33 protein-coding genes are annotated in these 42,866 nt (G+C 38.5%); 13 read left to right on the top strand and 20 right to left on the bottom strand.

All coding sequences use genetic code 11. The features are described from left to right. Nucleotides 1–82 precede the first annotated feature (82 nt). Both J1N10_RS18370 and J1N10_RS18365 read right to left on the bottom strand, forming a co-directional pair. Nucleotides 83–2,302, bottom strand: coding sequence for a glycosyltransferase (locus J1N10_RS18370; RefSeq protein ID WP_262328196.1), 2,220 nt, complete (start codon nt 2,300–2,302; stop codon nt 83–85). Between the two features lie 111 nt (nt 2,303–2,413). Next, nucleotides 2,414–4,867 carry an AsmA family protein gene (locus J1N10_RS18365; RefSeq protein WP_262328195.1) on the bottom strand — a complete coding sequence of 818 codons (2,454 nt, stop codon included), beginning with the start codon at nt 4,865–4,867 and terminating at the stop codon, nt 2,414–2,416. Between the two features lie 430 nt (nt 4,868–5,297). Here J1N10_RS18365 and J1N10_RS18360 point away from each other — a divergent pair, with 430 nt between their 5' ends. Further along, nucleotides 5,298–6,878 (top strand): dipeptidase, encoded by a 1,581-nt coding sequence (locus J1N10_RS18360; RefSeq protein WP_262328194.1) that lies wholly within the window; start codon nt 5,298–5,300, stop codon nt 6,876–6,878. A gap of 116 nt (nt 6,879–6,994) precedes the next feature. Here the strand turns inward: J1N10_RS18360 and J1N10_RS18355 are convergent, their stop codons facing one another. From J1N10_RS18355 to J1N10_RS18320, 8 genes are all read right to left on the bottom strand, one after another. After that, nucleotides 6,995–8,512, bottom strand: coding sequence for a BACON domain-containing protein (locus tag J1N10_RS18355; protein ID WP_262328193.1), 1,518 nt, complete (start codon nt 8,510–8,512; stop codon nt 6,995–6,997). 87 nt (nt 8,513–8,599) lie between these two features. Further along, nucleotides 8,600–11,872, bottom strand: coding sequence for a TonB-dependent receptor (locus J1N10_RS18350; protein ID WP_262328192.1), 3,273 nt, complete (start codon nt 11,870–11,872; stop codon nt 8,600–8,602). A 267-nt stretch (nt 11,873–12,139) separates the two neighbouring features. Then, nucleotides 12,140–12,715, bottom strand: coding sequence for a TetR/AcrR family transcriptional regulator (locus tag J1N10_RS18345; RefSeq protein WP_262328191.1), 576 nt, complete (start codon nt 12,713–12,715; stop codon nt 12,140–12,142). Nucleotides 12,716–12,817: 102 nt separating this feature from the next. Continuing rightward, nucleotides 12,818–13,795: an ROK family protein gene (locus J1N10_RS18340; RefSeq protein ID WP_262328190.1), complete on the bottom strand. Its 978-nt coding sequence runs from the start codon at nt 13,793–13,795 to the stop codon at nt 12,818–12,820. Nucleotides 13,796–13,888: 93 nt separating this feature from the next. Further along, complete coding sequence (locus J1N10_RS18335; protein WP_262328189.1) at nt 13,889–15,172, bottom strand: MFS transporter; 1,284 nt, start codon at nt 15,170–15,172, stop codon at nt 13,889–13,891. A 300-nt stretch (nt 15,173–15,472) separates the two neighbouring features. After that, nucleotides 15,473–16,078: an FKBP-type peptidyl-prolyl cis-trans isomerase gene (locus J1N10_RS18330; protein ID WP_262328188.1), complete on the bottom strand. Its 606-nt coding sequence runs from the start codon at nt 16,076–16,078 to the stop codon at nt 15,473–15,475. Between the two features lie 62 nt (nt 16,079–16,140). Further along, a complete protein-coding gene (locus tag J1N10_RS18325; RefSeq protein WP_262328187.1) occupies nt 16,141–16,635 on the bottom strand; it encodes an FKBP-type peptidyl-prolyl cis-trans isomerase in 495 nt (164 codons plus the stop codon). Between the two features lie 31 nt (nt 16,636–16,666). After that, nucleotides 16,667–17,695: a DHH family phosphoesterase gene (locus J1N10_RS18320; protein WP_262328186.1), complete on the bottom strand. Its 1,029-nt coding sequence runs from the start codon at nt 17,693–17,695 to the stop codon at nt 16,667–16,669. Nucleotides 17,696–17,799: 104 nt separating this feature from the next. On the opposite strand from J1N10_RS18320, the gene ndk reads away from it, so the two are divergent. Next, entirely contained in the window at nt 17,800–18,231 is a 432-nt protein-coding gene (gene ndk / locus J1N10_RS18315; protein WP_262328185.1) for a nucleoside-diphosphate kinase, read from the top strand. A gap of 81 nt (nt 18,232–18,312) precedes the next feature. On the opposite strand, the gene J1N10_RS18310 is transcribed toward ndk, so the two are convergent. The 3 genes from J1N10_RS18310 to recF all read right to left on the bottom strand — a co-directional run bounded on the left by J1N10_RS18310 (nt 18,313) and on the right by recF (nt 20,208). After that, on the bottom strand, nt 18,313–18,603 hold the full coding sequence (locus J1N10_RS18310) for a DUF721 domain-containing protein (RefSeq protein ID WP_262328184.1): 291 nt from the start codon (nt 18,601–18,603) through the stop codon (nt 18,313–18,315). Between the two features lie 42 nt (nt 18,604–18,645). Further along, nucleotides 18,646–19,008, bottom strand: a complete 363-nt coding sequence (locus J1N10_RS18305) for a four helix bundle protein (RefSeq protein ID WP_262328183.1) — start codon at nt 19,006–19,008, stop codon at nt 18,646–18,648. A gap of 99 nt (nt 19,009–19,107) precedes the next feature. After that, a complete protein-coding gene (gene recF / locus J1N10_RS18300) occupies nt 19,108–20,208 on the bottom strand; it encodes a DNA replication/repair protein RecF (RefSeq protein WP_262328182.1) in 1,101 nt (366 codons plus the stop codon). A gap of 313 nt (nt 20,209–20,521) precedes the next feature. On the opposite strand from recF, the gene J1N10_RS18295 reads away from it, so the two are divergent. The 3 genes from J1N10_RS18295 (at nt 20,522) to J1N10_RS18285 (ending at nt 25,351) form a co-directional block, all read left to right on the top strand. Next, on the top strand, nt 20,522–21,208 hold the full coding sequence (locus J1N10_RS18295) for a tetratricopeptide repeat protein (protein ID WP_262328181.1): 687 nt from the start codon (nt 20,522–20,524) through the stop codon (nt 21,206–21,208). 72 nt (nt 21,209–21,280) lie between these two features. Beyond that, nucleotides 21,281–21,775 carry a 6,7-dimethyl-8-ribityllumazine synthase gene (gene ribH / locus J1N10_RS18290; protein ID WP_262328180.1) on the top strand — a complete coding sequence of 165 codons (495 nt, stop codon included), beginning with the start codon at nt 21,281–21,283 and terminating at the stop codon, nt 21,773–21,775. 303 nt (nt 21,776–22,078) lie between these two features. Beyond that, complete coding sequence (locus tag J1N10_RS18285; RefSeq protein ID WP_262328179.1) at nt 22,079–25,351, top strand: UvrD-helicase domain-containing protein; 3,273 nt, start codon at nt 22,079–22,081, stop codon at nt 25,349–25,351. A gap of 49 nt (nt 25,352–25,400) precedes the next feature. On the opposite strand, the gene J1N10_RS18280 is transcribed toward J1N10_RS18285, so the two are convergent. The 5 genes from J1N10_RS18280 to J1N10_RS18260 form a co-directional block, all read right to left on the bottom strand. Further along, nucleotides 25,401–27,725, bottom strand: a complete 2,325-nt coding sequence (locus J1N10_RS18280; RefSeq protein WP_262328178.1) for a beta-N-acetylhexosaminidase — start codon at nt 27,723–27,725, stop codon at nt 25,401–25,403. 121 nt (nt 27,726–27,846) lie between these two features. Continuing rightward, on the bottom strand, nt 27,847–29,178 hold the full coding sequence (locus J1N10_RS18275) for a serine hydrolase domain-containing protein (protein ID WP_262328177.1): 1,332 nt from the start codon (nt 29,176–29,178) through the stop codon (nt 27,847–27,849). A gap of 74 nt (nt 29,179–29,252) precedes the next feature. Next, nucleotides 29,253–29,834 carry a thioredoxin family protein gene (locus J1N10_RS18270; RefSeq protein ID WP_262328176.1) on the bottom strand — a complete coding sequence of 194 codons (582 nt, stop codon included), beginning with the start codon at nt 29,832–29,834 and terminating at the stop codon, nt 29,253–29,255. 11 nt (nt 29,835–29,845) lie between these two features. After that, complete coding sequence (locus J1N10_RS18265; protein ID WP_262328175.1) at nt 29,846–30,325, bottom strand: TlpA family protein disulfide reductase; 480 nt, start codon at nt 30,323–30,325, stop codon at nt 29,846–29,848. 44 nt (nt 30,326–30,369) lie between these two features. Further along, on the bottom strand, nt 30,370–31,527 hold the full coding sequence (locus J1N10_RS18260) for an Lnb N-terminal periplasmic domain-containing protein (RefSeq protein WP_262328174.1): 1,158 nt from the start codon (nt 31,525–31,527) through the stop codon (nt 30,370–30,372). Nucleotides 31,528–31,715: 188 nt separating this feature from the next. On the opposite strand from J1N10_RS18260, the gene J1N10_RS18255 reads away from it, so the two are divergent. The 6 genes from J1N10_RS18255 to J1N10_RS18230 all read left to right on the top strand — a co-directional run bounded on the left by J1N10_RS18255 (nt 31,716) and on the right by J1N10_RS18230 (nt 35,827). Next, nucleotides 31,716–32,249, top strand: coding sequence for a hypothetical protein (locus J1N10_RS18255; protein ID WP_262328173.1), 534 nt, complete (start codon nt 31,716–31,718; stop codon nt 32,247–32,249). A 150-nt stretch (nt 32,250–32,399) separates the two neighbouring features. Beyond that, nucleotides 32,400–32,966 (top strand): RNA polymerase sigma factor, encoded by a 567-nt coding sequence (locus J1N10_RS18250; protein WP_262328172.1) that lies wholly within the window; start codon nt 32,400–32,402, stop codon nt 32,964–32,966. A gap of 11 nt (nt 32,967–32,977) precedes the next feature. After that, nucleotides 32,978–33,511, top strand: a complete 534-nt coding sequence (locus J1N10_RS18245) for a hypothetical protein (RefSeq protein ID WP_262328171.1) — start codon at nt 32,978–32,980, stop codon at nt 33,509–33,511. Further along, complete coding sequence (locus tag J1N10_RS18240) at nt 33,501–34,589, top strand: hypothetical protein (protein WP_262328170.1); 1,089 nt, start codon at nt 33,501–33,503, stop codon at nt 34,587–34,589. The genes J1N10_RS18245 and J1N10_RS18240 overlap by 11 nt, the downstream gene beginning before the upstream one ends. A 6-nt stretch (nt 34,590–34,595) precedes the next feature. Then, entirely contained in the window at nt 34,596–35,108 is a 513-nt protein-coding gene (locus J1N10_RS18235; protein ID WP_262328169.1) for a hypothetical protein, read from the top strand. A 53-nt stretch (nt 35,109–35,161) separates the two neighbouring features. Beyond that, nucleotides 35,162–35,827, top strand: a complete 666-nt coding sequence (locus J1N10_RS18230) for a hypothetical protein (protein WP_262328168.1) — start codon at nt 35,162–35,164, stop codon at nt 35,825–35,827. Between the two features lie 111 nt (nt 35,828–35,938). On the opposite strand, the gene J1N10_RS18225 is transcribed toward J1N10_RS18230, so the two are convergent. Further along, nucleotides 35,939–37,384, bottom strand: a complete 1,446-nt coding sequence (locus J1N10_RS18225; RefSeq protein ID WP_262328167.1) for a hypothetical protein — start codon at nt 37,382–37,384, stop codon at nt 35,939–35,941. A 191-nt stretch (nt 37,385–37,575) separates the two neighbouring features. On the opposite strand from J1N10_RS18225, the gene J1N10_RS18220 reads away from it, so the two are divergent. After that, nucleotides 37,576–38,952 carry an MATE family efflux transporter gene (locus tag J1N10_RS18220; RefSeq protein ID WP_262328166.1) on the top strand — a complete coding sequence of 459 codons (1,377 nt, stop codon included), beginning with the start codon at nt 37,576–37,578 and terminating at the stop codon, nt 38,950–38,952. A gap of 60 nt (nt 38,953–39,012) precedes the next feature. Here the strand turns inward: J1N10_RS18220 and J1N10_RS18215 are convergent, their stop codons facing one another. After that, entirely contained in the window at nt 39,013–40,317 is a 1,305-nt protein-coding gene (locus J1N10_RS18215) for a carboxypeptidase-like regulatory domain-containing protein (RefSeq protein ID WP_262328165.1), read from the bottom strand. Nucleotides 40,318–40,471: 154 nt separating this feature from the next. On the opposite strand from J1N10_RS18215, the gene pepF reads away from it, so the two are divergent. Next, nucleotides 40,472–42,346, top strand: a complete 1,875-nt coding sequence (gene pepF / locus J1N10_RS18210; RefSeq protein ID WP_262328164.1) for an oligoendopeptidase F — start codon at nt 40,472–40,474, stop codon at nt 42,344–42,346. Nucleotides 42,347–42,866: the final 520 nt, after the last annotated feature.

Here is a 42,866-nt window from a genome sequence, read left to right as displayed (position 1 = left end):
TTTTGTAAGATACTGAATATCAAGGTTTTAAGCAAGCAATTTAACTACTTAATTAATTGATTTTCAATTAATTATACTTTTGTCATGTACTGAAATCTGACAGAATCTTATCGAAATAGGCGTCGTGAATAGCGAAGTGCGACAACCAGTAAGCAGCAGTACTTGAAGTTGTCATTAAAGGGTTGACACTTCGTCCGCTATATGAATCATAACATCCGCCAGAAGCAATATCATACAAACTACGTCCAATAGTATTATCACCCAAATACCAATTATGAGCAGCAGTAGCCATATTTAAATACTTTTCAACTCGTGTAATTTCAAAAAGCTTTGTATAAACTTCGGTTATAATGTATGTATCTGTTGCAAATGAACTACTTGTAACTCCTGATTCTGCCATATCTTTCTTTCTACCACGAATCTTTGGATTATAGCGAGCGTCAGTAAACACATGACGCTCAACAAAACGTATAGCTCGCTTAGCGATGGATAACAATTCTTCCTCCTTCAATAATTCATAAGCATACATCAGTGCTAAAGGAACGAGTCCGACGTGTTCAGACACTTCATCTTCGTGCCATTGCCAGGCTTGATAGGCATCTGAAGGAAACAATGCCTTTAGTTGATGTGTCCATTTTTTCATCAATTCAACCAAATCCGGATTACTATGCTCCTTCCGTAGTAATTCGACAAGCCCAATTAATACAGCCGCTATGGCTTTGCTATTCGTGAAATCTACTTCTGAAATAAGCTGCAATACCAGGCCATAAATTACATCTTTTACTCCGTTATCATCAATGGAAGAATACACGGTACTTAGCGCCCAAACTGTGTAGCCCAGCTCATATTCTGAAACATCACTTGCTGGCTGGAGTTGAGGATTTAATGACGATGACCAACTATTATCTTTTCTAAAAAGTTTAATAAGACCAATACATTGTTTGATTCCTTTAATCGTATCATTGCTTTGCTTTAGTGCATTTGCCTTTGCCAGAACTTGCATAGCCATGGCATTAGCCAATAACGAGTAACCTGAAGCATAATCAGGTATGCCATAGGTTGAAGCATTTACAAAACCTGTACAATTATTTAATAAAAACAATTGATTTAAATTGATTTCCGGCAAAATAACAGGCGTAAAAGAGACTCGCTCTGAAAGAACTTTTCCTTTGTTTATATCAATGCCTGATATCATCTCCTTAAACTTCTTAACAATAACTGCCCAAGAATTTTGCGCCCCAAAAAGTGAGGCATTTTCACGGTACATTTTAGCTTCATTCAAACTCCTGAACATGTGGATTATTTCAGTAGTCAGTTCATTAATCGAACGAAATGCAAAAAAGCCACCTTTCTGATCTTCCAACAACTCCTTTGCATACCACGTAGGCGTTGATAACACAGTCGCTCCACTTGACACCGCTGTTGCTAAAAAAGCATCTTCTAACACCCTGTCGTTAATGCCAGATGCCACATACACATCCGCTGCATTCATCAACATTTCTATATTGTCCTTAACGTCATGATAGTTGACAAAAGTAAGCAATTCAGCCACTCCTCTTTGTGCAGCCAGTCGCTTCAATAACTTCTGATATTCACTGCTTGCACTTTTATCATGACTGGTATTAATAAGCACCAGCCCTGTCTCTGGATAATTCTTTTGCAACGCCGACAAAGCATTGATGATGGTTTCGAAACCGCTTGTAGGCTCCATTGCCCCACATGCCAGGATTGTTTTTTGATAATCAACACTCAATACTTGCTTTAATTCTTCGGTTGAATATGAATCAAATACGGATACACCATAGTCAGTACGTAGAATTTTATCCCTGTTAACCTTATAGTAATGTTCCAAGAACTCAATGGCAAGTCGACTGTAAACCATAACCTTTTCCGACCTGTTAGCCAGACTCTTAATCACAGCTTTCTCTCGATCTTCAGGTTCACTATTTATCGTGTGAAAAACGGTTATAAGTGGTACGTTCAACTGATCAACCAAGGCTAAAATATAATCGCCATTCCGCCCTCCAAAAGCTTCGGGGTGGTGTTGTAAAACACATGCATCATAGTTTTTATTAATAACTTCAGATGCCTTTTGATAATCATCTAACTGATAGCGATCAAATGAACAATCAAGATGACTTTTATCGTCAAATGTCAATATATCAGCTTTCTCACCTTCTTCAGTAAATTCCTTAAAGAAAGACACCAAATTATCGGAATACCGGGCAATCTGTGGTAAATCACTTAAAACCGGTGCTAATATTAGTATTCTCTTCCCCATGTTGTTTTCAATTGCGTTCATTAAACTCTACCTGCTATAGTTCTAAGTAAGCAGTTATCGTTTAAAATTGAAAATTGATTCCACTAACGTATCAAAATCGTTTGTTAATGCACGAATAACGACTTCTCTTCTCTAAAAACCTTTCAGAAAATTCTTCAATAACTTCTCACCTTCTTTCTTTAAGTCTTTTTCCACCTGCTTGCGCGCTTTGTCCAAACCGAAGCTCAACTGGGGCTCCTGAACGGTTCCTTTGACCAAAACATCCACAATTAAATCATCGCCCGAAGATGGAATAGCAAAACCTAATGAACCAGCCATTTTAGATACTTCTTTACGGCTCACCGGCATGGTTATTTTATAATCGATGGATTGATCAAGTCCTTGGGTTCCCTGCACTTCAACCATTTTGCCTCCTACTTTGGTCTTAAATGGTTTTACAATCACATTACCTTTATCAATGATGAAATTGATGTTTAAATCCTCAGCTTTCATCGTTTTATAACTCTCATTTTTAAGCGTTGTAGCCAATGTATTCTGTATTTTAGAGCCCGACACTTCCACACTTTTCGAGCGCAACCAGCCGCCTCCGTTGACGGTTGACATAATTGGTGTGGCATCCGTTCCTAACACACTGCTATAATCAAACTTGGGCGACACCTTTCCAACTGTATTTTTAGCCAATGGCAATAGCGAATCAACCACACTAAATGAATGTGCAGCCATATTCAGGTCTAAATCCGTCCCTTCAATATTAAAGTCAACGTAAGGTTTGGCCATATTGGCGGTATTATACTGACCACTCATCACCATGTTTCCGTCCAGCAACTGCATTTTTAAACCATTCAACTTCACCACTCCATTTTTAACAGTAATCTTACCATTGGCACGATGAATAGCTAACTTATCGTAAACCAGCTGCTCAATTTGCGACTGAAAGACGAAATCAAGATTCTTAGGTACTTCAACTACACCTGTCTCTTCTTCAGACCCTTCCTCTTCCTCCTCCGATGCATCTGCCATAGCCAGAAGCTCGTTGGTGTTAATTCGTTTTGAGTAATGCGTCAATTGTCCTTTCAAAGTACCATCTTGCAAAGCATAGGCCAGGTAATTGGATAGTGTCCCACTTAATTCAAAATCACTTTGCCCAATGGTACAGTTAAACGACTCCAGCTTCAGCGAACGCGGATCAACCGTCATCGAAGAGTTTTTAATAAAGATACCTTGAGGAATATCGGCGTTGGCATAATAAAAATCATTCAAGGTCAATTGTCCGGCCGCATTGATTTTCTCGTACTCTTCTTTTTCGATCATAGCATAATCGCCATCTATACTAAAGTCTGTTTCTATCAATCCTTTAATATCAAAACTATCCAGCGGCATAGCGTTGGCTAAAGATTGCAAGTCGATGCTTCCAACAGCATTGCCTTTAAAGGTTGGGTTTGAAACCGGCTTAACCACACTAAAAGAAGCATCAAAAGGATTATCGGCCACTTCGAAATGAAACTGTTTTAAACTGGTGATGGTATTATCAGCACTTCCACCTTCATTTTCAACCAGGAGGCTCACATTAATATTATTAATCGATTCCGGTAAGTCAGGGTATTGAATCATCCCGTTTTCTACAGCTAAGTCCAGGTTAAAAGCCGGCAAGTGGTCTTCGTCAATATAATCACCTTTAACCGAAGCTTTCAGGTGCATATTACCAGCTGTTTGCAGACCATCAAAATCTTTTAGAAATTCCTCAGGCACCAATGCCAATAAAGATTTAAAATCGGTTTTGGTCGTACCTAAGGTTAAATCTAAGCCATACCGGTCTTCTTTCACAGCTACCGAACCATCAAACTGCAGCCCCATGCGGTTTATGGTTAACTCATTATCAAGGAAGGTAAACAGCATTTTCTCCAAATCAGCTCCGATGTTGGCTTGCAATCCAACCGACGCACCATTCACATATTTAATACCGTCAAAATCAACAACTACTGCTTCAATACCTGATTGTACATCCAGGTTTGTCTGCACTTCTGACATATCGCCCGACAGCTGCATATTAAAACCCTTAATAGCCGAAGTCAGGTTCATGGTATTATCGGTGTATTTAATATTGGCATTATCGATAACAAACGACTTCAACACCACTTTAAAAGCCGATGCCTCACCATCTTGTTCCTCTTCTTCTTCAACTGCTTCGGATGGCATTGCAATATCCCAGTTTGCCGATGAATCGGGCAATACGATAGCATTCACCATTAAATCGGAAACTAAAATCGATTTGACTTCTATTTCACCCTTAATGGCTCCTAACCATCCTACTTTGGTAGAAAACTCACCCAAGGACACCAAGGTATCTTTATCGAAAGGTGCATTACCAACAACAGTTAGTCCTTCCATGCCAACACTAATATTGGGAAATGCTTTTATTAAGGATAATGAAAAATGCTCGTAATCAACCCGGGCATTAACATTGTTATTGATTTGTTCTTTAACAATACCTTCTATCTTTCCCTTGAAAATGGTTGGTAAAATCAACAACAAGACTACTATTCCCAGTACAATCCCTCCGGTTATTTTCAGAAACTTCTTCATCATAAAGCTAAATCAGATTTTATGTTTGTAACAAAGTTAAGAAAACCTGAGAGTCACCAAACTTCAAATTGTCAGTATTCTCATACACTTCCTAAACCAAACCTATTGATGAAGCATTCCTACAGGCCATTTATTCGTTCCTAGATACCACTTGCTGGTTGCGGAGGTCGAATCATACATGCCGGAGGTCGAATCTTGCCCTCCGAAGGTCTGTTCATGCATTCCTACCGGTTATTTATTGCCGCCTACACCCCAATCGTGCGTTCCTACCAACAAAGTACGAGTTCCTACCGGTCATTCGTTAACTCCTTAAGCTTAATCAATCGGCCATTTCTGCATATCACTTCCTGAAAGCTTAAGAATAAAAGCCTCTCTTTCCAATCGTCTGCTCGTTCATTTTTATATTTTTGTAGTTCTAGAAAACACAATACCAATGAAGATAAAAGTAGCTTTTGCCCTGTTTTTAATAGGAACCACCCAGTGGATTTCCTCACAAATTAAAGCCGACTGGGAAGGCGGCGTACCCGAAGGATGTACAACTATTACTGTTGGAAAACAAGCCAGTTTCGATGGCTCGGTAATGACTTCACACACCGACGACAGCCATCGTACCCGCGCGTGGATGGATATTATTCCGGCTCGCAAACACGGTCGACGCGATAAAGTCACCATGTATTCGCGTGAAAAAGATGATAGTCGTAAAATGCCGGCCTACAAACACACACCGGTAGGAGAAATCCCACAAATAAGAAATACCTATGGCTATATTAATTCGGCTTATCCTTGCATGAATACCAAACAGTTAGCTATTGGCGAGTCAACCTTTGGCGGACGCGAATCGCTCGTGTCGGAAGAAGGATTAATTGATTGTCAACGATTGATTCAGTTAATGCTGGAACGCTGCACCACTGCTCGCGAAGCCATCAAACTAACCGATGAATTAACCAAAGAATATGGCTATCGCGACTGGGGCGAATGCCTGACCATTGCCGACAAGAAAGAAGTTTGGCACCTGGAAATTGTTGGTCCGGGTAAAGGTAAGGTAGGTGCCATTTGGGTTGCTCAGCGTGTGCCCGACAACCATGTGAGTGTTAATGCCAATGCCGCCCGTATATTAGAAGTGGATACGACTGACGCAAACAGCTTTTTATATTCGGATAACCTGTTTGAAATGGCACAAGACAGTGCCTGGTGGAAGCCAGAAGAGGAGGCTTTTAAATTTGCCTACGCTTATGCACCTGAAGGAAGAGAATCAATGGCTGCTCGCCGCCGTGAATGGCGGGCATTAAGCATGATGGCTCCTTCGTTAGGCTTAGACCCTGAAGCTACAGATTACCCGTTCTCGGTTAAACCCGATGATAAAGTGACATTGGAAAAGATGATTGAAGTGTTTAAAGATTATTACGAACACACACCATACGACATGGTTGGTCATATGAAGAAAGTAACCGAAGAAGGTGATACCATTCCGCATCCTTACGCCAACCCGTTTATTCCCTATGACAAATATGACTTACATAATATCCATGGCGGTTGGGGCAAGCTGGGCGAACGCACCATTGCACGTTGGTATACAATGTATGGCACCATCACACAAAGCCGTGACTGGCTGCCCGATGAAATCGGAGGATTAGTATGGATGGCCCAGGACAACATTGCCACATCAGTCTATATCCCAATTTATTGCAGCGTGAGCGATTTACCTGCATCATACAAAGCACCTGGCCGTAATGGCTTTAGCCGCAACTCAGCCTGGTGGGCGTTTAACCGCATGAGCACCTTGGCTGGCCTGCGCTGGAACGATGCACGCCACGATGTAGACAAAGTGTTATTGCCGCTTCAGAAAGAGATTTTTGCCAAGCAAAAAGAAACGGAACTTGCCGCCATGAGCATGGGGCGCAAGCAAACCATTGCCCACCTAACACGCTATACCATCAACTGGGGCAACAAGGTTGTAAATGTAGCATGGCAGTTAGGCGATGATTTATGGACTAAATATGATGAGAAGTTTTAAATCGAGACACAAGACTAAAGACAAAAAAAATGTAAAAGGATTAAAAGATTATAATAGAAAAGGCCGTCTCAATATTTAAAAAGAGACGGCCTTTTCTATTATTTCTAAATTATTCTTTATTCAGCACTGACGTGACTGAAATAGAATCCATATTTAAGTTGATTAGTTCCATTATAAGAACTTTTGGTAGCAATCATTGTTAGTGTATCGCCAACTTTAAGACCTTTAGCCTCGATAACACCTTTTCGATCATCACCAGTTGCACCATAACCCGGATAACAACCATACACGTATATTTCACCGCTATCATCTTTTAAATAAACATTACCATATACATCATTATCAATTGAGGTAATTTCAGCAGTAACCATGAAGTAGGTATTGGAGTCGTCAGGTTTAGTCAGCACCTCTGCAATTGTCAGTGGAGTTACAGTTTTAGCACTCTCCAAAACGGCACCACTTACTTGTGGGCTTCCATTATATTCTGAACGTCTTCCAACTATAGTGATAATATCACCTACCTTCAAACCTTTATCTCCGAAATCTTCAATACCATAAACGAAGGTCTCGCCAGAGAAATCCTGTAAGTATATATTGCCATAGGTAGCATTGGAAATTTCTGCAATAACACCTGCCAATCGGTATTGTGTATTCCCCACTTCGGCTGCCAAAAACTCTGCTATGCTAGCATCTACAATCGCTCCCTTTTGGCTTAACGTTGTTTCTGCAGTATAGTTTTTAGTGCCATCGGTAGTGCTGAAAGTAAGAATAGTTTCGCGATCTCCACCTTCATTAGCCTCGGCTTTGAATGTGACAACACTACTGGTTCCTGCTGACTGGATGGATGAAATGGATAACCACGACTCCGCATCTTCAGGAATTTCTACTGATACACCCTCTCCTTTGCAGGTTAAGTATGCAATAAATTCGCCACCTTCAACAGGAAGAACTTCGTTTTCAACCGCATCAACTTTCACAAGTGATTTATTGATTTCAACAACTGATACATTCACCATTTGAGGACTGCCCTTGTAAGATGACTTTGGTCCTTCAATGGTTACTTCATCACCTACTTCAAGGCCAAGACTCAAGAAATTCTTTTCTCCACCTTTCGCATCAAGCGTACCATATATATAAATACTACTTCCCGTTTCATCTTCTAAATACCAGTTACCGTAGGTTGTATTGCTAATGCTGGCACAAACACCCGACACCCGGAAATTTTTACCATCAGGAGCCTCCAGCACTTCAGCAATGGTTGCCACCGATATTTGTGGAAGGCCTTGAATAATATTAATTCTCTGCGTTACATCATCGGTGCTGAGCAGAACCTCTGCAGCACGACCATCTAAAGCAGATGAAGCCGAAAATGTAATTTCTGACTCACCGGCGCCTCCAGAGGTTGAAGAAATTGTTAACCATTCAACATCATCTTTATCAGTAGTTACTTTCTCTACAGTCCAGCTATCCTTAGCCGTTATAGTAATAGATGTAGAACCGCCGTCCTGAGGAATAGCGACAAACGACGACGATACCCGAATTTCATCAAGCAAGGTCATTGTTTCCTCATCGTCACAACTTGCCAAAGCGGCAAGTACTGCGATAAATAGTGGGAATAAATATTTAAATTTCATCTGTTTATATTTTAATTTTCTTTGGTAACTTATATAACACGCCCCAATGTCTCTCGGGACTCGTTTCATATTAGCTAAACTTTTAAATTAATTAAATACATACCTGATACCGATTAACGCATACCAGCATTGACCCAAGGTGTAGCTTGGTGTGAATGTTTTAGTATCACCATGTATTGATGAAGGAGTAGAGAATGTAGCAACACCGTCCGCGTCAACACCTTCGTATTTGAGGATACGGGCTTCTGAACCTATCTCAGGATTCAGATACTTAGCCACACCCCAATCTGAGTTAAACAGATTCATCACATTTTTTATATCCATGCTAAGTTGCAGCTTGTGATCGTTATTACCAATTTTTAGCTTAAAATCATGTTTATAGCTAAAGTCTACACGGTGTACCCAAGGAGAATAAAGACTATAGGCTTCTGCATAGTCGCCTTGATTTTCTTTCAAATAATCATTGGCATGCACATAGTCCATAAAACGTGTCTTGTCGTCTTCAGAAACAAAACGGAAATCGCCATTTTCCACCTCACTGTCGGTTGGAATATAAATTGCATCGTAGTTGTAACCGTCAGCATTTATATCGTTTACAGTCATGTACGAGTAGTTACTTCCACCTCGCCATCCTTCATAAATAAGACCGTAGTGATTACCGCACTTGTCGTGAGTAGTAAGAGAAAATATCAAACGATCGGGTGTGGTGTATTGAGAGTTATGCAACTTAATGTTATTAGGCCCCTCAACTGTAGGAACGTATGTAAATGCTGATTCAGCATTAGATCCCGGCATTCCTGTTAAATCTTTGGCCACTGTATGTGTATACGCAGCCATCATGCTCATCCATTCTGTAGGTCGGGCATTAAGCGTGATGTTGGCTGACCAGCCATAACCCTTGCTTGTATTTTCCAATATAAATGCCTTAGTATTCGTGCGATAGCCGTCAGGATAAATCGGACGATTATCGACTCCATTAAAACGAGCAAAACCACCTACATTTGGAATACTCCAATCGGAAAGCGTAACACCATTAATTGTTTTGTTGTAAATTCCTTCTACTGTTACAGAGAATGGGAAAGATGTTTTGAATGCATAGTCAACGGCCAATGACGTTTTCCATACCTGAGGCATTTTAAAACTAGGATCTACAGCAGAAATAGACGAAGGTACTGTTCCATCTTCAGGTGAAATAGTTGATGGGTAACCCAGGCCTATCAATTTATCATGCAATGCTGAGATAGTAGCTTTTCCATTAGCATCGGTAACAAGGCCTCCGTTAAATACATCCATTGAGAAACCATTATTCGCCGCATTTCTTTCATTAATCTGCGCCTGGTACTGAACCATACCTCCATTGGTTGGCATGTTGGTAAAGAATACAAGTGGTAAGTTACCGGCAAATAGACCTGTACCTCCACGAACTTTCAAGTTTTTATCACCCAATACATCCCAAACAAAACCTACTCGAGGGGAGAATATAATATTTGCATCAGGCCATTTTCCTGTATCTATACTACGACCAGAATAATCAAGATCCTTTATAGCTTGATTCGTAATTAAGTCACTGTTGTTATACACAAGTGCCTCTAGGCGCATACCATACGAAAGTTTGAATCTTTCATTAACACTCCAGTCGTCCTGCGCATAAATTCCGAATTTATTACTTCTTACACGAGCTGCCGGATTACTTTCTCCATCATAACCATAAGTAAGGTTTACAATCTCAGGTGTAGCACCATTCATGAAGTCGTCAAGGCTAGAATAGCGATAATAGCCTGTACCATTTCGCATATAAGCATTGTCGGCCATTTTATACTCGTAGGCAAAACCACCAAAAATTTTATGGTTACCTAAATAAAAGGTCAACTCATCTTTAATATTCACTACATCATTGTGAACACCATTGTTCCAAGTAAAGAGTTCATAACCTAAAGAGAGGTATGCCTGTCCGTCTTTCAGAATGTCGATAAAAGGAAATTGATCAGAATTTGTTCCGCGAATATCGTCAAGCTTCGAATATGTTGCCAAAAATTGGTTAGAGATGTTGTCCGTTAAACGACTATTTAAATCAAAAGAGAATGAATGTACAAGGTTTTCCATAGAGTACATTGAGTTGGCATATGACATCGATGCCTGTGACATTCTTGCTTCAGACATTCGCGTACCTCCATCCATAGAAGAAGCATTAGGCGATCGCCATGATTCATTCATCGTATAGTTGTAGCGCAATGCTAAACGATGTTTGTTTGATATATTCCAATCAAGACGAGCAAGCAATTTTTTATTGCTTTCATCTGCAGGGAAACTCTTGTAAGATCCTGTTTCATACCCATAATTACTTCTCACATAATCGGAAACCATCTGAAGATCATCTTCAGTAGTGCGTGAGATAAAATTATCAGGATCTGCAACACCATCAGTTGAAGCTCTCCAACGATTGGCAACTGTAGGTGTTTTTGTCAATTCACCATTAACGAAGAAGAACAATTTATTTTTAATAATTGGACCACCCAAAGTGAAACCATAGGTTGTATTACGGTCTTCTTCGCGCGCACCTGCAATTTGCTGTCCCTTTACAGCATCTCCACGCATATTTTCATTTCTATGAAAAACGTAAGCACTTCCTTTAAATGTGTTTGTACCCGATTTTGTAATCGCATTTACACCACCACCAATAAAGTTTGTTTGTCGCACATCGTAAGGAGCAATCACAACTTGCAATTCATCAATTGCTTCAATAGAAATTGGATTACCTCCACCAGGAAGAGCATCACTCAAACCAAAGTTATTGTTGAAATTAGCGCCATCCACTGTAAAGTTGGCCGTACGACCATCAGCCCCGGCAAAACTCATTCCATCACCTCCATATGGCGAAAGGCGGGTAATATCGATAACACTGCGACTTACTGTTGGCAGATTAACTATTTGTTCGCTTGAGATATTGGTGACAGCTCCGGTTTTCTCATTAGAAAATTTTGTACGAACTGCAGTTACTTGGATTTCATCTAATGACGTTGCTTCATCGTCAAGCACTACATTCAATACATAATTCTCTCCTAAACTCAATGTAATATTGTTTTTTACAAAGTCGCCATATCCAATATACGTAACTGATACCGTATAGGGTCCACCTACTCGCATACCGTTAAAATTGAATCGTCCCTCAGTGTTAGTTATGGTACCATAAGTTGTTCCTGAAGGTGTGTGCGTAGCAATTACCGTTGCACCGATAATGACTCCTTCTGCATCAGTAACACGCCCTCCCATACTGGATGTTGTTACCTGTGCATTTGTTTGCAAAATGAATAGTGCTAATAGCATAATCACACATGCAAATAATCTCGATACTTTTCTCATGATTGATTAAATTATTCGTTAATTTAGAACGCTATAATAATACTTAAATTAAATTTTAAATTATCAACAGATCAATCTTCCCCCTCAATCAACCTCTATCTGCAAAGATGACAAACTAGACCGATAGGTCGGTTTTCTGAACGTTAAAATTCTGTTAATTCTAACTAATAGGCTAAAATAAGCCCAAGAAGTAATTAACATTTTTTAAGAAGTTATTAACAATCGTCGCAACACAAATTCAACCAAACACCAATAAATCAGCGTGTACTACAGTTTAGCTTCCGCAGCTTGTTTCTTAGCAACACCATCCCAGTACATATCAAAGGCTGTGTCAAATTCCTCACTAAAACTTTTTAATGGCTTAGGTAGTGATAAAAAATAATTTGCAGTGGCACGAGTAAAAGCAAAATCGAAGAAAGCAATCATATCGGTTTTATAAGCCTTCAGAATGCCCATATTCACTTTTTGCATGATAAACCGGCGAGGTCCCTCCTTGGTATCTTCGACTAACTCAAAGTGTAACTTCATGTAGGGACTAGATTCAAAAATGTTGATATAGTGAAATTTAACAGGATGCGTTATAAACCACTTAACAATACCACTAAACACCTGCTTGGTATTTTCCTTCTGGTCTTCCGTTAAAATATTAACACATTGCTCCTCCACCTCAAACATCAATTGTTTATAAATATCAATGATCAATTGCTCTTTACTATTGATGTGATGATATAATGTACCTTTCGCAATTCCGATACGTTCGATCAACTCATTAACTGACGCAGCAAAACCTTTTTCAACAAAAAGCTCCATTGCTCCTTTATATATATCATTTTTCTTACTCATAATGCCATAAAATTGTATCGCGAAGTTAAAACAAAAAGTTTAGGCATAAAAAAACTGCCTTTAAATGAATTAAAGACAGTTTAATTATGTTATCTTAAAATTCTACTTATCCAATTCTTTCCAAGCCAACGCACTTGCTCCAACGATAGCAGCATCACCTGCATCCAACTTCGATGGTAACAATTTAATCTTGTTTTTAAATATTGGCAGCAAATGCTCTTCAATACTTGCTTTTGTTGGTTTCAAAATTAAATCACCAGCAGCCATTGGACCTCCAAATAAGAAAATAGCCTCTGGACTCAGGTGGTGAATCGTATCAGCAATACCCTGCCCCAGATAGTGACCCGTTAATTCAAAAACTTCATTGGCAACTTTATCACCAGCAACAGCTGCATCATAAATCATCTTAGACGTTAAGTCGTTATATGTATGGTTAGCCAAGGGACTATCAACTGCATTATACTTTGCCATTAACTCAAAAGCTGTTCGCTTCATACCAGGAGCAGAACAATACGCCTCCAGGTGCCCATTAGCTCCACATCCACACAAACGACCATCAGGAACTAAAGTAGTGTGACCACATTCACCGGCAAAACCATCGTGACCATAAACAAGATCACCATTAACAACAACACCGCTTCCAACACCTGTGCCAAGTGTATACATCACAAAGTTCTTCATATCCTTTGCTCCACCATAAATCATTTCACCAATAGCCGCTGCATTGGCATCATTAGTAAGAGCAATTGCCTTTAAATCAGGGAAATGACCTCGCAACAAGCGAACAACAGGCACTACTCCTTTAAATGATAAATTAGGAGCAAATTCAATTGTTCCACTATAGTAGTTACCATTTGGAGCACCTACACCAATCCCAACAATCTCAATATCTTCATTTAACAACTTGGCATTTGTTATCAACTTATTAATTGCTTTAGCCAAATCATCTATATACACATTAATATCTCCATGCGAAGGTGTTGATATACTATCTTTCGTTAATACGTGTCCTAATTCATCAACAACACCAATGGCAGTATTTGTACCACCTATATCCACGCCAACAGATACTTTTTTCATTTGATTCGTTTTTAGTTTATTATCTTCTTATATACAACCATGACTTCCTGAAAACAGAAAGTCATGGCGTAAATTACTATATTTTTTTGGTAATTACTCCACAGGAATGTCAGTATTTACATTCTTACTTCCAATTAACGAGTAATACAACAAATAGACTAAACCTAGGAATGGCACCCAGTATGACACCATGTAGCCCATACCATCAGCTACAGCATTCTGGATTAATGGTAAGATACCACCACCAACTACCATGGTCATGAAAATACCAGAAGCAGCTGCAGTAAAACGCCCAAGACCTTCAACAGCCAGGTTAAAAATACCACCCCACATTACTGAGGTACATAATCCAATTAACACAAGGAACATAGCATTAATTGGCACATTAGCCAACCCGAATGAAAGTCCACTTGCAGTACTTTGGAATACAGGAATTGAAACAGTTGTTGAAGTTGGAGAAATAATAGCCATTAAAGCCAACACGGCACCTACTGCTGAAGCAACGATTAACATGGTTTTACTTGACACCTTACCACCAATAGACGCTCCTACAAAACGGCCAACAAGCATTAACAACCAATAGGTTGCAACCACTGTACCTGCAGTAGCAGCACCTACACCACCAGCAGCAGCATCTGAAAGGAAGAAAAATAGCGTTCCAGGAACACCAACTTCAACACCAACATAAATACCAATAGCAATAGCTCCAAGTACAAAGTGACGGAATGACCAGGCACTGTATTTTGACTTTTCTTTCACTTCCTCACCTTCTTTCATATGAGGCTCTGGAATATTAACAAAGTATAGTACCAAACCAACTGTAGCAAAAATACCCATTGCAATAAACATCACTGGGTTTACATCTTTAATAGCAGTGTCTTTTGTTACTTCACCTACCAACATACCAACAAGTAATGGCACTAAAGTACCCATCAAAGAGTTAAAAGTAGCGCCCACCTGAATCAATTGGTTACCTTTTTTACCAGCTCCACCAAGTGTGTTCAACATTGGGTTAACCACAATATTTAGTAAACACATTGAGAAACCTGCAACAAATGCACCCAACAGGTAAACGAAGAAACTTTCAGCAACACCTGAAAAGAATTGAATACCAACTCCAACAAAACCTAAAACAATAGCTAATAGTGCGGTTTTTTTGTAGCCTACTTTTTCTAATAGTTTACCACCTGGTATTCCCATAAAAGCATAAGCTAAAAAGTTGGCAAAGTTACCCAACATGCCTAAAAAGTTAGAAGCCTGAAATTGCTCCTTTACAACTACACCCATAGGTGCTGCCAGATTTGTTACGAATGATATCATCCCAAATAATAGGAACATCATAAAAATCGGCAATGCATAATTCTTCTGCTGATTCATAATTTTGATTAGTTAATTCTCAGAGATAATGACCTATCTCCCATTTTTAGTTTGTGTATAAAATAATTAAAACAATTTTGTTTTCGTTTTATTATTTTCAGGCTCTATTCAAGCTAAAGGAATTGAAAAAGCCTTATTTTAAAACGGAAAGCAAGATAACATTAAATCAATCAATTTGGTTAAATATGCTATAAAAAACCACTATAAAAAATTAATTTAAATTATTGCATACTAGAAATATTACAAAAAAACCATCTCCAGTAATGAAGATGGTTAAAAAAATATTTTACAGTGTTTAAACTACCGTCTAACACTTGTCACTTCGATTTCAAAAACATGTGGTTGATATTGGTTATCAGCAAGCGAAGATGGCATAACCACTTTTGCCTTTCCAAACAAACGCATATGCATAATTGCTTCGTTAACCCCAGCATATACATTAGAACTAGCTGCTGGCACACCTCCTACTGGATAGGTCGTAAAAGTGAAGGGTGTATTAGAATAAATATTGCTTTCTCTTGCAAACTCCCTTGTTACTTCATTAACAATCGTATCATTTTCGATTATAATCGTATCATTTGTTAAACCAATAGCATAATTTGTATACCTGAAACCAACGGTTTTATAGGCTCCAATTGAATCTCCCTCTCCAATATGAGTATGATACAACATCATACCTGACTCAAAGCGATGATCAACCGTATCAATTGCCACAGCGGTTGTTGAATCCAATCTACTAAGGTTATTATCCATTTCTTCGTCGTAATAGCGCTCCAACAGCTCCTGTTCAGCGGCAATTGCTTCTTTAATATTAAAATAATTGTTGTTGTCGTCGCAGGCAGCAAAGCTAATAAGCAATGCTATTGCACTAATTATAGTCAGGTTGAAAGTCTTTCTTCTGTTCATTATTTACCGTTTTGTCTTTTCGACTGAAGCACAAAGAAAATCATTTTTGCTCAATCTTCAAATCATTTTGAGGCATCCACTGCAGCACGTTGCACTTCCACCACCTCAATATCCATAATTATAATCGATAATTTGGGTATTTTATTGCCATCCCCAGCAATGCCATGCGCCAGATATGGCGGTAAAATTAATTTAGCAATAGCTCCTTGTCCAATGTGCTGAACAAACTGCTCCAACCCGGTTTCTACTTGTGCTTTGCCAACCGTAAAGTTCATCAAACCACTTGTAGCTGAAGAATAACAAATGGTACCATCCATTAAACTTGTAGTATAGGCCAACACAACATTATCATTCATATGAATTGTATCTCCCTGCGATGGTTGATTAATTTGATAATAATAGCCTGTCTCCGATTTTTTCATTTGCAGACCTTTATCTTCAATGTATTTTTCAATCACCTTTGTTTCGGCACCCACCATCTTTTTATTCATTTCCAGAAGCATCTCTTTGGTGACACGCTTTTTCTCTGGCTGCTTGTCTTTACAGGCAAAGAGCATCCCCACACAAAAGATTAGCAGGATTATTATTCTAGCAGAAATCATTGGCCTCACAAAATTCTTTTAATACTTTTTTGAATCGTTCAACAGTCTCGTCCAGCTTTAATTTCGACTCTCCGCCGGCAGCATTAAAATGTCCTCCCCCATTAAAGTAAGTCTCACTAAACTTATTGGCCGGAAATCCACCTCGTGAACGGAACGATATCTTCACTAAATCCTTTTTCTCAGTAAACAAAGCCGACAGGTCAACCCCTTCGATCCATAAGGCCTGGTTAACAAAGCCTTCTGTGTCTCCTGGTTTAAAATTAAAACGTTTTAATTCTTCTTGGCTCAATGAAATAAAAGCCGCCTTTTGCTCAGGTATGCGTTCCATTTTTTCACCCAATGCGTGCCCCAAAAGGCGCATTCTGTCAAACGAATTATTGTGAAATATCATGTGATGAATATGTTCTTTGTCAATGCCCATGCGCAATAAATCAGCTACGATTAAATACGTTTCAGGCCGACTGGAATTATAATTCAAAGAACCTGTATCGGTCATAATGCCAGCATAGATACACTCCGCTGCTTCTTTGGTTATATACTCCTTAAAGCCTGCTTCGTTTAGCACATGAAAAAGCAATTCGCAAGTAGACGATGCTTCGGGTACACTTATCTGAATCTCTGCTGTGCTAGCTTCCGGAAATGGGTGGTGATCAATCATAATGCGCGGCGTTTCGTCTTTTTCAAACACTTCACCCATCAATTTTATACGCGACAAAGCATTAAAATCAACAAAAAGCACCAGTTCGCTTTCTTTTATTAGCGCTTTGGCTTTTTTTACATTCTTATCGTAAATAATGACATCTTCAACGCCATGCATCCAGTTTAAAAAATCAGGAAACTCATTAGGCGTGATTACCGACGCCTCTTTTCCCATATTCTTTAGCGTATTATAAAGCCCTAAAGAAGAACCCAATGCATCACCATCGGGATTATTATGTGGAACAATTACAACTTTTTGACTGTTGATTATTTTGGTCTTGAATAATTCTATTTGTGACTTATCTTTAATATTCATCTTAATTTTTTGTTGGATTTACAAAGATATAGATTTTGCGAGACTAAAAATTTTGTATTTTAGGATTTCTAATTTTTTACCTTACACTAATTAATCAGCTAAATATGGCAGGATTTAAAACACTTACCATGATTAAGCCGGGAGCTGTAAAAAACAGGCATATCGGCGCCATTTTAAATATGATAGAAGAAAGCGGCTTTCGCATTTCGGCTATCAAATCGTTAAAACTTTCGAAAGATGATGCCGAGGAATTTTACGAAGAGCATAAAGAGCGACCATTTTTCCCCGACTTGGTTGATTTTATGTCATCTGGCCCCATTGTGGCAGCTATCTTAATCAAAGAAAATGCCGTTGAGGATTTTCGCAAATTAATAGGCAGTACCGACCCTGCTGAGGCTGAAGATGGAACAATTAGAAAACTATTTGCCGAAAGCAAAGCACATAATGCTATTCATGGCTCCGACAGTGATGCCAGTGCCGACCGGGAAAGTCATTTCTTCTTTAGTGATAAAGAATTATTGGAGAAACATCCATAAAATATCTAATTGAGATAGTTATAAAAGTGCTCAGTACGTCATGTATTGTGCACTTTTTGTTTTAATCTTCAATCTTCCCTCTTATCGAAACACAATATCCTTAACAACATCACTACCAATAGCTTGGTTGAGATTAATGATAATTTTATCTTTCCACATCATCAGTTCGTTGCGCAAAACCGATGACGTCATTTCAACATGCAAGACGCCCTCACGAATATAAATGCGATGGGTTGCTCGTGCCACGGCTGCTCCCAACACTTTCTCCCAATAGTTAACTGCACGCCTTTCGAGCATGCCTTTGTTTAAATCCTGCTGTTTGAGTACTTCTTTAATAACTGAACTTATGGCTTGGGTTTTCTTGCGACGCATGGTTTATCTGTTAATTCGTTTATCCGTTGATTTGTTTAATTGTTAGTTTGACAGAAGCTTTTTGTGGAAGGCATTGAGCTTGTTTGATAATTCGTTTATTTCTTCACGAAAGACTATTAACTGCTTTTCATCAATAAATGTCAAATCATTGGCTAAAATTAACTGATTGACCACCTCCAACAAACTGGTAAAAGCAATTTCAATAAATCGAGCTTTATCCTTATTAGAAATCCTCCCACTTCCTTCTGCAATATTTGATGATATCGAAACCGAGGCTCTTCTCAATTGATTTGTTAATCCAAACTGTTCTTCTTTCGGAAATGAACCCGTCGTTTGATAAATTTTTCGAACCAGTTGCCGAGAGAGCTGCCAGATTTCTAACTTTTCAAAATTATAGGTGTACATACTTTATTGTTTATTTGGTGATTTGCAGATATGTTTAATTGATAATTTGAAAATCATGAATCAACAAATTAGCAAATTAACAGATAAACAAATCAACAATTAACCAACAATCTGTCCACCGGCCACATCAAATACCTTATAGTCTTTCCCTGTTCGTTTGACAATATCAACTAAATAGGGTTTATTGGTATCGGTGATAAAAATCTGGTTAAATACATCTTCTGAAACCAATTGCAATAAACGATTGCTTCGAGCATCATCTAATTTGTCAAAAATATCATCGAGCAGCAAAATTGGTTTTATCCCATTGTGCTTTTGAATAAACTCATATTGCGCCAGTTTCAAAGCAATCAGAAATGTCTTTTTTTGTCCTTGTGAAGCTATTTTCTTTATAGAATACCCACCCAACAATAATTCCAAATCATCTTTATGCACACCTCTGGTTGTATAGCCTACAATCGTATCTTTTTGACGCACTTCGAGTAATTGTTCTTTTAAGGAACCATCGTGTAAATGCGATTTATAATTTAAGGCTATTTCCTCTTTTCCATCCGAGATGTAGGCATAATACTTTTGAAAAACCGGCACCAACTCCTTAATGAAATCTATTCGTTTTTGATATATACGTTGGGCCAACTGCTCCAATTGCTCATCCCATAAATCGAGCATAGAAAAATCGCGCGAACCGCTTTCTTTTAACTGTTTTAAAGTGGCATTTCGCTGCATTAATGAACGGTTATAACGCATTAAGTCATCCAAAAATGGCTTATCATACTGCGAAACGACACCATCCACATACTTACGACGCTGCTCGCTTCCTTCGTTAATCAATTGTTCATCGGCTGGCGAAATCATCACCAAAGGAATTAAGCCAATATGGTCGGCCAGCTTTGTGTATTCTTTTTTATTACGCTTAAAATGCTTCTTCTGCGATTTTTTTAATCCACAATAAATATGCTCCTCTTCATCTTGACGCTCATACTGTCCCTGAACCACAAAAAACTCCTGGTCGTGGGTGATATTCTGATTATCAATCGAATTAAAATAGCTCTTACAAAACGAGAGGTAATACAGCCCATCCAGCACATTGGTTTTTCCAGCCCCATTTTCTCCTACAAGGCAATTAATACCCGGCGAAAACTCTATTTCGGCCTGCTGTATATTTTTAAAATTAATCAAGTTGAGGTGCCTGATGTGCATGCGTTACGGTTTTGTGCAAAAGTAACGAACCTAAAGCGATTGTTCAAAATTGTGAATGGGTTTAAGTCTAAATTGATAACACAAGAAAGTGATGAATTGAAGAATCGAACCCTACACTCCTTTAGACACCATCTGCAAATACTTATTCTTAAAGACTTTACAACTTATTCATATATCTTTTGTCTTAAATCTTATGTCCGATTCATCTTCTATGCATAAATAATTTATCAATAAGGCGTAAAAAGTAATAATCCATCTTTTGTTTTTAGGCCAAAACGATTACTTTTGGCATTCGAATAAAAATTTACTTAAAATGTCAAAAGAGAAACATACGCATCAAGACGATAGCTTCGAGAATGTAGAGAGCGCATTGAGTAAGACGGAGCACTTTATTGAAGAGAATCAGAATAGATTAAGTATGATTGCGTTGGCAATCATTATTATAGTAGCCGGATACTGGGGTATTAAAAAATTCTATTTTATGCCTTTAGAGCAGGAAGCTCAAAAGACTATCTTCTATGCTCAGCAATATTTTGAGAAGGATTCATTCAACTTAGCATTGAATGGCGACGGACAAAATGCCGGTTTCCTTGAAATTATTGAAGATTACGGCTCAACAACGGCTGGTAACTTAGCTGTTTATTACGCAGGCGTATCTAATCTTCATCTTGGTAATTATAACGAGGCTGTTGATTTCCTTAAAGGATTCTCAACGAGCGAAGAAATGATAGCTGCCACAGCTGCTGGTGCATTAGGTGATGCTTATGCTGAACTAGGTCAAAACGACGATGCCATTGCTCAATATAAAGATGCAGCATCCTACGACAACACTTTAACAGCTCCAACATATCTAATGAAATTAGGTGCTATGTATGAAGCCAAAGCCGATTACAAAGCAGCTGTTGAGGCATACAAAACTATTAAAGATGACTATGCAACTTCAGCAGAAGCTCGTCAGGTTGATAAATATTTGACTCGTGCAGAATTACAATTGAAGTAATTTGAACTAAAATATTTGAAAGAGGTTGTCTATATAGGCAACCTCTTTTATTTTTGCATAAAATATAAAACAATGGCAACAAGTTTAAAAAACCTATCGGATTATAATATAGCTGATGTTCCGTCGGCAGCCGACATGAAATTCGGCATTGTGATATCAGAGTGGAACACAGAGATTACCGAAGCACTATATGAAGGTGCTTACAATACTTTAATCAAACACGGGGCATCGGAAGAAAACATATTAAAGAAATATGTACCGGGCAGCTTTGAGCTAACAGCAGGTGCTAAATACCTGGCTGAAATGACAGATGTAGATGCCGTAATTTGCCTGGGTTGTGTAATTCAAGGCGATACGCCTCACTTCGATTATGTATGCGGTGGTGTTACACAAGGCATCACCCAGTTGAATGTTCAATACCCTATTCCGTTTATCTTTGGCTTATTAACCACTCTCAACCAACAGCAGGCTTTAGACCGTTGCGGAGGTAAACATGGTAACAAAGGTGATGAAGGTGCGGTTACTGCTATTAAAATGGTGGCTTTAAACCGCTCGCTGAAAAACTAATATTCCAGAATACAGCAATATATTAAGCCCGGCAATTTTGTCGGGCTTTGTTGTCTATGGGCACTTTATTTTCCTTTTGGTAACAACTTTATTTCCCTCTAGATGAAAATATTTTTCTATCAAGAAGATTTCTTTTTCGTCTTGATCAAAAAATAATTGCATCATCCTACAATTTAATTTCTCAACTTATAAACCTTTCAACTATTCATCAATTAAACAGTTGACCTGTTCGACAGTTCGACGATTTATCAATTCACCAGTTCCACATTTTATCACTACTTTTGATTACAAAGAGAAATTTTCATGTCAGAATTAAAGATTTACCGCGCTTCGGCCGGCTCGGGCAAGACCTATACCCTTTCGGGCGAATTTATTAAACTCCTGTTTAGCGACCCACAAAGTTATAAAAGCATATTGGCTGTGACATTTACCAATAAAGCCACTGCCGAGATGAAAAATCGCATATTGGAGAACCTGTTTGCCCTGGCAACTGCGCCCAAGCCCGATTACCTGACTGATTTAATGAAAATACACGATAAGCCGGAAGCTTACATTCGTAAAGTAGCCAAAAGCTTATTAATTAATATTCTGAACGATTTCTCGAAATTCTCGATTAACACCATTGATAGCTTCTTTCAAAAGGTGATTCGCTCCTTTGCCTATGAAGCTAACCTACCAGCAAATTTTAAAGTTGAACTCGATTCGGAGCGTATTCTGGCGCAAGCGGTTGATAATCTACTGCGCGAACTGGAGCTGAAAGGCAACGAAGATTTAAAAGAATGGTTGATTAAGCACACCTTATCAAAAATTGAAGAAGGCAAAGACTGGAACATCGCCCAGGAATTAAACACCCTTGGTCGCGAAGTGTTTAAGGAAGAATTTCAGAGTTTGAAACCGGAAGTTTTACAAAAGCTACGCGATAAAAAACTGCTTAACAGCTATCGTTATACCCTAAAAAAAATAACGGATACTTTTGAAGAAAGCATTCAGGAAGCAGCTCAAAAAGGATTGGATGCACTAAAAACGTACGCTGTTAGCTGGGATATTCTACAAGGCAAATCGCGCTCACCATTAAAGAAATTAGAAAAACTGGTGAACGTCACTAAAGCAGCTGATTACCTGGAAATAATAAAACTAGACGGTCTGGTTAATAATCCCGAAACTTGTTTTCACAGTAAAAACTCCGAGTCAGATAACAGCATTGTTATCGATTGCTTTAATGGTGGTTTAAACGAAGCCCTGCAACAACTCTCGGGCACTTTTATTGAGCAAAAAACCAATTACTATTCGGCAAAAGCTATCCTATCGAACCTGAATGCGTTAGGCATTACCACCGACATTGCCTTGAAGGTAAATGAGCTGGCTCGTAATGAGAACTTATTTCTTTTAGCCGATGCCAATCGCCTGCTTCAACAAATTATCGATGAAAATGATACACCTTTTATCTATGAGAAGACAGGCACCCGCTTTCAGCATTATATGATTGATGAGTTTCAGGATACTTCGCGTTTGCAATGGAATAACTTCAAACCGTTGCTTCAAAACAGCGTGAGTGATGGCCATATGGCCATGATTGTCGGCGATGTAAAACAGTCCATCTACCGTTGGCGTAATTCGGATTGGAAATTACTAAGCGACCAGGTGAACATTGATTTTGCCAGTCATGGTATTGAAGCCATGACACTTGATACCAACTGGCGAAGTACCGAAAATGTTATCACCTTTAACAACATCGTTTTTGCCGGCGCTTCTCGAATGCTGCAAACCGAGTTTATCAATTCATCGGCTGAAGCTGTTGACGAAGCCAACATACCGGGTGATTTGCATGCAAAAATCAGCATGGCTTATGACGATACCATTCAACAGGTATCACCAAAATCAGTTGGCTCAGGTGGTTTTATTCACGTTGATTTTGTGGATGGTAAAAACGCCGAATTCAGAAACAATGCCACGCAAAATGCCATCGTTCAAATTGAACGTTTGCTGGATGAGGGCTACGATTACAAAGACATTTGTATACTGGTGCGTCGCAAAAGTGAAGGTCAGGAAATTACGGAAGCTTTATTATCCGGTGCCTTCTCTCCCTCCGAACGAAAGCATCCGGTTATCTCTAACGAAACACTATTATTGAGTAGTTCCCCGGCCGTTAACCTGGTAATTCAGCAGATAAAATACATTCAGGAGCCGGACAATGCTGTTTTTGAAGCTTTTATTAAGCTTTACAGCCATTTTTATCAAAGCAATGTGGCGGAGGAAGTCATCCATTGCGACACGGAAATTCTGAATAATGATAACAGAGGCTGGTTCAAAGAATTATCCAACCAATTACTTTCACTCAAAGGCCAGCCGCTGTTTGAAATGGCCGAAGCATTGGTGCGCCAATTGCCTGATGAATTACACCAGAACCAGTTTGTCTTTCTGCAAGGCTTACTGGATGCCGTTCGCGATTACGTGACAAACTATTCGGTGAATGCCCATGATTTTATCAACTGGTGGGACGATAAAGGACAAGGAACAGCGATATCGGTACCCGAAGGCCAGAATGCCATTAATGTAATGACCATACATAAGTCTAAAGGCCTTGAGTTTAAAGCCGTCATTATCCCCTATTGCAACTGGAATATCGATGACAAAGGCCGAGGCAGTTTAATCTGGAGTCGCCCCAAAGAAGCACCTTTTAATGAGTTGGAACTGGTACCTGTAAACTACTCCGACACCTTGCTACACTCCATTTTTATCGAAGATTATCTGACCGAACGTCTGCATCAGTTTGTAGATAATCTCAACTTGCTATATGTTGCTTTAACGCGTGCCGAAGAGAGTTTGGTGATAATGGCTGAAAAGCCAGCTAAAACAGGCGGTCTGAAAAATGTGTCGCATTTACTATTTCGTCTCATCAATCAATTTAATATGCTCGCCGGTTTAGATGAACAGTTGATTAAAAATCTGGTGAATGGATGGGATGATACTGAACAACAATTTGAATTTGGCTCTATTCCTGCTCAAAAACCGAAAGAACAGAGGGAAGCACCATCCATCGATGATTTTAGAACCACCGAACTAGGCTCACGCATCAAAATACACCCCGAAAGCATTGCTATGAGCTCTCCAGATAGTCTCAAGCACCTGAAACACGGTAAATTGATGCACCGCTTATTTGAGTTGATTGAAACAACTGAAGATGTGGATAGGGCTATTACAAAGTTAGTGCTGAATGGCCAGCTAAAAACCTCAGAAAAAGACAGTTTGAGGGATTTTGTCAAACAAAAGATCAATCAGGAAAAAGTTAAAGATTGGTTTCAACCACAAAGCAAAATCATTAACGAAGGTACCATCATGGTTCCATCAGGCACCTATCGCCCTGACAGGGTAATTATTAGCGATACTAAAGTGGTTGTGGTCGATTACAAATTTGGCGAGCTTAAACAAGAAAAGTATGCCCTGCAGGTAAAACGTTACATGGATTTATTAAAGAAAATGGGCTACGAGAATGTACAAGGCTACATATGGTATTTGCACGAACAAGATGAAATTATCGACATTACAGATCAGGCTGTCCAAGGAAGTTTATTTTAATCAATAGTATAAAAAGTGCACTACGTTTGTGCACTTTTTATAAATCCAATTAATCAACAATAACCTCGTCAACAAACAACCAACTTTTATTTCCAGCAGCTGAATGCCATTGAGGTATTTCTTTTTGGTTCACAACCGTTATTTTAACAAATCTCGACGTTGTTCCTGATATATCAATCGTATAATCCATAACCAAAGCTTCGCTCTGCAGTGGAATATTGTTAATAGTTGAACCAGCATGGACATACTTATGACCATCCAAAGAAGTTTGAACCACTATTTCCTGTGGTAGAAAAATCCAGGAGCCTGTTTGATGCAAACAACCAACTGTTATTTGTGATAATTCCTTAACTTCCTCCAAATCAATAATCACCTCAAGATCATCACCTTCGAAGCCCTGCCAGTTACCATCACTGAAGTTACGACTGCCACGTAAACTATTAACCAAGGTTATTTCAGTATCACCTTTGAATTTACGGCTTGGTTTAGTATCATATTTAAGAGGCTTTGCTGTTGCTTTATGGATACTAAAATTAATACTTGATGAATTACCTAGCCTCATCCCTTTATTAAAGCTGCTGGCCTTTACTTCAACCGATGCATTTATCTTGATTGGTTTATCGTATTTATTTGATGAAACTGTCGGCTCTGTCCCATCCATAGTATAATAAATGTCAACAACAGGTATCTCAGTTGCAAGTTCAAGTCCAACCTGCTTTTCTTTTTCATTAAAAACACTCTCAAACTGAACCGTGTACATGCTTTTGGCATAGTTAAAACCCATATTATCATAGGCATCACCAATATTCTTAATACGCTGACTGAAATCTTTCCAATCACGTTTACTTTCTTTGGTCCAAAGAACTTCTGCTAAAGCAGCCATTCGTGGAAAAGCCATGTATTGCATGTGTTCTTTATTTGGCACATGCTCAGTCCATAAATTACCCTGACCACCAAGTATATGTTTGGCAGCTTCCGGGCTTAATCCTTCTGGAATTGGATTAAAATCGTATACTTTTTGTAATGGAATATAACCATTAAAGGCTAATGGCTCAGAATCGATAGGTCCCTGATAATAATCCAGATAACAATGCGATGTTGGTGTCATAACAACATCATGCCCGCCATTCGCAGCCTCAATTCCCCCTTTAAACCCGCGCCAGCTCATAACGGTTGCATTAGGGGCCAAACCACCTTCCAATATTTCGTCCCAACCAATCAGCACACGGTTGTTGGACAATAAAAACTGCTCAATTCGTTTAATAAAGTAACTCTGTAAAGCATGCTCATCGGCCAGTTTTTCGTTTTTAATTCGGGCCTGACATCGTTTACATTTTTCCCATTCTGCCTTGTTAGCCTCATCGCCTCCAATATGAATATATTTGGACGGAAACAATTCCATCACTTCTGATAGTATATCTTCGATAAAATCAAAGGTGGCATCATTACCAGCACAATAAATATCAGTTATTGGCCATAACCCACCCGGCATAACATTAAAGGGACCTCCCGTGCACGAATACTCAGGATAAGCAGCCAACGATGATGTGGTATGTCCAGGCATTTCAATCTCTGGTACCACAGTAATAAAACGCTTCTGAGCATAAGCTACTACTTCGCGAATTTCATCTTGTGTGTAGAATCCTCCATAAGTAGCTGTTTCACCATTCTTCATTGGTGGACGGGCATGCCATGGTAAGTCCTCTCGGTCAACACGCCAGGCTCCAACTTCCGTTAACTTTGGATATTTCTTTATCTCAATCCGCCAGCCCTGGTCATCGACCAAATGCCAATGAAAAACATTGATTTTATGAAAGGCCAGGTAATCGATTAACTCTTTCACTTCATCTTTAGTAAAGAAATGACGCGAAACATCTAACATCATGCCTCGCCACCCAAATTGTGGTGCATCCTTAATTGAAACAGCACTCAGTTGATAGCTAAAGTGCTTATTGTCTGAAATGGATAAAATATCTGGCGAACAAAGCTGCAAAAGTGTTTGCAAAGCATAAAAAACGCCATTAGCTGTGGATGCTTCAATCTTAATCTGATCGCTATTGATATTAAGGAGATAGCCTTCTTTGGCCAGATTATCATTTTTGGTAATGACGATGGCATTTTTTTGAGCATCGGAAACAACCTTCAGTTTGTTTCCACTATGTTTAAATACGTTCTCGTTAAAGACCTCAGCACCAGAAATCAGAGCTTGATCGTTAACTGATAGCACTGTTTTATCAGAAAAAGTAAAAGTACCAGTACTATTCTCTATGTTATTCGGAAGTGGGATTAATGATGCTGTATTTAATTGTGGCTGTTTACATCCACTAATTAACACCACAAAAACGGCAATTACTAATAGCTTGATTGAATTCATTTTTTGGTTCTTGATTATGATTGATAAAAATCACAAAAAACAATTCAATACAAAACCTAGGCTTGTTCAATTAAGGAGAAGAGTGTTCAATAAACTGAAATTCAACCACTTTTCAAAACTATCAATAAATTACCTGTGGACGTCGACGCGTACTGGCCCAAGTATTATCCATTTCAAAAAGATTGTATTCGGGCCATTGCTCAATGGATTTAATGCCTCTCTCCATTACTTTAGATATATCATTGGCCAAGGCTGGTCCTTTCCAGCTTCCAGTATTAAACAATACGACGTAAGAAATACCATTATCCTTACGAGCCATTAAAGCAGATGTGCCTGCTAAAGTTCCTGTACGATACCAGGTGTTTGATCGAATGCGTCGCCAGCCAAGCGGACCGTAATTATTATCGTCACTACTCACCATTCTTTCAACACTTTCAGGCTTTAAGTAATCAGGGTAAGTATCAAAGCCATCAATTGCCAGCATTAGTTTCATTAAATCAGTAGATGATGCAATCCATCCTCCGGCAGCACCTAATGAATTCATATCATTGCCACCATATGTCCGTAAAACCTGGGTAGTGTCGCCTTTATAATCGCTTACATAAAAAGTTGGTGTTGGCTCGTAATACTTTACTTCCAGCTCTGCCCGCTCGTGCAAATGACTGCCTCCAATGCGCATATCGAAAATACCGAGTGGATATAACAAATTAGTTTGAATGTATTTCTCGTAATCCATACCAGACGCCTTTGAAATAACTTCACCTAAAATCATATATCCCAGATTGGAATAATACGACGATTGTCCGGGCGTAAAATGAAGACGCTTATTCAATACAAACTGAATGATATCACTTTTTGTAACCGGTAACGGTTTATGCAATGAACGAGCTACAACTGTAGGCATAAACATCTGATCGCCCCAACGTGTGGTCCAACCTCCGCTATGTTCCATTAAATGACCTACTGTGATTTGCTCTACTCGTTTATCTCGATAATTCAGGTATATTGAGTCATTTAGAATCCCTTCAGTACCAAAAACTTTAGAATCAAGTGTTAAAGCTCCTTGTTCCTGAAGGCGCATAATGCCAGCTGCTGTTATTAACTTGGAGATGCTGGCGATGCGGAACAGATTATGAGGTTCCACCTTTTGCTCTGTTTCTTTATCAGCATTTCCAAAGCCTTTGGCATAAACCAACTCACCGTCTTTAGCAATAGCTATTGATGCTCCTTCAAGCAATTCACGGCGCATAAAGCGCTCAACTTGTTTTTCAAGATATGCAAACTCAGGATTGTCTGACATAAATCCCGGTACATGAAAAGAACTGACTTTTGTTCCAGGTGGATTAAAATCGCTGCCATACGACTCTGAAACTGGGTTAACCATTGAAGAGGTTATCCATAAAGTGCCAGTAATGGCAATGGCGAATAGGGATTTATATACTAACTTCATCATTCACTCGTAAGTGCTACAAAAATAATGGTTTCATCTATTCGATGAAACCATTATTAAAATATTTATTCCAAATCCTATTGAAACGGCTTAATACTACAACCAATGGCTTTCGTAAAATCCGGATTAACCTTTTTACCTTCTTTTACTGCTTTTATAGCATCTTCAAGGTATTTTACTTTCACCTGCGATGCTTCCTGCGGACTGTCATCAATCGCTCCAATATATGCTACTTCGAAACCGTTACGTGTATTATCCAATAAAAACACATGTGGTGTTTTAGTTGCCCCATACGCTTTATAAACACCTTCATTATCCAATAAATATGGAAATTGATATTGCTTAGCTACCATGTGCGAAAAACCATCAGTAGCATATTTAACCGAATCATTTGGGTTTATTGCTACCACAGGAAACTTTTGTGGTTCATAGGCTTTGTGCAACAAATTAATACGCTCTTCATAAAACTTGGCATACGGACAATGGTTACAAGTGAAGATAAGAATAACACCTTCCTGGTCACTAAAGTCTGATAAAGCCACCTTTTGATAGTCAGTATTAATTAGTTTAAAATCCGGAGCTTTATCCCCTACTTTTACTTGTGCGTGTAAACTAAATACACTGACAACAATTGCCAATAATAATACATACTTTCTCATAATAGTTGATTTTATTGATTAATGCTTGAAACTAATTGCAATAACTGTGGCAAATCCAACTCACCTTCATGAAACACCTGTTGTTTTTGATGGTAAACAACCGTGGCAGGAATGGCTCCTGACCAATTTGCATTTATTTTATCAATCCATTCATTGGGGTTGCGTTCATCCAAAAGCAAAACTTCTTGCTTCACCTGCTTTTTCTGAAGAAATGGGAGTAATTGTTTTTCTTTTTGTGATTTAAAATCCAGACTCACTAACAAAACCTTTACTTTTTGACTGGCCTGCTGTAATTCATCCGATTCGAAAATGGGTAATTCTTCAACACAAGGCGGACACCATGTAGCCCAAAAATTAACTACATACAATGTATCATCTGATTGTGTTACACGCTCAAGCAGCTGATACATTGTAACCTCTTCAATAGTTTGCGATTTGACAGAAGCAATTAACCCCAAAATAATAAATACCAATAAACTAAGCTGTTTCATAATTAGAAAAACAGCAGCAACAGTTTTTGGTTTAACGCGATTTGTTAATGCCTTGTTAAGATATAGTACCAACTACCATACCTGCTAATAAGCAACAAGCAAAGTGGATAAACAACAGACGGCAAGTATTGTGGAATTAACCAGCTAAAAGCAATAGGTAGGATGGCACAGATGATTAAAAACAGCAAGTAAAAATGAAAACTTTTAGAACGGAAAAACCAGGCTCCAAAGAAAGCGACAAACACATTAAACGGGATAGCCCACAACATATTAAAATTTTCACCAGTCACGCTATGGCGCGATAAAAACCATAAAAAGAAAATAAGACAGCCAACGACTCCGGTTAGCAGCAAAAACAAACGGTTAACAAAAAGAAATGCTTTTTTTCGCTTTAATTCGAAATACATGAATACAAGTGAAATAAGCAATAACAACCAAAACAATAGCGCAGGTGTAAACCAGTTTTTCTTAATTGATTGGTCAAAGGATAACAAGGTTTTAGTCTCACCAAGCAAAGGAGTGGCATCGGCTTTTACAGCACCAACCAAATGTTGCATCAGGTAATCGGGCAAAAACATTTGGTTATATAAATTAGCATCATCATCGGTTTTCATACCTAAGATTATATCTAATCCGTCGGCAACCCACGGTAGTTTGGCATCATACAAATGCAACATCTCACGATATGTGTTTTCCTCTGCTCCAGCTTCATCATATTGTAACCCACCGTCTAAATTATCCTCTATAATATCCCTGATACGTGTAGCACAATTATCAAATAAAAAATCGTATCGATAATAGCAATTCTCTGGCTGAGCATTTAAAACAATGGCTTTAAAAAACTGCTGCTTTTCTTTTTCTGTGAAATGGATTTTTTGCTCCCAAACACTGCGCTTTTCATAACCATAGTTTCTAATGAATGTGCGATAGTTGCCTACCCGAAGCATATAATTTAGGTTACCATTGGCAAACTTTAAATAGAAATTAGGCGTGTCAAAATCGAAAGTGCCATAATTAAATACCCAATCAAAGCCACCAACCGGATCATGTACACGAATGGCACTGTGCCCAAATAATGAGTATAGTTCATTTCCGGGTGAACAGGTCAGCAATGATATTTGAGCCTGTTCTGACAACTTTTGCTGAGCCGTAACTGAAAAATGAGCAAACACAATCAGAACAATAATGAATATATGACGCATACTTTCTTTTTTTGTCGAAGATAGAAAAATTAAATATGGCAGAATTGTTAATTCGGGGATTTGTCAATTGGGCGAATCGGTGATTTTATTCAGCCCTTAGTTATAAGGTATAATTATCAAGCCACAATTATTCCATCCATTCGCTTTCGTCATATATCACTATTATATTTGCTCTAAATAATTAACCTATGCTTGACCGAAAAGAACAAATTATAGAATATGTATTGGGTGAATGGAACGATACCTTTAAAACATTAGCTTCTGAAATATGTCAAAACCCCAATGATGTGAAGTTACTTCTTGAGCTAAACGAACACCCTGATCAGAAGATTGCCTGGCGAACAGCGTATCTGCTTGATTTGGCGCACGACATAAAGTCCAATATTTTGGAAGAGTACCTTGAATTAATAATGGATCGTACTCCAAAACTCAGCAATCAAAGTATAAAACGCCACTACCTTCGAATATTATCGCAACACGATTTAAGCGAGATAGCCGATGGGCAACTGCTCGATTGTTGTTTCGAATGGCTACAAACCGAAGACACCCCTATTGCTGTCAAAGCACATTGCATGCAAATAATTTACGATTTAACAATCCCATATCCTGAATTGATTCCTGAACTGAAAGCTGTTCTTGAAAACCTTTTGCCCTATGGAAGTAAGGGGGAAGTTAATCGGGCTAAAAAAATCCTGAAATTAATTGAGGAAAAAAACAAATAACACCTCACTATATATTACTGTATTTCAACACCATAACTCACACTAAATATAAGTCACCACAAATATTCTCAAAAAAACATCCACTTTTATTTCAATCCGGTGCATCCTTTTTAAATGCCCTCTGTCTTTAAACCGACAATTAGCTAAAAATTGACACAACACAGTACCGACATACATAAACCCATCATTGAGAAAGCGGCGAAAGGCAATGCCAAAGCACAGAGAAAGCTATATGAACTCTATGCCAGGGCTATGTTCAATATTTGCTACCGCATGATGAATAGCACAGAAGATGCTGAAGATATGTTACAAGAAGTGTTTTGTGAAGCTTTCAGACGATTACATAGTTTTCGGTTTGATTCAACTTTTGGAGCATGGATAAAACGAATCACTATTAACCGTTGCATCAATGAACTAAAACGTCGCAAACTGAACCTGGAATTAAACGAAGAGATAACGCCTGATATTATTAATGAAGAACAAGAAAACGAGGATGAACTGGAACTAAAGGTTGAACATATTAAACTAGCCATGAGCATGCTGCCCGACGGATACCGCATAATCTTTTCGCTGTATATGCTCGAAGGCTATGATCATCAGGAAATTGCTGAAATAATGAACATTACAGTTTCGACATCGAAATCACAATTAGCAAGAGCCAAACGAAAATTAACCGAAATATTAAAAGCCAGCTCAATGCAATACAAGCTTAATTAAATTGATGTGTTATGAATGATCGCCTAAAACAATACATTGACCAAAACAGAGGAGCTTTTGATAGTCTTGATGCACCTATTGGTGGCTGGGACGCCATTGATAAGCAATTGCACGGACATAAACACAAGCGATTCAGGATACTTCGTTATAGTGGCATTGCAGCTGCGGCTGCTCTGATTGGCATTATGCTTTATGTAACCGTATTACAGCCACAAAACAATGGCGAACAAATAGCAGAAGTCAGTTACATGAGTGAAGCTGAATTGTATTACGCTACCGAAGTCAATCAAAAAAGAGCTCAGGTGTATCAGATGTCGGCTCAATATCCCGAACTGCAAACCGAGATGGACAATGACCTGGCTGAACTGGATACTATTATGGCCGAGTTAAAACGCGATCTGAAAGACAATGTCGATAATACAGAAGTTGTAGAAGCCATGATTCAAAATTACCGCATGAAACTGTCAATTTTGGAAGACATCATGCAGTTTTTAGAAGAACAACAGGAAGATAACGAACAAACTCACACATCCTATGCGTTATAAATTACTATATCTGCTCATTAGCTTTTTAACCCTGTTTGTTTATGCGCAGGCACAAACTTTAACCGAGGAAATAAAGCGGCACGAAAGCTTTTATGTTTTACCATCTTCAACGCTCGAGGTAAACAACAAGTATGGTAATATCCATTTCTCAACCTGGGACAAAGATTCGGTGGATATCAGCATTAACTTCTTTATTTCGGAAAAGAATGAAGCCCGCTTTAATAAGATAAAAGATAATGTGCAATTTAAGATTACCGGTAATTCGGCCTATATGATGGCTGAAACAGTATTTGGCAGTAAATACGCTTCGTTTTTCAAAAACATAAAAGAAGTAACCAACCTGCAAATACCTGACAACTCGCGCACACGCATTGATTACTTTGTTAAAGTGCCGGCACATATAAACCTAAAAGTTAATAACCGTTATGGCAATATTTTCATCCCTGATTTTGCTGGTAATCTTAATATTAACCTATCAAATGGAGATTTTCAGGGCCATAAAATAACAGGCAATAATAACCTTACACTTGCTTTTGGTGATGTGATGATTGAATCGATGAAACAAACGTCGCTCAACCTAAATTTTAGTAAAGTAAATATTAATTCAGGACAGCAGCTAGATATTGTTTCCAAATCCTCTGTAGTAAAGATCGACCAATGTGATTTGATTAAACTGCAATCAAAACGCGATGATTACCAGATTGATGAATTAAGTCACTTGTTCGGAGAATCGTATTTTTCGAAACTATCAATTTTAAATCTGAAAAAGGAATTTAATATGGTGATGCAATATGGTGCACTAAAACATTTAGGCATGGATGCGGCATTTGATTTATTAAAAATCAATTCGAAATATGCGAATTGCAATGTTGAAATTACCCAACCGCGAAGCTACTCGTGTGCCATTATGGCTCCTAAAAGCGACATAAATATTCCAAAAGATTTGAAAGCAAGTACTGATAACTGGCAAGATAAAATAGAAAATGAAACGATAATCTTTAACTACAATAATTTATCAGCCAAAGAAAAAGTGCAGATATTAATTGACAATGCCAGTTTAAAGATTGACCATAAATAACCACCCATGAGATTTATTTATCTATACACAACATTCATCTTGCTTCTGGCTTTCTCAATTAAAAGCACGGGACAAGATTATAAAAATGCTGTTCGCTTTTCGTACGGTACTTATTTAGGTGTTTCATACAAGCGTATGTTTGACCAGGAACAAGGTTTTTTAGCGAATATACAATATGGCGAAAACAGCTTGATTCTCTCAGGCATAAGAGTAATTGACACCCCTGCCTTTCCAGAAACATCGAGCAAATGGTTTTTCTCCTACGGCTATGGTGTGCACCTGGCTTATCGTACTAAAATCAAGAACCGTAATTTGTTCCGGCCATTTGCACCGGCCATCGTTCATGAGGGAAATTTTGTTTCACCAGGTATTGATGGTTACCTGGGACTGGAGTACCGTTTTTTGAAATACCCATTTACTGTTTCGGCTGATTTTATGCCCAACTTCGAATTTTTTGGACCAGGTTATTTTCGAGTAAACATGAATACATTATCGGTTACAGCAGCATTTGTTTTTTAGAATATACACGCTATAGCAATTATATAAAATCGAAAAATTTAATACTTAAACATATGAAATCAATTGTTCTATCATTAGCACTTTTGTTGGTTATTACACTAACTGGTGCACAAGAAAACAATACTGAGCTACGCACTATTTTTGGTAGCACCGAAGGAAAATCGCACGGTGGTTATGGTGCCGTAATGATTAATTACAGCGAAATTATGGATCGTGATGCCCTGTTGATTGGAGCACGCGGCGCATGGGTAGTTGATCACAATTTTGGAATAGGTTTAGGGGGTTATGGTTTTATGACCGATCCTCAATGGGATAATGTACTAAATGAAGAATACCAGGTCTCTGGCGGATATGGTGGTATATTAGTTGAACCTATAGTAGGTGCTAAATCACCGGTTCATTTATCGTTCCCTATATTAATTGGTGCTGGTGGTGTAGCCTATAACCAACATTGGCAAGAAAATGAAGACAACGATTATGACGATGAAAATTATGAAGACAGCGATGCTTTCTTTGTCATAGAACCAGGCATCGAACTCGAATTTAACATGATAAAATTCATGCGCATGGGGTTATCGGTTAGTTATCGATATACAAGCGACATCAACTTAAGTTATAGAACTAGTACACTTAACAAACCCAATCCAAATGTTATTGGTTCAGCAGATATGCTACGCGGTTTCAATTTTGGATTGGTAATGAAGTTTGGTAAATTCTAATTCAGTGAATACAAACCAAAAATATTAAACGAGCAACGTTTCCTTACTTTAACGAAGATTGGCAATTTCCTTTTTCCCTTCCTTAACCCAATCTTCGTTATTTTTTTGCCCTTAGTTTGATGTATCTTCTTTATTTAGAAGTTTATCTTCCCATTTTTTAGTAAACTCATCGAAAAATGGGATGGATACACCGACTATAAAACGCCAGCGATTCCAATGAACATCGGTATAAGCATCCGGATCAATAATACCCGAACTATCTCCTTCTGGAAAACCAAGAGCCCGGTTAACCCGATATTTTGTTGTTGCTAATGTAGCTCCAAAAGTAATATCAGCTCTTTTTAGGTGCAACACCACTCCTCCTCCAAAATGATTGATATTAGAATCAAAAGTTGAAGCAAACGTTTTTTCTTTGAAAACACTCTCTTCGCTACTGCCGGCAACTGCAGCAGAAAAGTCGGTTGAATAACTCAGGTAACCATACACGTTATCACTAAAAATAAAGTTATATCCCACTCCAAAATTCAATACTGAATTTAACTCATCTACTAAAAATGATTGATACATGTTATTTGAACTTTGACCATAAAAGGGTTCGCTGTTCATCAACGTATATTCTTTAACCGCTCCAAAATATTCAGCACTTGCATGAAGAGAACCTCTTTTTGTTTTATAACCAATACCAGCTGCTATTGCAAATGGGGTCTTTAAGTTCATGTCCAAATCACTTTGTTTATTGCGCTCATATATTGGCTTAAGCTCATTAATCCCGGTATAAACATAGTCGTAGGCAAAAGAACCATTACCACTTAAAGACACGGTGGGTGTCGTAATTGTTATTCCCCACGTAATGGGAGCATGATTCCAGGCAAGACCAATCTTCCACAATAGACCTGTATGTGAATAACTGTACTCATTGTTATTTTTATATGCTTCTACATCTTCAGCATCAGTATAGGCATACATCTGTGTTTCGTCAGCAGCATTTTGCTTTCGTATGGTAATAAAATTACTTATTCCTATACTAAACATGTTATTCGGAGCATACGACCAGCTTAAACCAAACCATTCTTCATTAAACTTCTTCTGAAGATAAACATCGCCACTGAAGTACTCATCTCCAGGAATAGCCGGTAAAACATCTCCAAACGAATTACTGCTTTCCTCAATATCAACATCCATCCTCCTTCGCCCCAGAAATGAATAGGCAAACGAATGTTTATCCCAACCTTTAACACGATATGTACCAGCCAGCAAACTTGGTGCACCACCAAACGTCGATTTACTTTTAGGCGATGTCCGATTGTCTTCTGAACTTGTGTTAAATTTAAAGGAGCTAAGTTGATATACCTTCCCACTAATGATGAAGGCATTTTCTTCTATTAAACTAAGGCGAGCCGGGTTATAAAAAACAGCACCCAAATCCTCTACACTGCCCGAAACAGAATTACTCAACAACATTGAATTGGTACCATATTGTTCAGTCCAGTAATGAGCATCTTGTGCCTTCATATTGGCTATTAATGCTAATAATGTCAATAAAAATATATATCGCATAGCAATAGGCTTTGTTAAATAATAATGCAAATTATGCAATTAATTTGGAAAAAGCATAAGGCCAGAATTGCATATCATAACCAAATTTAAGGGTATCGCATGTGTAATGTTAATTTTTGACAAATAACCAGATTAAACAGTCATAATCATCACCTTTTTATACATTTGTGCTTCTAATTGTAACTCATCCTATGTCGAAACAGGCACAAAACGTTAAAGAGCTGGAATTTGAACGAATTCCCAAATTACTTTGGAGATATTTCCTACCAGCTTTTGCCGGAGTCATCATCAACTCGCTATACAATATTGTCGACCGCATATTTATTGGTCATGGTGTTGGAGCCATGGCTTTGTCTGGCTTAAGTGCGGTATTCCCTATCATGGTTATAATGATGGCTTTTGGTATGTTGATAGGCATGGGAGCTGGAGTTAGGGTTTCGCTAAATTTGGGCAAAAAAGACTTTAACAGAGCTGAAAAAGTACTGGGTAATGCCTTTGTATTAATGGTAGTAGTGGCACTTTTTATTATGCTATTAGGCTTTGTAATTAAAAACCCGCTACTTAGTTTTTTCGGTGTTAATAAACAAACCTTTGATTATGCCAATGAATACCTAAATATTATCCTTTTTGGCTCGGTATTTAATATTGTGGGTTATTCACTTAACAACCTTATCCGCTCAGAAGGCAGTGCAAAAGTAGCCATGATATCAATGCTGATTAGTGCAGGCTTAAATCTTATTCTCGATCCTATCTTCATTTTTGTGCTCGATATGGGGGTCGCCGGAGCTGCCTATGCCACTATCCTGTCTCAGTTTATATTGATGATTTGGGTAATAGCCCATTTTAGAAGCAAGCGTTCAGTCATAAAACTACGCGTGCGCCATTTTAAGCTGAAAAAAGATATTATTTGGTATATTTTATCCATTGGTTTTGCTCCTTTTTCCATGCAGCTTGCTTCTAGTCTTGTATTTGGTACTTTTAATGTTCAACTGGTCAAGTATGGAGGCGATTTAGCGGTTGGGGCCATGGGGGTTATCATGAGCGTTGCCATGCTTTTAGTAATGACCATTATTGCTATCAATATGGCTGCGCAGCCTATCATTGGTTTTAACTATGGAGCAAAAGATTATAAACGTGTAAAAGAAACGTTGGTGATAGGACTCATCTTTGCTACAATCATTTCAATTCTTGGCTTTGGTTTGAGTGAGCTGTTTCCTCGTACCATCATAAAAGCTTTTAATACCGACAGTGGCGATTTATTGGATATTGGAACGCGTGGTTTACGTTTATTCCTGCTGGCATTGCCGTTGGTAGGTTTTCAAATTATCACCGGTAACTACTTTCAATCGACAGGCAAAGCAGGATTAGCGGCTTTAATTTCGCTGCTTCGACAAGTAATTGTATTGGTGCCCATCCTATTAATTCTGCCCAAACACCTGGGTTTAGATGGTGTATGGCTGGCAGGTCCAATTGCCGACACTGTGTCGGCCCTTATAACTGCCGTTTTTCTGATTAGGGAGTTAAAACGCCTCAACAGAGCAATAGCTTATCAACAAGAAAAAAGCTGATAACCAGAAGATCATCAGCTTTGATTGGTATATAATTTTGGTCCAGATTAAACAATTAGATTAGTTGTTCAATTTTTCAATATTCTTCTGAATTTTCTTAATGGCCGATTCAATTGATTTTTCTGGTTCAATCACATTGTAGGCTCCCCAGAAGTCAGCATCAGCAAACCCCATTTCGGTCTCGCTCATCACCACGTTGGTTTTCATACGCTCAGGACCTCTGAACACCTTGGCATCCGTCTTTTCCCAGTCGGTAACTGCCATTTCAATACCAGTGTGATAGTTGGTGTTAAACAAACGTTTTTTCCAATTAACTTTAAAGGTGATTTCACCGCGCGAATAACCATATATCCACTTACCGTCTTTTTCACGATACGACACCAAGTAAGAAGCTTTTGTCGGGTAAACGTCAGCGCCGGCAGGTTTACGCTTGATAAACAATTCTCCTGCTGCTTTTTTATCCTCTGTATTCACATTATACGATGCGCTAACAATGGCCATAGTTTCCGAATCGATATATAAGCTACCGTAGAATAATGGTTCAGGTACCTCTTCTTTTTGCTTGAAGTTTAAGATGTATAAAATACGGTTATCCTGACGAGTAATGTTACCAATCTCAAAGTCATATTGGTCAAGCATATCATACTTTAAAATCATATAAGGACTTTTCATAATATCCAACATTAAAGTGGAATACGGCCCACCTTGTAATTTGAATACCAAAGTATCGAGCTTATTATAGTCCACACTCTTACGGCCTTTCAACATCTTCACAGCATCATTCTTTTGGTTGTTGTAGCCTTGTTTGTACACTTCAACTACGGCCTCAGACAAAGATGCATAGGTACGTCCTTTACGAATTGTCTCACGATAAAAAGCCGTCATCATATTCTCATGCTGCGTGTAGTTGTCTTTACGATGGTTTAAAACTGCCTCAATGAGTAAGTCAGGATCCTTGGGAAACACGGTAATCGCATCTAAAGAGACGGACAGTACCTCCAGTTTAATTTTATTCTTATCCTCTTTTAGATCTGTAATGGCCACTGTTTTTTCCTGGTAACCAATGTATGAAAAAGTGATGCTTTTATTCAACATCTCATTAGGTACTTTCAGTGCAAAATATCCTTCTGAGTTGGACACTGTTGCAATGTTGGTGCCTTCAATCATCACATTGGCAAATATTAATTCATCACCACTATCGGCTGCCACTACTTTTCCTTTAAATTCCTTATAAGTACCTTCTTCAAACACCCGTTTTTCTTTTTTAATGGCATCGTTAGCCACCAATGAGCTTGAAAGTATACTAACTAGCAGAATCAAGAATAAACGTGCTTTTGCTTTAAATATGTTTCTCGTTGCTTTCATGATATTGTAGGTTTAATGATTACTAATCGCTTTGTCAACTTAAGGACATCCGGCGCCAGGCTTTTCCCCTATCGTTTTTTCGATTTTTTTTAAAATATTGTCTTTTCTTCTTTAATTTGTGGCTCATAATTAATAACAACATATCAATTAAACCATGAAGAAAATATCTACTAAGCTAATACTGTTAGCACTGATGCTAACATGTATTAATTCGACCTTTGCTCAACTTGAGCGCTCTGAAATTGATAAAAAATACAAATGGAATTTCACCGACTTGTACGAAAGCGATGAAGATTGGTCATCGGCTAAAGATAAATTAGTAACTGAAATGAGTAAGGTGACCGATTACAAAGGAAAGCTAGGTTCATCAGCTGCTACCTTGCTCAATTACATGCAGTTTTCGGATGAATTAATGAAAGAAGGTTACCGCCTATACATTTATGCCTCGTTAAAATCAGATGCTGATTTACGTGATTCGGAAAACATGGCGCGTGTTAAAGAAATTCGCCAGGTATTTATTGAGTATGGCCAAAAGGCATCGTTCGTAACACCTGAGTTAGCTGATATACCTGAAGCAACCATGAAACAGTTTATCGCCGAAGAGCCTAAACTGGAGACCTACAAAATGGGGCTGATGGATGTCTACCGCATGAAAAAGCATACTCTGTCGCAGTTAGAAGAAGCTGTGATGGCTAAAACAGGTATGATTACCGGAACAGCCAATTCAACATTCAGCGTGTTTAGCAATGCTGAAATGCCACGTGTGAAAGCCTCCATTGACGGTGAAGAAAAAGAACTGACACCGGCTAATTTCGGCATTGCGCGTTCATCGGCCGACCGGGCTTTACGCCAGGAAGTCACCAGATTGTATTGGGATAACTACCTGAAGTATGAAGGTACTTTTGGTGAGATGTTGAATGGCCAGGTCAAGGTTAATGTTTTTCAGGCCAAAGCACGCAACTACCAATCGGCTCTGGAAGCAGCCGTTAAGCCCAATAACATACCAGTAGAAGTATATCAATCGCTGGTTAAAAATGTGAATAACAACCTGGAGACCTTCCACCGCTACCTGAAGCTTAAAAAGCGCATGCTGGGTGTTGATGAATTAATGTATTCGGATATATATGCACCAACGGTTAAAGGTGTGGAGCTAAAATACAACTACGAAGAAGCCCAGGAACTCATCTTAAAATCATTAAAACCGCTTGGCAAAGAATATGTCGAAGTGGTTGACCATGCTTTTAACAATCGCTGGATTGATGTTTACCCCACTGCGGGTAAGCGAAGTGGCGCTTATTCAAATGGTGGCGCCTACGATGTTCACCCCTATATTTTAATGAACTACACCGACCAGTATAACGAGGTAAGCACCTTAACGCATGAGTTAGGCCACACCATGCATAGCTATTACTCTAACAAAACACAGCCTTTTGCCACATCTGATTATGCCACATTTGTTGCCGAGGTAGCTTCTACTTTTAATGAGGTATTGCTTAACGACATGATGCAGAAAAAACTAAAAGACGACGACTTACGTCTATCCTTATTGATGAGTATGCTGGATGGCTTTAAAGGTACCTTATTCCGTCAGACACAGTTTGCCGAGTTTGAACTGTCCATTCACGAAGCCGCTGAAAAAGGCACACCTCTGACAGGTAAAGTGCTGACTCAGATGTATGGCGACATCACCCGCAAATATTATGGACACGATAAAGGCGTGTGCACGGTTGAAGATAATATTGCCATCGAGTGGGCTGCTATCCCCCACTTTTACATGAATTTCTATGTTTACCAGTACAGTACCTCTTTTGTAGCATCACAGGCATTGGCCGCCAAAGTATTGGAAGGTGACAAAGAAGCTAAAAAGCGATACATTGAGTTTATCTCTTCAGGTGGTTCCGATTATCCAATTGAACTGTTAAAGAAAGCCGGAGTAGATATGACTTCATCAGAGCCTTTTGATAAAACCATTGAGACGATGAATGGCATCATGGACGAGATTGAGGCCATCTTAGATAAGAAAAAGTAAATATTACGCTACGTTCATTTGAAAGGCTGCTCGTTTGAGTGGCCTTTTGTTATCGTAGCTCCCTTTTAGTTCACTATGCAACATAGTGAAGAAACACACAAAAGCCCGATCAGTACGATCGGGCTTTAAATATTCAGTTTACAGCTGCCGTAGCACCTGTAATAATTGTCAATTCCTAATTGATATTATGCTGCTTTATTAATTTTCGTTTCAAGCAGGGTTAAAAAAACATGTAATTCACTTGGTTCAATCATCTGCACAGGAATCCTCATTTTTTTAGTTTTATCAGCTGATTTGTAGTGCATGATTACTTTCTTCTCACTAATTCGCTCAATATTAACTAAATCAGAATACATAATAAATTTAGTAGCGCCCAGGGGAGCAAACTTAATCTCCAGATTATCCTCGCCAATTTTAATAATATCACTTCAGTACATGACAAAAGTATAATTAATTGAAAATCAATTAATTAAGTAGTTAAATTGCTTGCTTAAAACCTTGATATTCAGTATCTTACAAA

The sequence above is a fragment of the Carboxylicivirga litoralis genome (assembly GCF_025499605.1).
In the GTDB taxonomy this organism is placed as follows: domain Bacteria; phylum Bacteroidota; class Bacteroidia; order Bacteroidales; family Marinilabiliaceae; genus Carboxylicivirga; species Carboxylicivirga litoralis.
This window is presented reverse-complemented; position numbering and strand designations above follow the sequence as displayed.

Excerpts from the sequence above, each read along its gene's own strand:
- J1N10_RS18370 (WP_262328196.1), bottom strand. The coding sequence starts at position 2,302 with ATGAACGCAATTGAAAACAACATGGGGAAGAGAATACTAATATTAGCA.
- J1N10_RS18365 (WP_262328195.1), bottom strand. The coding sequence starts at position 4,867 with ATGATGAAGAAGTTTCTGAAAATAACCGGAGGGATTGTACTGGGAATA.
- J1N10_RS18360 (WP_262328194.1), top strand. The coding sequence starts at position 5,298 with ATGAAGATAAAAGTAGCTTTTGCCCTGTTTTTAATAGGAACCACCCAG.
- J1N10_RS18355 (WP_262328193.1), bottom strand. The coding sequence starts at position 8,512 with ATGAAATTTAAATATTTATTCCCACTATTTATCGCAGTACTTGCCGCT.
- J1N10_RS18350 (WP_262328192.1), bottom strand. The coding sequence starts at position 11,872 with ATGAGAAAAGTATCGAGATTATTTGCATGTGTGATTATGCTATTAGCA.
- J1N10_RS18345 (WP_262328191.1), bottom strand. The coding sequence starts at position 12,715 with ATGAGTAAGAAAAATGATATATATAAAGGAGCAATGGAGCTTTTTGTT.
- J1N10_RS18340 (WP_262328190.1), bottom strand. The coding sequence starts at position 13,795 with ATGAAAAAAGTATCTGTTGGCGTGGATATAGGTGGTACAAATACTGCC.
- J1N10_RS18335 (WP_262328189.1), bottom strand. The coding sequence starts at position 15,172 with ATGAATCAGCAGAAGAATTATGCATTGCCGATTTTTATGATGTTCCTA.
- J1N10_RS18330 (WP_262328188.1), bottom strand. The coding sequence starts at position 16,078 with ATGAACAGAAGAAAGACTTTCAACCTGACTATAATTAGTGCAATAGCA.
- J1N10_RS18325 (WP_262328187.1), bottom strand. The coding sequence starts at position 16,635 with ATGCTCTTTGCCTGTAAAGACAAGCAGCCAGAGAAAAAGCGTGTCACC.
- J1N10_RS18320 (WP_262328186.1), bottom strand. The coding sequence starts at position 17,695 with ATGAATATTAAAGATAAGTCACAAATAGAATTATTCAAGACCAAAATA.
- ndk (WP_262328185.1), top strand. The coding sequence starts at position 17,800 with ATGGCAGGATTTAAAACACTTACCATGATTAAGCCGGGAGCTGTAAAA.
- J1N10_RS18310 (WP_262328184.1), bottom strand. The coding sequence starts at position 18,603 with ATGCGTCGCAAGAAAACCCAAGCCATAAGTTCAGTTATTAAAGAAGTA.
- J1N10_RS18305 (WP_262328183.1), bottom strand. The coding sequence starts at position 19,008 with ATGTACACCTATAATTTTGAAAAGTTAGAAATCTGGCAGCTCTCTCGG.
- recF (WP_262328182.1), bottom strand. The coding sequence starts at position 20,208 with ATGCACATCAGGCACCTCAACTTGATTAATTTTAAAAATATACAGCAG.
- J1N10_RS18295 (WP_262328181.1), top strand. The coding sequence starts at position 20,522 with ATGTCAAAAGAGAAACATACGCATCAAGACGATAGCTTCGAGAATGTA.
- ribH (WP_262328180.1), top strand. The coding sequence starts at position 21,281 with ATGGCAACAAGTTTAAAAAACCTATCGGATTATAATATAGCTGATGTT.
- J1N10_RS18285 (WP_262328179.1), top strand. The coding sequence starts at position 22,079 with ATGTCAGAATTAAAGATTTACCGCGCTTCGGCCGGCTCGGGCAAGACC.
- J1N10_RS18280 (WP_262328178.1), bottom strand. The coding sequence starts at position 27,725 with ATGAATTCAATCAAGCTATTAGTAATTGCCGTTTTTGTGGTGTTAATT.
- J1N10_RS18275 (WP_262328177.1), bottom strand. The coding sequence starts at position 29,178 with ATGATGAAGTTAGTATATAAATCCCTATTCGCCATTGCCATTACTGGC.
- J1N10_RS18270 (WP_262328176.1), bottom strand. The coding sequence starts at position 29,834 with ATGAGAAAGTATGTATTATTATTGGCAATTGTTGTCAGTGTATTTAGT.
- J1N10_RS18265 (WP_262328175.1), bottom strand. The coding sequence starts at position 30,325 with ATGAAACAGCTTAGTTTATTGGTATTTATTATTTTGGGGTTAATTGCT.
- J1N10_RS18260 (WP_262328174.1), bottom strand. The coding sequence starts at position 31,527 with ATGCGTCATATATTCATTATTGTTCTGATTGTGTTTGCTCATTTTTCA.
- J1N10_RS18255 (WP_262328173.1), top strand. The coding sequence starts at position 31,716 with ATGCTTGACCGAAAAGAACAAATTATAGAATATGTATTGGGTGAATGG.
- J1N10_RS18245 (WP_262328171.1), top strand. The coding sequence starts at position 32,978 with ATGAATGATCGCCTAAAACAATACATTGACCAAAACAGAGGAGCTTTT.
- J1N10_RS18240 (WP_262328170.1), top strand. The coding sequence starts at position 33,501 with ATGCGTTATAAATTACTATATCTGCTCATTAGCTTTTTAACCCTGTTT.
- J1N10_RS18235 (WP_262328169.1), top strand. The coding sequence starts at position 34,596 with ATGAGATTTATTTATCTATACACAACATTCATCTTGCTTCTGGCTTTC.
- J1N10_RS18230 (WP_262328168.1), top strand. The coding sequence starts at position 35,162 with ATGAAATCAATTGTTCTATCATTAGCACTTTTGTTGGTTATTACACTA.
- J1N10_RS18225 (WP_262328167.1), bottom strand. The coding sequence starts at position 37,384 with ATGCGATATATATTTTTATTGACATTATTAGCATTAATAGCCAATATG.
- J1N10_RS18220 (WP_262328166.1), top strand. The coding sequence starts at position 37,576 with ATGTCGAAACAGGCACAAAACGTTAAAGAGCTGGAATTTGAACGAATT.
- J1N10_RS18215 (WP_262328165.1), bottom strand. The coding sequence starts at position 40,317 with ATGAAAGCAACGAGAAACATATTTAAAGCAAAAGCACGTTTATTCTTG.
- pepF (WP_262328164.1), top strand. The coding sequence starts at position 40,472 with ATGAAGAAAATATCTACTAAGCTAATACTGTTAGCACTGATGCTAACA.